Source organism: Vibrio mexicanus (genome assembly GCF_001012815.1).
In the GTDB taxonomy this organism is placed as follows: Bacteria; Pseudomonadota; Gammaproteobacteria; order Enterobacterales; family Vibrionaceae; genus Vibrio; species Vibrio mexicanus.
The window spans coordinates 1-57,671 of the sequence record NZ_JYJP01000119.1 but is presented as its reverse complement, the minus strand read 5'-3'; the positions used below and the strand labels follow the sequence as shown (position 1 = coordinate 57,671).

Below are 57,671 nucleotides of genomic sequence, written 5' to 3'. Positions count from 1 at the left end.
GCGAATTCGCTTGCCTAAACTGTCCAACAAAAAAAAATGTTTTTTCAGGATTCATGATGGCCAGTGGGATGCCAGGTAACCCAGGACCTGTGCCGACATCAATAAATCGGTCACCCTCTAAGCACGGGCTAACCACAATGCTATCTAGGATATGTTTCACCATCATGTCCATAGGATCACGCACCGAGGTTAGGTTGTAGGCTTTGTTCCATTTGTTGAGCATTTCAACATAGCCCACGAGCTGTTCACGTTGATTCTCAGTCAAGGTTAGGTCAGTTTGCTCAACAAGTTGATCCAGCTTTTCTCGTAGTAGCTCATTACGCTTCCTCGCCTTTTTTCAGCAGACCATGTTTTTTCAAGTAAACCAGTAAAATCGAAATCGCAGCAGGGGTAATACCCGAAATACGCGATGCGATACCAATGGTTTCAGGTTTAGCGTTTCCCAACTTGGCAACCACCTCGTTTGATAGGCCTTTCACGTCAGAGTAATCCAGATCCACAGGCAACTTGGTGTTTTCATGGCGCAGTGATTTTTCAATCTCATCTTGCTGACGCTGAATGTAACCTTCGTATTTCACTTGAATTTCAACTTGTTCAGCCGCTTGCTGATCCTCAAGGGCTGGGCCAAATGCTTCAAGTTGCGTTAACTGAGCGTATGAGATCTCAGGACGACGCAGAAGATCTTCACCGCTGGCTTCGCGAGACATTGGCGTTTTCAGCAACGCGTTCAGCTGAGCAATATTCTCAGATTTCGGGTTCATCCAAACTTGCTTTAGACGCTGACGCTCTTGCTCCATGTTCTCGACTTTTTGGTTAAAGCGAGCCCAACGAGCATCATCAATCAATCCGAGTTCACGGGCTTTCTCAGTCAAGCGAAGGTCTGCGTTGTCTTCACGCAATAGCAGACGATATTCAGCACGCGAGGTGAACATACGATAAGGTTCTTGAGTACCCATAGTTGATAGGTCATCAATCAATACGCCCATGTAAGCTTGATCGCGACGTGGGCTCCAGCCTTCTTTGTCTTGAGTGTAAAGACTCGCGTTCAAACCGGCCATTAAGCTTGAGCAGCTGCCTCTTCATAGCCAGTTGTGCCGTTAATCTGCCCAGCGAAGAACAAGCCTGAAATAAACTTGGTTTCATACGTTTGCTTCAAATCACGTGGATCGAAGAAATCATATTCAATCGCATACCCTGGACGAACGATGTGTGCATTTTCAAAACCTTTCATCGACTGAACAATTTTAACTTGCGCATCAAACGGTAAGCTGGTGGACACACCATTTGGGTACAACTCATGTGTTGTTAACCCTTCTGGTTCGATAAAGATCTGGTGACTATTTTTGTCAGCAAAACGCATGATCTTATCTTCGATCGACGGGCAGTATCGAGGGCCAATACCTTCAATAACGCCTGCATATAACGGACTACGATCTAAGTTTGCACGAATTATGTCATGGGTCTTTTCGTTGGTGTGCGTGATGTAACAAGGTACCTGTTTTGGCTGTTGGCTACGATCACCCATGAAGGAAAATACAGGTGTAGGGTTGTCACCATGCTGAACTTCTAATTGGCTAAAGTCTACACTTCGAGCATCCAAACGAGGCGGCGTGCCTGTTTTTAAGCGATCAACTCGGAAAGGTAGATCACGAAGTCGATCAGCTAATGCGATTGATGGAGGATCGCCTGCGCGGCCACCAGAGAAGTTTTCCATGCCAATATGAATCTTACCCCCAAGGAAAGTTCCAACGGTTAATACAACCGCTTTGGCTTGGAATTTGAGCCCCATTTGAGTGACGACACCGGTCGCTTGATCATTCTCGACGATCAAATCATCTACAGACTGCTGAAATAACGTTAAGTTAGGCGTATTTTCTAAAGCATGACGTACATAGGCTTTGTAAAGTGCACGATCCGCTTGTGCACGTGTTGCACGAACAGCAGGCCCTTTAGAAGCATTCAATGTACGAAATTGAATACCAGCATGATCAATGGCTTGCGCCATTAAACCGCCCATCGCATCCACTTCTTTTACCAAATGGCCTTTACCGATACCACCGATCGCAGGGTTACAAGACATTTGACCTAAAGTGTCAATGTTATGTGTAAGCAAAAGCGTTTTTTGCCCTGTACGTGCAGCGGCTAGTGCGGCTTCCGTTCCGGCATGTCCGCCACCAACAACGATGACGTCAAATTTTTCGTGATAAAACATGGACCGACCTCAGGTTTTAAAAATGAAGTTATGGACAGATAAAAAGGAGCCGTATTCTACCTTCTTTCACTAGGAGAGAAAAACGATTTTCAGAAAAATTCCGGATCAAGAAAGAACTTAATATATATAAGATCTATATAGAGATCTTTTATTAGATCTATTATTAAGATCACCAGTTTCTGTGGATAAGTTAAAAATGATCAACAAGATCATGGATCTTAGAGGGATCATTTATTGTGATCTAACTTTGATCTAACCGAGGATTAACTGGGATCAAAATAGGGGGTTATACACAGGGGTAGTTTATGTTCATAGTTGTTCTTTGGATAACTATAGGTTACTAACGGGAAAAAATGTGTTTTATCCACAGAAGGTTTGTTCGTTTTTTAGTCACTTAAACAAAGCTATTTGAAGAAAGTTATTCACATGGCCGAAATCAGGCACAAAAAAAGCAGCCATAAGCTGCTTTTTAAATAGATGGCCGATTAGAAATGCTGGATGTTTTCGTCTAACCACGCTTCTGCGGCATCTTCTGGTACTGGATGTTCCAAGATATCGATCGTCAGGCAGTCAGTGAGAGCAGTTCCACCAATATCAACAAGCAAATCATAAGCGTGTTTGCCTGCCGCACAGAACGTATCGTAACTGCTGTCACCGAGTGCAATGACGGCAAATTTCACATCCTGCATTTTCGGTGGTGTCGCTTGTAGCGCTTGAATGAAAGGTTGAATATTATCTGGGTACTCTCCAGCACCGTGGGTAGACGTGATTAATAACCACGTCCCTTCGTTTGGAATGTCATCCAAACTCGGTTGATTATGGATCGTTGTTTCAAAGCCTTTCTCGATTAGCGCATCACTAAGATGATCGCCAACATACTCTGCACCACCTAGGGTACTGCCGGTAATTACATGAATCATTGTGTCCTTACTAACCTTTGTTTCTTGTGATTAAAACTAATTTGTCGAACCCGTTTGCTTACCGATACCGCTTATTTTCCGATACAGAAAGAAGAGAAGATACGGCCAAGTAAGTCATCAGAACTAAACTCGCCTGTAATCTCATTTAGATGTTGCTGAGTGATGCGCAGCTCTTCAGCAAGAATTTCTCCAGCCATGTAACCTTCTAGCTGTTGTTGGCCTATGTCTAGGTGCTCTGCGGCGCGCTCAAGCGCATCTAAGTGACGACGACGTGCCATGAAACCACCTTCATGGCCACCAGCAAAGCCCATACACTCTTTTAGATGCGTTCTGAGTGAATCAACCCCTTGGCCTGTTTTGGCCGATAGGCGAATTAGCGTTGGATCGTTTACGTGGCAGATACCAAGATCTTCACCAGTTTGATCGGCTTTATTACGGACAACTGTCATGCCAATGTTGTCAGGAAGACGATCAACAAAGTCAGGCCAGATTTCTTTAGGATCGGTGGCATCTGTTGTGGTGCCATCTACCATGAAGAGCACGCGATCGGCTTGGACGATTTCATCCCATGCTCTTTCGATACCGATTTTTTCCACTTCATCTGACGCATCACGCAGCCCTGCGGTATCGATAATATGCAGCGGCATCCCATCGATATGAATGTGTTCACGCAGTACGTCTCGGGTTGTGCCTGCGATATCCGTTACGATAGCTGACTCTTTGCCCGATAGGGCATTGAGTAGGCTAGATTTCCCCGCATTTGGACGGCCTGCGATGACTACCTTCATGCCTTCACGCATAATCGCGCCTTGGTTTGCTTCTTTTCTTACCGCGTCGAGGTTGTCGATAATCGATTGCAGATCCGTGGCGACTTTACCATCGGCTAAGAAGTCGATCTCCTCTTCTGGGAAATCAATGGCCGCTTCTACATAGATGCGCAGGTGTATTAACGACTCAACCAGCGTATTAATACGTTTAGAGAACTCCCCTTGTAGCGACTGAAGGGCAGACTTAGCAGCTTCCTCTGAGCTAGCATCGATTAAGTCAGCAATTGCTTCCGCTTGAGTTAGGTCCATTTTGTCATTAAGGAAGGCGCGTTCAGAGAACTCACCAGGTCTTGCCGCTCGAACGCCTGAAATGCCCAGAATACGCTTAATGAGCATGTCCATCACAACCGGGCCGCCGTGGCCTTGCAGCTCTAACACATCTTCGCCAGTGAACGAGTGTGGGTTAGGGAAGTAAAGGGCGATGCCCTGATCGAGCTCTAAGCCATCTTTGGCTTTGAATGGTAGGTACTCTGCATAACGCGGTTTAAGCGTTTTGCCTGTGACTTCCAGTGCCACCTGAGAGGCCAATGGGCCGGATACTCGGATAATACCTACGCCACCCCGTCCTGGTGCGGTAGCTTGGGCGACAATTGTGTCTGTAGTCATAGTGGTGCCTATTAGTAACTATCCCCTTTTATTACTGGGGATTTAAGAAATACAGTGTTGTGTTGAATTGTAATCAGCGAACGACAAAAAGGCGACCTTTTGGTCGCCTTTGTCGTTGTTATTTCTCTAACTTAAGTAGTTAGTTGAAATTGACCTCTACTTAGAGTGCAGGCCTTTCTTCTCCAGTGCTTTATAGATAAGCGTTTGCTGGATCAGTGTTACTACGTTCGATACTAGCCAGTATAGAACCAGACCTGATGGGAACCATAGGAAGAAGAATGTGAACATGACAGGCATGAATGTCATGATCTTCTGCTGCATTGGATCCGTTACCGTCGTTGGGCTCATCTTCTGAATTAGGAACATAGATGCACCCATTAGCAGAGGAAGAATGAAGTATGGGTCCATTGCGGCTAAGTCTTTAAGCCATAGGAACTCTTCATGACGAAGCTCTACCGATTCCATTAGTGCCCAGTAAAGCGCGATGAAGATTGGCATTTGAAGAATAAGAGGTAGACAGCCACCCAGTGGGTTTACTTTCTCTTTCTTGTACAGCTCCATCATCTCTTGGCTCATGCGCTGACGGTCGTCGCCAATACGCTCACGCATAGCTTGCAGCTTAGGTTGCAGCATGCGCATCTTAGCCATAGATGTGTACTGAGCTTTCGTTAGTGGGTACATCGCACCACGAACGATGAAGGTTAAACCAATGATCGCTAGACCCCAGTTGCCAACAAAGCTTTGGATGAATGATAGAAGCATGTGCAGCGGTTTCGCGATGAACCATAGCCAACCGTAGTCCACTACAAGATCAAGGTTTGATGCCGTTGCCGCCATTTCAGATTGAAGCTTAGGACCAACCCAAAGTGTTGCTGCAAAGCTTGCTGCATCGCCATTTGCAATGGTCTTGTTTGGCATGCGAACACCGATGTCGCCTAGGTTACCAATAACGCGAGTGTACAGGTTTGTGCCTGGCTCATTGCGTGGTACCCATGCAGACGCAAAGTAGTGTTGAATCATCGCTGCCCAACCTTCACCGTTTGGCAGGTTTAGAGACAGGTTACGACTTTGCATGTCGTCGAAGCTGTACTTCTTGTAGCGAGTATCTTCTGTTGAGTATGCGCCGCCACGGTAAGTTGGCATGGTTAGGCTACCACCAGAGTCAAGAAGGTTCTGACGTAGGTGAGCGTACATACCGAATGTCGCGTTGTTGCCTGAGTTGTTAGCAACGTCGAAAGTCACATCGATAGCGTAGCTGCCGCGCTTCAGGATGAAGGTTTTCACGTAGTCGATGCCATTCGCTTGGAATGTCATTGGGATACGCAGTTCATCTTGACCGTCTGCTAGTGCAAAGCTATCTGCAGAAACAGAGTAGTTTGGACGATTCGTGCTGCTTAAATCGATGCCTTGAGGGCCGACTAGACCACTTTGTGCAATAAACTGATGACCAGGTTCATTGCGTAAAAGTACGAAAGAGTCTTCTGAGTCAAGTTCTGCGTCGTACTGGTTTAGTAGAGCAGAAACAACGTCACCACCAACAGTGTCAATAGACAGAGTTAATACGTCAGTCGTGACTGTAATCGTTTTGGCAGATGCTTGTTGAGCTGGCGCTGGGTCTAGCTCATCGGCAAATGATGGTGCAGGTAGAGTGCTGCTTGATTGAGCCTGCTCAACCGCTTGAGGTGCCGGGTTCTTTGCTACATTCCACTGTTGGTAAAGTAGGAAAGAAACCAGAGCTAAAGCGATTAACAGGATATTACGTTGAGAATCCATCGTTATTTATCTCTGTCTTGTTTTTGGACTGGTGGAACGGGGTCAAACCCCCTTCGTTCAAAGGGTGGCATTTTAATAGACGTTTGCCTGATAACCAACACCCTTTTACAAAACCGTGAGCTTTCAACGCTTCTATAGCGTAATTTGAGCAGGTTGGAGTAAAACGACAGCGTGGTCCAAGTATTGGACTAATTAATCCTTGATATAACCGGACGAATCCGATTGCTATCCACGCGAAGGGCGAGACAGGCGATGCCATAGCTTATCAAACAACTTAAATATTTCATCATTGCTTAAATCTTGCGCGCTCTTCTTTGCAATCACAACAAAATCTTTGTTAGGAAGTTTGTTTTGATTGAGTCGAAAGCTTTCACGAGCCAATCGCTTGAAACGATTACGAGCTGGTGCGGTTTTGATTTGCTTTTTAGGGACTGCTAATCCAAGTCTTGGATGAGAAAGAGAGTTATTGCGAGCAATGATGGTGAAATGTGGTGAGCCAGCTCGATGAGCTTGCTTGAAGACGTTTTGATAATGCTCGGGAGTTAACAAACGTAACTCCCGATTAAACGCGTACGTGTTCAAAATAATCAGAGATTATTTAGAAAGACGCTTACGGCCTTTAGCACGACGTGCGTTGATAGTAGCACGACCGTTCTTAGTTGCCATACGTGCACGGAAACCGTGAGTACGCTTGCGCTTTAGAACTGAAGGTTGAAAAGTGCGTTTAGACATGGTTATTACCTTTACTGATCAGTAGTTTTAGGTCAATGTTAACCCGGCGTGGGCATAAATTATTCTCTCTATTAGTAGAGGGAATTACCGACGCCTCTCAACAAAGAGGCGGAATTGTAATCACTGTCACAAAAAGTGTCAATGATGAAATTCCGGCCGGGCGATTATACGGAGTGTGAATGAAATCTCAAGGATCTTTCGATCCTTTATCTACGATCTTTATGACACGCCGACTTGGTTAAGAAACTTCTGTAGCCTTGGATCTTGCGGGCTATCGAAGATTTGCTCTGGCGATCCTTGTTCAACGATATGGCCTTCGGCCATAAAGATCACACGGTCCGCGACTTCTTTAGCAAACTGCATCTCGTGAGTCACCACCAGCATGGTTTGGTGCTGAGATGCGAGGGTTTTCATTAGGTTAAGTACTTCGCCTACCCATTCTGGATCGAGTGCCGAAGTGGGTTCATCAAACAGTAGTAGCTCTGGTTTGAGTGCCATTGCTCGGCCAATACCGACGCGCTGCTGCTGACCACCCGATAGGGCTGCAGGGTAGCTGTCGCCTTTATCGCCCAGGCCGATGTCATCTAAGATCTGCTGCGCACGTTTCAGCGCTTGGTCTTTTTTCCAGCCGTGAACCGTAATCAAGCCTTCAGCGATGTTTTGCCTCGCTGTCATGTGAGCAAATAGCGCGTAGTTTTGGAAAACAAAGCCGGTCTTGCGGCGAAGTTTGAGCACATCCGCTTTCGTATGGTTTTGCGTATCAACCGCATGGCCATCGATTTCGATATGACCTTGGTCGGCTTGCTCAAGAAAGTTAACGCAGCGAAGTAGGGTTGATTTGCCCGTACCGCTTGAGCCGATAATCACAATGATCTCGCCTTGTTTGATATCGAGATCAATGCCTTTCAATACTTCGGTTTCGCCAAAGTACTTGTGAATGTTGGTTAATTTGATCATCGTACGTACGCCTTATTCAGTTTGGCTTCCGCCCAGATTTGAATTCGAGTCAAAATCACGACCACGCCCCAGTAAATCAGCGCTACCGCCAAAAATGCTTCGAAGAAGCGGAAACTAGAAGACGCTTCCATTTGCGCTTTGGCCATGATTTCCGCAACGCCAAGAGTAAAAGCCAGTGAAGTCGACTTAATCATATCAATGAAGTAGTTCATTAATGACGGCAGAGCGACACGTGTGGCTTGCGGAAGAATAATGCGGCGCATCGCTTGTGGAGTCGTCATACCGACTGACAAGCTCGCTTCCATTTGGCTGCGGTCAATACCAATAATGGCAGCGCGAATGCTCTCAGCCATGTAAGCGGCAAAGTGCAGGGTTAAACCGATGACAGCCGCACTAAAGGCATCTAGCCCAACCATGATTGGGAAGATTTGTGGTAACCCGTAATATAGAAGGAACAGTTGTACCAGCAATGGAGTGCCACGGAAAAAGCTAATGTATAGCTGGCTAAGCTGATCCAATACCGGCACCTTGAATACTCGGATATTGGCCAGTATCACCGCCAGTATTAGTGAGAACACCAGTCCCCAAACTGCCATTTCCATGGTGGTGCCCAGATATTTTAGTAATATCGGCATCAGTTCCATCATGTAATTAAAATCAAATCCCATTGGGCTGCTCCAATCTAAAAAAAGCAAAACCCACTGCCAAGATCGATAAGCAGTGGGTTATCGTTTATGACCTAATTATTCGCTGAGCGTGATGAATTAGGTATAAAGAAGGTTACTCGGTGATATCAGCACCAAACCATTTCTTTGAAATCTCTGCAAGAGTACCGTCTTCACGCATTGCTGCAAGTGCTTGGTTTACTTCTGCTTGCAGTTTTTTACCATTTGCGTTGTCTACAAATGGCCAAGCGTTTTGAATGGTTTCGAACGGTTGGCCAGCAAGTTGTAGTGGTAAACCTGTTTTCTTGATCAGCTCTAGTGCTGATAGGCGGTCCATAACAAATGCATCTGCACGACCTAGGGCTACATCATGTTCAATACCGGTATCGTAGGTTTTGATGTTGATTTTGTTGCCTTTATCGTAGTTACGTAGCAGTTGCTCAAAGTTAGAACCTAGGTTTACCGCAACTGTTTTACCTTCAAGGTCTTCGATACCTTGAATCTCATCGTTACCTTTACGAACAGTAATTTGTGCGCCGTCGACAACATACGGGTCTGCAAATAGGTATTTCGCTTTACGCTCTTCCGTCATTGTAATTTGGTTTGAAATTGTATCGATACGCCCCGTCTCTAATAGACCAAATAGGCCAGAGAAGTTAGCGGTTACGTATTCAACTTGGTAGTCATTGCGGCGACCAATTTCGTCCCACAAATCGACTTCAAAGCCTTGCAGTTGGTCTTGCTTCACAAAAGTGAATGGGAAATAACGCCCAGACATGCCGACTTTTACTTCTGTTAAGTTCGCTTCTGCGGCCGCTTGTACAGTGGCTGCTGATAGTGCAATAGCGGCTACCGCTGCTTTGATCCAGTTTTTCATATTACAACTCCATATATCTGTAGGAGGAGATACTACTGAGTAATGACTAAATAGATAAATAACAAAGTGCCATATCCTAGAGCCTTATGTAATAAGTTGAACTGACTCGCAAAAAACTGTTCGAATAATCACCTATTATGACGATCCAAAACGTGTGGATAACGGCTGACTTAATTGTAGATGATCAACATTCGTGCACAAACTTATCACCAATAGGACGATCTCCCTGATTTTGTGAGTAAAGAGTCATTTTGTGGATCAAAATGGGGGTATGTTTGGGGTTGTCTGTGTGGATCCGAGTAAAACTTGGAAAAAAGTGTGAATAACTTAGATCTTATTCACTGGATCGTCGATCATTTGCTGGCGATCTTGGTTATCAACAGGTAAAATTGTCGGTCTTTCCTAATAATAATGAATCGAGTGGGGTCACTGTGTCATCTTCGCTTTGGTTGCAATGTTTGCAACAGCTCCAAGAAGAGTTACCAGCTACTGAATTTAGCATGTGGGTACGTCCATTACAGGCGGAACTCAATGACAATACACTGACTCTATTTGCACCCAATCGCTTCGTGCTTGATTGGGTTCGTGATAAGTACCTCAACAACATTAATCGTCTGCTGCAGGAGTACTGCGGCAACGATATCCCAAGTTTGCGTTTTGAAGTCGGTAGCCGTCCGGTCGCTGCGCCAAAGCCAGCACCAACGCGTACACCTGCTGATGTGGCCGCTGAATCATCAGCGCCTGCACAGCTGCAAGCTCGTAAGCCAGTTCACAAAACTTGGGATGATGATGCTCAGGCCATTGCTGACATCAACCACAGATCAAACGTAAACCCGAAGCACAAGTTCAATAACTTCGTTGAAGGTAAGTCAAACCAGTTGGGTTTGGCGGCGGCGCGTCAGGTGTCGGATAATCCTGGTTCAGCGTATAACCCACTATTCTTATACGGTGGTACTGGTTTAGGTAAGACTCACTTGCTGCATGCGGTGGGTAATGCGATTGTCGACAACAAGCCGAACGCGAAAGTGGTGTACATGCACTCGGAGCGTTTTGTACAAGATATGGTTAAAGCGCTGCAAAACAACGCGATTGAAGAGTTCAAACGTTACTATCGCAGTGTTGACGCACTTCTTATCGATGACATTCAATTCTTCGCCAACAAAGAGCGTTCTCAGGAAGAGTTCTTCCATACCTTTAATGCGCTACTTGAAGGCAATCAACAGATCATTCTAACGTCTGACCGTTATCCAAAAGAGATCAGCGGTGTAGAAGATCGTCTCAAATCTCGTTTTGGCTGGGGTCTAACTGTGGCGATAGAGCCACCAGAGCTTGAAACCCGCGTTGCGATCTTGATGAAAAAAGCCGAAGACCACCAGATTCACTTGGCCGATGAAGTCGCGTTCTTCATTGCTAAGCGTCTTCGCTCGAATGTTCGTGAGTTGGAGGGGGCGCTTAACCGTGTTATTGCCAATGCTAACTTTACTGGTCGCCCAATCACCATTGATTTTGTGCGTGAAGCACTGCGCGATCTGCTTGCGCTGCAAGAGAAGCTGGTCACCATCGACAATATTCAAAAGACGGTCGCGGAATACTACAAGATTAAAGTAGCAGACCTACTTTCAAAGCGTCGTTCTCGTTCGGTAGCGCGTCCAAGACAGCTTGCGATGGCGCTTGCTAAAGAGCTGACCAACCATAGCTTGCCAGAGATTGGTGATGCATTTGGTGGTCGCGACCACACCACGGTACTGCATGCTTGTCGTAAGATTGAGCAGCTCCGTGAAGAAAGTCACGACATCAAGGAAGATTACTCAAACTTGATCCGTACTCTGTCTTCTTAATTCAAATTCTTTGTAATACAAAGTATTCTTGTCGCTAATACAGTATTCTTATAGCCAATTAACAGTGTTCAACAACCTTGCTTGGACACTGACCTAACTAACACTTAGATCTAGATAAATAGAGCTGGATAAAGAGCTAGATATGAAATTTACGATTGAACGTAGCCATTTGTTAAAACCACTGCAGCAAGTGTCCGGCGCATTAGGTGGCCGACCAACGTTACCTATTCTTGGTAACCTGCTACTAAAAGTGGAAGACAATGTACTTTCAATGACGGCGACCGACTTGGAAGTTGAGCTGATCAGCCGTGTGACCTTAGAAGATGACTTTGAAGCGGGTAGCATCACGGTTCCTTCAAGAAAATTCCTAGATATTTGTCGTGGCCTGCCAGACAGTTCGGTTATCACTGTGGTACTGGAAGGCGATCGCGTTCAAGTTCGCTCTGGTCGCAGCCGCTTCTCATTGGCGACTTTGCCAGCTAACGACTTCCCAAATATCGAAGATTGGCAAAGCGAAGTAGAAGTGTCGCTCACCCAAGCTGAACTTCGTGGCCTAATCGAGAAGACTCAATTCTCGATGGCAAACCAAGACGTACGTTACTATCTCAATGGTATGTTGTTTGAGCTTGATGGCACGACGCTGCGCAGCGTTGCAACCGACGGCCACCGTATGGCGGTATCGCAAACGGCTCTCACTGCAGATTTTGCTCAGCAGCAGATCATCGTACCGCGTAAAGGCGTTCAAGAATTAGTAAAACTGCTGGATGCGCCAGAGCAGCCAGTGGTGCTGCAAATTGGTAGCTCAAACGTGCGCGCGGAAGTGAACAACTTCGTGTTTACGTCTAAGCTGGTGGATGGTCGTTTCCCAGACTACCGCCGTGTAATGCCGCAAACTACAACCAAAACGCTAGAAGCGGGTTGTGATGAACTGCGCCAAGCCTTTTCACGCGCGGCTATCCTATCGAATGAAAAATTCCGCGGTGTGCGTGTGAATCTTGCTGACAACGAGATGCGAATCACGGCGAACAACCCAGAGCAAGAAGAAGCGGAAGAGATGCTTGATGTGAGCTTTGAAGGCGACAGCATCGAAATCGGCTTCAATGTTAGCTATGTGCTGGATGTGCTAAATACTCTACGTTGTGAGAAAGTGCGAATCTCTATGTCGGATGCTAATGCCAGTGCGATGATTGAAAACGCAGACGACGACAGTGCAATGTACGTGGTAATGCCAATCCGCTTGTAGTAGTTGATTGACGCATTTCATGATCGAACATCCATGCCTTTAACCCGTTTAATCGTCCAACAGTTTAGAAACATCAAAGCCTGTGATATTGAACTATCCACAGGCTTTAACTTTCTTATTGGGCCGAATGGAAGCGGCAAAACCAGTGTGCTGGAAGCCATCTACCTACTTGGACATGGCCGCTCATTTAAAAGCTCTTTAACCGGAAGAATCATCCAAAACGAGTGTGATGAACTGTTTGTTCACGGTCGTTTTTTGAACTCGGATCAATTTGAGCTACCAATTGGCATTAATAAGCAGCGTGATGGGACAACAGAGGTTAAAATAGGCGGTCAATCTGGACAAAAGCTCGCGCAGCTTGCACAGGTACTGCCGTTGCAGTTAATCCACCCTGAAGGGTTTGATTTGCTCACTGACGGCCCTAAATTTCGTCGAGCATTTATTGATTGGGGTGTGTTTCATACCGAGTCTGCATTCTTTGATGCTTGGGGGCGATTTAAACGGCTTAACAAGCAGCGTAATGCGCTATTAAAAACTGCGCGAAGCTATCGAGAACTCAGTTATTGGGATCAAGAGATGGCTCGTCTGGCTGAAAGCATCAGTCAGTGGCGATCAGATTACATTGAGCAGATGAAAGTTGTCGCAGAGCAGATATGCCGCGAATTTTTGCCAGAATTTGATATCCAATTGAAGTATTATCGTGGGTGGGATAAAGACACGCCGTATCAGGAGATTCTCGAAAAGAACTTCGAGCGTGATCAGTCACTCGGGTATACCTTTAGCGGCCCTAACAAAGCCGATTTAAGAATTAAATTGAACGGAACACCGGTTGAGGATGTTCTGTCACGGGGCCAACTGAAATTAATGGTATGTGCGCTGCGCGTGGCGCAGGGTCAGCACTTAACTCAGGTGACCAAGAAGCAATGCATCTATTTGATTGATGACTTTGCATCAGAATTAGATAGTCAACGTCGTAGCCGCTTAGCGGAGTGTTTAAAAGCGACGGGGGCTCAAGTTTTTGTAAGCTCTATCACGGAAAGCCAAATCGCCGACATGCGCGATGACAATGGCCAAGTGTTCCATGTGGAACACGGCAAGATAGAGCAAGGATAAATAGTGAGAGAGTAACTCATGTCTGAAAATTACGATTCATCGAGTATTAAGGTACTGAAGGGTCTGGATGCGGTACGTAAGCGTCCAGGTATGTACATCGGCGACACAGATGATGGCACCGGTCTGCACCACATGGTTTTTGAGGTGGTGGATAACTCAATTGATGAAGCGTTGGCAGGTCACTGTAAAGACATCATCGTGACCATTCATGAGGACAACTCAGTATCGGTACGCGACGATGGCCGTGGTATCCCAACCGAAATGCACCCAGAAGAGAATGTATCGGCTGCAGAAGTTATCATGACGGTACTTCACGCCGGTGGTAAGTTCGACGATAACTCGTACAAAGTATCGGGCGGTCTGCACGGTGTAGGTGTATCGGTAGTAAACGCACTGTCTAAGCAAGTGACGCTAACTATCCACCGTGGTGGTCAAATCCATACGCAAACTTACCATCACGGTGAGCCTCAAGCGCCACTGTCTGTGATTGGTGAAACTGATAAAACGGGTACAGAGATTCGTTTCTGGCCAAGTGAAGAGACATTCTCTAATACAGAATTCCACTACGACATCCTAGCTAAGCGTCTACGTGAACTGTCTTTCCTAAACTCAGGTGTATCGATCAAACTGCGTGATGAGCGTGAAGAAGACAAGCAAGATCACTTCATGTACGAAGGTGGTATCCAAGCGTTCGTTGATCACTTGAACACCAACAAGACGCCAATCATTGAGAAAGTTTTCCACTTCAATTCTGAGCGTGAAGACGGCATCGCAGTTGAAGTGGCGATGCAATGGAACGATGGTTACCAAGAGAACATCTTCTGTTTCACCAACAATATTCCTCAGCGCGATGGTGGTACACACCTTGCGGGCTTCCGTGCCGCACTAACTCGTACCTTGAACTCGTTCATGGACAAAGAAGGCTTCTCGAAGAAAGCGAAAAACTGCCACATCTGGTGATGACGCTCGTGAAGGTCTAACTGCAGTTATCTCGGTTAAGGTTCCAGATCCTAAGTTCTCAAGCCAGACCAAAGACAAACTGGTTTCTTCTGAAGTGAAGTCTGCGGTTGAGTCAGCAATGGGCGAAAAACTATCTGAGTTCCTGATTGAAAACCCAGGTGAAGCCAAGCTTGTTTGTACTAAGATTATCGATGCAGCGCGCGCTCGTGATGCAGCGCGTAAAGCACGTGAAATGACTCGTCGTAAAGGCGCGTTAGACTTAGCAGGCCTACCAGGTAAACTGGCGGACTGTCAGGAAAAAGACCCAGCGCTTTCTGAACTTTACATAGTGGAGGGTGACTCGGCAGGCGGCTCCGCAAAACAAGGCCGTAACCGTAAGAACCAAGCGATTCTTCCTCTGAAAGGTAAAATCTTAAACGTTGAGAAAGCCCGCTTCGACAAGATGCTTTCTTCTCAAGAGGTGGCAACGTTAATTACCGCACTTGGTTGTGGTATTGGTCGCGACGAGTACAACCCAGATAAACTGCGTTACCACAACATCATCATCATGACCGATGCCGATGTCGATGGTTCTCACATCCGTACTCTGCTACTGACTTTCTTCTACCGTCAAATGCCAGAGCTGATTGAACGTGGTTACATCTACATTGCTCAGCCACCGCTATACAAAGTGAAGAAGGGCAAACAAGAGCAGTACATCAAAGATGAAGATGCAATGAACCAATACCAAGTTTCTTTGGCATTGGATAACGCAGCGCTGCACGTTAACCCAGAAGCGCCAGCATTAGCGGGTGAAGCGCTAGAGAAGCTTGTACAACAGTACAATGCTGGCATCAAGCTGGTGGATCGCATGAGCCGTCGTTACCCACATGCGCTTGTGCATGAGTTCATCTACACGCCACGCCTAACGGCTGAGCAGTGTCACGATGCAGCCGCTGTTGAGGCTTGGGGCAAACAGCTTGTTGAGCAGCTGAACGCGAAAGAAGTCGGCGCAAGCCAGTACAGTCTTGAAGTTGAGCAACACGCAGAGCTAGGTCTAAGCCTACCTAAAGTGATTGTTCGTACTCATGGTGTGACGCACGAGCATGTACTGAGCATCGACTTAATCAACTCGAAAGAGTACGGCAAGCTGGCTGACCTATCTGAAGCACTAGATGGCTTAATTGAAGAGGGTGCTTACATTAAACGTGGTGAGCGTACTCAACCTGTCGCGAACTTCGTAGAAGCGCTTGAGTGGCTAATCAAAGAATCACGTCGTGGTCTAAGCCTGCAGCGATACAAAGGTCTAGGTGAGATGAACCCAGATCAGCTTTGGGAAACCACGATGGACCCAGAGACTCGACGTATGATGCAAGTAACGATTGAAGATGCTGTTGGTGCAGACCAGCTGTTTACGACACTAATGGGTGACCAAGTAGAACCGCGTCGTAACTTCATTGAAGAGAATGCACTCAAAGTAGCAAACCTAGACGTTTAGTATCTTTGATACTTTGCTCTTTGGCTTAATTTCTGTGTCAGAGGTGCTCACATACATTCGTATGCTCCGCGCCTCTTCCTTGAACTAAAGCCAAATAGCTTCGTCTCAAAACACTAAAATTTTTATAGAGCACTGTCCTTTGGATGGTGCTTTTTTGTTTTTAAGTGACTGAAAAATAGGTGGTTTAAAAATATTTAAAAATAATCCCTTGAAAAGATTATGGCCTATCCCTATATCTATTTGTGAAGAGGGTGACTGACTTGCTCAAACGAGAAGTAACGGCTTTCTGCAATTGCTGACTGACCATCGCTCAAGAGAGGATGACTTAGCAGCACACAATATGACCTAGTGACTGACTAAATAGCAGGAACTAGGATTTTGATTCGATTCTTCACATGTCCCAGAGCAAATTTTACTTAGAGTAAATAATGCCCGAGGAATGATGATGGAATCACTCAGACTGATGTGGCCTGTTGCCCGCAGCTGAGGCTATTGCTTAATTAAGAGGATAGTATTATGCGCAATGTAGATTTCACTCCCCTATACCGTAACGCCATTGGTTTTGATCGTCTTTTCAATCTAATGGAAGCGAACAACGCGAAAAACTCTTCAGGTGGATACCCTCCATACAACATCGAGCAAAAAGATGAGAACAACTACCGTATTACGATGGCAGTTGCTGGTTTTGCTGAAGAGAATCTCGACATTACTCAGAAAGAGAACATGCTGATTGTTCGTGGTGAACGTAAACCTGAAGAAGGTAAGAACTACGTTTACCAAGGCATTGCTGAGCGCGACTTTGAGCGTAAGTTCCAGCTGGCTGATTACGTAAAAGTGATTGGCGCAACGATGGAAAATGGTTTACTTCACGTTGAACTAGAACGCGAAATTCCAGAAGCGATGCAACCACGTAAGATTGCGATTAACGGCAACAACTTGATTGATAGCGAATAAGCATCGAATTCAAGTAGATAAATAGATTATGAAAAACGCCACTAAGTTAGTGGCGTTTTTGCATTTCGGTAGGGTGAATTAAGCTGACTGGTAGGCTTTTTCTATCTCTTCAGCAATGATTTCAATGCCTTTGGACATCATTTCATCGTTTTGTACGTAGTTCATACGCACACATTGATGTGCATGCTCCCAATCTTCACTCTGACCGATGAAAAAGTATTCACCAGGTACAATAAGTACTCCGCGAGCTTTCAATCGGCGATAAAGCTCCATGGTGGTAATTGGCAGTTCATCAAACCAGAGCCATAAAAAAATAGCGCCTTCTGGCTTATGAATGCGAAAACGCGGATCTGGGATTGCCTGTTTCAGCAGCTCAACTGCGCGCTGGGATTTTTGGTGATAGAAAGGCTTGATGACATTGCTGCTCAGATCGAGCAAGTCATCTTTCTCAATCATATGATTAGCTAAAGTTGGGCCAAAGCTGCCCGGCGCTAAACTGATGATGCCGTTCATGTTCGCTAAAGCTTGAGTGATCTCCTCGCTGGCAATCACAATCCCACAGCGTAGTCCCGGTAAACCGAGTTTAGAAAGGCTCATGCATAGAATGGTATTTTCATTCCAAAACGGTTTCACATCTTCAAAGATGATATTTGGGAATGGTAGGCCATAGGCGTTATCGATGATCAGCGGGATATTATTCTCACGCGCCAGCTTATCTAACTTTTGAACTTCTTCATCGGTTAGGACGTTACCGGTTGGGTTGGTTGGGCGTGAGGCACAAATCGCGGCAACCGAGTCGTCGACTTTCAGCTGTTCAAAGTCGACGTGGTATTTGAACTGGCCGTTTTCGAGCAGCTCAATTTCAGGGCGATAAGAGACAAAGATATCTTCATCGATTCCTGCATCGCCGTAACCAATATATTCAGGGGCGAGTGGCAGAAGAATTTTCTTATGCGAGCCGTCAGTTTGGGTGCCCGCTAATAGGTTAAATAGATAGAAGAAGCCACTTTGGCTACCGTTGGTTAAGCTAATGTTCTTCTCAGTGATATCCCAACCATAGGTTTGCTTGAACAGCTTAACGAGGTTTTTAACAAACACATCTTTGCCTTGCGGGCCATCGTAATTGGCCATCGAGGCCACCAGTTCACCACTGGCGAGGAGCTCTTCACTGGCTTGGTGAAAGTACTCGAGCATGGCTGGGATGGCGGCAGGGTTACCACCTCCGAGCATGATGGCACCAGGAGTGCGAAGTCCATCATTTAAATCATCCATTAACTGGGTGATGCCTGAGTACTGATTAAATTTTTCACCAAACTTAGAAAATTGCATTACGAGTGTTACCTAATTCATTGCGATTGCTTTTTTATTTTAGCCCTTGCCAGCCCGAGGCTGGTGGATAAGTAATCCTTGAACATACCTCAAGCACAATACGAGTCAAAGCACATTTTTGGTTAAACATAAAAACAAAGCCCAACTCGGATGAGTTGGGCTTTGATAATCGCTATTACTTGTTAAGTAAGGTGGCTTAACAAGTCAATGGACAGACTATTTCTGCAGCACAGAGATATCCGCAACTTGCAGGAATAGATTACGTAGGTTGTTCAGTAGCGTTAGACGGTTCTTCTTCAGAGCTTCGTCATCAGCCATAACCATTACGTTATCGAAGAATGCATCAACAGGCTCACGTAGGTCAGCAAGCTTGCTTAGGGCCTCTTGGTAGTTACCTGTCGCAAATGCTGGCTCTAGTGCTTCAGTCATCACTTCAACGCTTTCTGCTAGTGCTTTCTCTGCGTCTTCTTGAAGAAGAGCAAGGTCGATGTCTGCTGCTAGCTCGCCATCAAATTTCGCTAGGATGTTACCTACACGTTTGTTCGCTGCGGCTAGTGCTTCTGCTGCTTCTAGCTCACGGAAGTGAGAAACCGCTTTAACACGTTGGTCAAAGTCTGCTGGTTTAGTCGGACGACGCGCTAGAACTGCTTGGATGATGTCTACGCTGAAGCCTGCATCTTGGTACCATGCACGGAAACGACCTAGCATGAACTCGATAACGTCATCAGCAACGTTAGCGTTAGTCAGTTTGTCGCCGAACAGAGATTGAGCCTTGGCGATTAGGTCTGTTAGATCTAGGTTGTAGCCGTTTTCAACGATGATGCGCAATACACCTAGTGACGCACGACGAAGTGCAAACGGATCTGACCCCTTAGGTGCTTGGCCAATACCGAAGATACCAACAATAGTATCTAGCTTGTCCGCCATTGCTACCGCAGATGAGATACCAGTGCTTGGTAGATCGTCACCCGCGAAACGAGGCATGTACTGCTCGTAAAGCGCCAGTGCTACTTGCTCATCTTCACCATCGTGAGTGGCGTAGTGCATGCCCATCACACCTTGAGTATCGGTAAACTCGAATACCATTGATGTCATTAGGTCACACTTGGCTAGAAGACCAGCACGCTTCGACTTTTCAACGTCAGCGTCGATTTGCTCAGCAATGTAGCCAGCAAGTTCAGTGATGCGATCTGTCTTGTCTTTGATAGTACCAAGTTGCTTTTGGAAGATAGCTTGCTCTAGTTCAGGTAGACGGTCGATTAGAGGACGCTTACGGTCGGTGTTAAAGAAGAACTCGGCATCGGCTAGACGTGGGCGTACAACCTTCTCGTTACCTTCGATTACGTGGCGAGGCTCTTTCGATTCGATGTTCGATACGAAGATAAAGTTAGGAAGTAGCTTCTTGTTTTCGTCATACACTGGGAAGTACTTTTGGTCACCCTTCATGGTGTAAACCAAGGCTTCAGAAGGAACCTTCAGGAACTCTTCTTCAAACTTCGCAGTCAGTACAACCGGCCATTCAACCAGGGACGTAACTTCTTCAACTAGGTCATCTTCTAGATCAGCCACACCGCCAACCGCTGCAGCTGCTTTTTGCGAATCTGCTAGGATGATCGCCTTACGCGCTTCGTAATCTGCCATCACTTTACCGCGCTCTTCTAGGATCGCTGGGTATTGCTCTGCAGAATCGATAGTGAACTCTTGCTCACCCATGAAGCGGTGACCACGGATAGTGCGGTCAGAGGCTACGCCTAGGATCTCACCTTCAATTAGGTCGGAACCCATTAGCATAGTTAGCGTCTTAACAGGACGGATAAACTGAGTTGTCTTGTTACCCCAACGCATTGGCTTAGCGATTGGTAGGTTACCTAGTGCTTTTGCTGCTAGGTCAACAACGATTTCAGACGTTGCTTGGCCTTTAACTTCTTGTTTGAAGAGAAGCCATTCGCCTTTATCTGTCACTAGACGGTCAGCTTGCTCAACGGTAATACCGTTACCACGAGCCCAGCCTTGAGCCGCTTTGGTTGCGTTGCCTTCAGCATCGAATGCCACAGAAACTGCTGGACCACGCTTTTCAACGATTTTGTCTTCTTGGCCTTCAGCCAGTGCTGCTACTTTAAGAGCAAGACGACGAGGAGCAGCGTACCATTTCACACCTTCGTGCGTTAGGCTCGCGCCTTTTAGTTCTGCTTCGAAGTTTGCCGCGAAAGCTTCTGCTAGAGTACGAAGCTGCGTTGGTGGTAGCTCTTCAGTACCCAGTTCAATTAGAAACTCTTTTGCCATGATTACTTCTCCTCGTCCTTTTTTAGCACTTCTTTTTTGAGCATAGGGAAGCCAAGAGCCTCACGTGATGCGTAGTATGCTTCTGCAACGGCTTTAGTCAGGTTGCGGATACGAAGGATGTAACGTTGGCGCTCTGTAACAGAGATAGCTTTACGTGCATCAAGGATGTTGAATGCATGTGCCGCTTTTAGAATGCGCTCGTAAGCTGGCAGAGGAAGAGGTTTGTCTAGCTCTAGTAGCTCTTTGGTTTCTTTCTCACACTGGTCAAAGTATGTGAATAGGAAATCGACGTCAGCGTGCTCGAAGTTGTAAGTTGATTGCTCAACCTCGTTTTGGTGGAAGATATCACCGTAAGTCACTTTGCTGCCGTCTGGTGCGATGTTCCATACAAGGTCGTAAACAGAGTCTACTTCTTGGATGTACATAGCTAGACGCTCGATACCGTAAGTGATCTCACCAGTAACAGGTTTACACTCAAGGCCACCAACTTGCTGGAAGTAAGTAAACTGAGTTACTTCCATGCCGTTTAGCCATACTTCCCAACCAAGACCCCATGCACCTAGAGTTGGGTTTTCCCAGTTGTCTTCTACGAAACGAATGTCGTGTACTAGCGGGTCGATACCAAGAACTTCAAGCGAGCCTAGGTACAACTCCTGAATGTTATCTGGAGATGGTTTTAAAGCTACTTGGAACTGATAGTAGTGCTGCAGACGGTTCGGGTTTTCACCGTAACGACCATCGGTCGGACGACGTGAAGGTTGAACGTATGCCGTAGACATTGGCTCTGGGCCAAGTGCACGTAGACATGTCATTGGGTGAGAGGTGCCAGCACCTACTTCCATATCTAGTGGTTGAACAATGGTACAACCGTTTTGTGCCCAGTAATCCTGCAGCGCGAGGATCATTCCCTGGAAGGTTTTGATATCGTATTTTTGCATAGTCAGGTTCGCGCGATTCTTCTAATGATTTAATAAAAAATAACGATCAAGTATACCCAGATATTGGTCATGCGAGTAGAGGTAATCTTGCCTATTTACTCACCAAAAATGTCGTTTAATGGAAAAATAGTGGCTTTGACTCGAAATTTTTCCGAAAAGGAATTTATTTACACGATTGTCACTTGAGTTGAAGGCGAGAGGTGGCTAGAATTCACGCGTCTTTGGGGAGTAGCTTACCTAATCATCAACACTGGGATGTTAGGTTCGTCTGTCAACATAATTGATGCAAAATCATCATGGCATTCGAGACGACAATCGACCACAACAACACATAAGTCGATATCGTTTAGCAAGACCTTAGACAAACATCGTGAACCGGGGTGGGGCGCGAGGTTTGTCTACGGTTAAATATAATAATCCCGCCCCAAACGAGCATGTCGTGAGCGTTTTAGCTATATCAATTTCAACTGTCGCCTTAGCCGAAATAGGCGATAAGACCCAACTTTTATCCCTGCTTTTAGCTAGTCGATACCGTAAACCGATTCCCATCATTGCGGCGATATTTCTAGCCACAATAGCCAATCATGCCTTAGCTGCCTGGCTTGGTGTGGTGGTCGCGGATCATTTATCTCAAGAAGTGCTGAAATGGGTGCTGGTGGTCAGCTTTATTGCCATGGCCGCTTGGGTTCTAATTCCCGATAAACTAGATGACGATGAAGGGATCTCCAATCGCGGCCCATTTATCGCCAGCTTCATCGCCTTTTTTGTTGCTGAGATTGGCGACAAAACTCAAATCGCCACCTCAATTCTTGGTGCGCAGTTTGCGGATGCGCTGTTTATGGTCATCTTAGGCACCACCATTGGCATGTTACTGGCCAACGTTCCTGTGGTGATTATTGGTAAGTTATCGGCGGATAAATTGCCGCTAGGTTTGATTCGTAAGATCACCGCATTGCTGTTTATAGGTTTAGCGGTGGCAGCGGCAATCGTATAAATCTTGTCGCGAAAATGAGTCGAAAAAACAAAACTGAGTGGATAAATGCGCCAGATCAAACTCTGAATCTAAAAGTCGATGATGTGTGATAACTGACATAGTAGTGTCACAATTGTCATGCTACTTTAATCTTGTATTCAGTGGCGAGAGGGCGCAATTATGCTTACACGTTACATGGGAATGACCCCACAAAGTCAAAGCTACTTATTCACCTTTGGTTTGGTACTGACCTTACTGGGTATGGTGCTTACTGACATGTGGTTACCAATGGTGGTTGGCGCAATCATTATGACTGGGCTTATGGTCGAATCTTGGATTCGAGTGGCTCATATTATTCCTATGCACCAAGAGATGCGTAACATGCAAAAGCAACTCGACAAGCTACAATCGCAGGTTTATCAGCAGTCGCAAGATTGATCTCGACGCAGTATAGAACTAACGCAGTATAGAACTAACGCAGTATAGAACTAACGCAGTATTGAATTAAAAAAGGCAGCACCCTGTTGGAGTGCTGCCTTTTTGTTTGGATTTTTAAATCGCTCTGAATCCCGCATTTGAAGTCACTAGGGTCTTCAAGTCACTATGGTATAGAGACTTTACGGGTATAGAGACTTTACGCCACGCCTTTTTTAATTAGGTATTGATAAGGCAGCTCATCACTTTGCGCCGCAACCAATTCGTGGTCCATAAAACGGCAAAAGCTTGGAATGTCGCGAGTGGTTGATGGGTCATCTGCCGTTACGAGCAGTATTTCACCATCTTGCATCTTTCTAATTGTCTTCCTGACCATCATTACAGGCTCTGGACAGCGAAGTCCTTGGGCATCCAGCGTGTGTTGAGCAAGTTCAGTATTAATCGTCATGGTCTATTCATATCTAGCTTTGGAGAGGCTGATGATACTGTTGAAGAAAAAATATTCAATAAGCACTTGGCAAACGGATCAATTTGTTTTAATTTAGTTAACAAGTTGGTAACAATTAAAAGCGAACACAAATGCAAGGAGCGAGATTTGAGCACAATCGATAGACTGACCATCTATTACGTTCTTTGTTTTATTTCGATTTGTGCATTGTTTTTGAGAGGACCAGCGGAACCATCACTATCGCCACTTATGGGCATAAGTGCGACGATTATTGGGATTTGGCTTGAGACGCATCGCGGGCACGATGCTTCTGAAGAGCAAAACAATTGATGTTTCCACTCTGAGTAACACCTATCAGACATGGGCTTAGTACCGCACATACTGAGCTAACAACCTATACATTCCGACACTATCCCCAGTTTTCTTGGGCTTCCCCGCTGAAAGGCGGGATTTTTTTTGCCTGTCGATTACACTATAGCGATAAGTGTATGAGGTTTGTATGGAATTAGAAGAAGTCTACCGTCGAGATTTAAACTTACTGGTGGCGCTGCGAGTCTTGATAGAAGAGAGCAGCGTGAGCAAAGCTGCGACGCGTCTTAACCTGAGTCAATCTGCTATGAGCCGCGTGTTAGGGCGTCTGCGAGATCTGCTCGGCGACCCTTTGTTTACTCGGCAAGGGCAGCATCTCATCCCGACAGAAAAAGCACTGGAAATCGATCGAAGCTTAGGGGAGCCGCTGGAATCGCTGCGTCAGTTACTGTCACCGGTTGAGTTTGAGCCTAAACAGTGCGACCAGACGTTCACCATTGCCACTACCGATTATGCAATGCAAACCATTCTGCCATTTGCTTTGCCGCGTATATACCAAGAAGCCCCCAAGTCTCGTTTGAATTCTTACCTCTGCAGCACGATAGATTGGCTGATCAGCTTACCTATGAGAGTGCTGACTTAGCCATTTGTCGCCCTACGGGACCAGTTGAGCCACTGCGTAGTGACGTACTGGGTAAGGTAGGTGTGTTGTGTCTGTTATCTAAACAGCATCCACTAGCCAATAAAGAGATGAGTTTGGAAGATTACTCTCGCTATCCGCATGCCATGATAGCGATCAGTGATGGTGTCAAAGCCTTGCTCGAACAGGCTTTAGTCGGTTCACCGAAGCGTAAAATGGTGCTGCGTGCTTATCATCTGGAAGCTGCTCTAGCGATTGTTGATACCATGCCGATTATCATCACCGTGCCTGCGGATTTAGCGTATCTAGTGGCTGAGCGTTACGATTTGGCGGTCAAACCATTGCCGTTTAAGTTCACTCCATTCGACTATTCAATGATTTGGCATCCAAGGTGCGAGCATTCACCGGCGCAAGAGTGGCTAAGAGCCATTGTGAAGGAAGAGTGTGGCCGCTTAATATCAAAGCGCATTGAAGATATGGGGTTAAGCGAATAATGCTTTCGTTAAATGGTCAGGACGGAAGTTTGAACACAAAAAAGCCAGCACAATATAGTGAACCGCTCCCGAAGGGCGAGTTTGCCTAGCCCGCATACTTTGTTAACGATTCTCAATTTAGAACCACTAGATTGTCGAATCGTTGCCGCGTTTGCAAACTAGGCAATGCTCGCTGAACCAGCATCTTGAGGTTACTTGGGTATAAGGGCTGGCTTTTATCATTCATTTTAGCTTTAAAGCTTAATCACTACACGGCCTGTCACTTGACCATTGGTGATGTCTTCTGCGTATTGAGGTGCTTGCTCTAGAGCAACTTCAGTACACGCTTGCTCAAAGTAGCTCTCTGGTAGTAGCTCAACCAGTTTTTCCCAAGCCGCGATACGTTTTTCAGTTGGGCACATTACCGAATCCACACCTTGTAGGCGTACATTGCGCAGAATGAATGGCATTACTGTAGTTGGCAGGTCAAATCCACCCGCAAGACCACAAGCTGCCACAACGCTGTTGTAATCCATTTGCGCTAGCACTTTAGCCAGAACTTTGCTGCCTACCGTATCGACAGCACCTGCCCATACTTGCTTCTCAAGTGGACGTGCAGGCTCTTCGAATTCAGTACGGTCGATAATGCGGCTTGCACCTAGCTTTTCAAGTAGTGGGCCGTTTTGCTCTACACGGCCAGTAACCGCTGCAACCTTGTAACCTAACTGAGCAAGAAGCGTCACGGCTACAGAGCCAACACCGCCACTCGCACCTGTCACAAGCACTTCACCGTCTTCAGGTTTTACGTCGCCATCAAGTAGGGCTTGTACACATAGCATTGCAGTGAAACCAGCGGTGCCAACCATCATGGCCTTTTTGCTGTCTAGGCCTTTTGGTAGTGGTACTAACCAATCTGCTTTAAGACGAGCGCGTTGCGCCATGCCACCCCAGTGGTTCTCACCTACGCCCCAACCTGTTAGGACAACGGCGTCACCAGCTTGGTAGCGTTTGTCTTCAGAGCTGATCACCTTACCCGCCATGTCGATGCCCGGCACCATTGGGAAGTTACGGATGATCTTGCCTTTACCGGTAATCGCCAGGCCATCTTTGTAGTTAAGAGATGAGTAATCGACTTCAACGAGAACGTCGCCTTCAGGCAGTGAGATTCATCGATCTGTTCGATGTTAGCAATGGTACGTTTTTCTTCTTGATTTAGAACTAATGCATTAAACATGTTTATCTCCAACAGGATAGCCAGATTGATTGGCTGTAAATGTGTCAGCAAGGAAAGTGATCATAGTGTAGTTCGTATATCACTATGATTAAAATGAAACTTTAGCATTATATTTATGCGTTTAGTGCATTTAATCTAAAACTGGAAAAGACAGCAGATAAAGAAAAGCCAATCGCAAGGATTGGCTTTTAAAAGTTTCACTAATCTTATGTCAGTTAAGAGCTCATTCAGCTAAGAACTAGGACAGGAAGAACTGATACGACGGGTTGTCGGTTTCGTCTTTGCACTGATAACCCAGCTCACGAAGGTGAGATGAGAACTGAGCCAAATCTGCTTCATCCAGTTCGAAACCACATAAAACTCGGCCGTAATCGGCACCATGGTTACGGTAGTTGAACAGACTGATGTTCCAATGTGTACCCAGTGTGCTTAAGAATTTCAGTAGCGCACCAGGATATTCAGGGAACTCAAAGCTGTACAAACGCTCTTTGAGTGGCTTGGATGGCTTACCACCAATCATGTAGCGCACGTGCAGTTTCGCCATTTCGTCGTCTGACAAATCAACCACTGGGTAGCCACCATCACGCAAATCCTGAATGATGTTCTCCAGCTCTTCTTGGCCGCCTTGCAGGCGAACACCAACAAAGATATTGGCCAAACTGTCATCGTTGTAACGATAGTTAAACTCAGTCACCGCTCGACCGCCAATGATATTACAGAACTCAAAGAAGGCACCCTGGCGCTCTGGAATGGTCACTGCAAGTAAGCCTTCACGCTTCTCACCGAGCTCACAACGTTCTGAAACATAGCGTAAGCCGTGGAAGTTGGTGTTAGCGCCAGACAGTATTGTCCCTAACTGTTTACCTTGTAGCTGGTTTTGCTCAGCAAACTTCTTAAGGCCTGCTAATGCCACCGCACCTGAAGGCTCGGCGATTGCTCGGGTATCTTCGAAGATGTCTTTAACTGCAGCGCAGATTTCATCGCTCGATACGGCAATGTGGCCATCAATGTACTTCTGACATAGGCGGAAAGTCTCTTCACCAATGCGCTTCACTGCGACGCCATCGGCAAACATGCTGACTTGGTCCAATACCACAGGCTCGCCTGCGTCTAAGGCTGCTTTCAAACAAGAAGAGTCTTCTGGTTCAACGGCAATTACCTTGATTTCTGGCATCAGTTGCTTAACTAATACCGCGATACCTGCAGCTATACCACCACCGCCGACAGGAACGAAGATATAGTCTAGATGGCCGTTTTGCTGCAGCATCTCCATACCGATCGTACCTTGACCTGCGATCACTAATGGATGATCGAAAGGGGGAACAAATGTATAGCTATGAGCATCAGACAGACGCACGGCTTCTGCTTTGGCTTCGTCAAAGTTGCTACCGTGCAGAACCACATCACCACCAAAGTCACGAACGGCCTCGACTTTAATGTCTGGCGTAGTTTTTGGCATTACGATAGTGGTTTTAATGCCTAACTTTGTGCCAGAAAGCGCCATACCTTGCGCATGGTTACCCGCTGAAGCCGTAATGACACCGGCGGCTTTTTGCTCTTCCGAGAGGTTTGCCACCATGTTGTAAGCACCGCGAAGTTTGAATGAGTGGACCGGTTGACGGTCCTCTCGTTTAATCTGAACTTCATTGCCTGTGCGCTGTGACAAACGTGGCATGGATTGCAACGGAGTGACGGTCGCCACTTCGTACACTGGCGCTCTTAAGATCTGGCGCAGGTAGTCTGCACCAGATTGTCCGCTATCCTTAGCAGTAACAGGCTCACTCATGGGTTAACCCTCAAGCTTAGATTTGTCGCGAACTGCGCCTTTGTCAGCACTGGTTGCCATGCTTGCGTATGCTTTTAGTGCAAATGACACTTCACGAACACGGTCAACTGGCTTCCAACCAATCTTATCTTGCTCAGCGCGGCGAGCGGCTAGCTCTTCGTCTGAAACTTCAAGCGAGATTGAACGGTTTGGAATGTCGATAGCGATGATATCGCCTTGTTTAACTAGGCCAATTGCACCGCCATTTGCCGCTTCTGGTGAAGCGTGACCGATAGATAGACCTGATGTACCACCAGAGAATCGACCATCAGTGAGAAGTGCACACTCTTTACCTAGGCCCATAGACTTAAGGTAAGTGGTTGGGTAAAGCATCTCTTGCATGCCCGGACCACCTTTTGGACCTTCGTAACGGATAACAACCACATCACCTGCTTTCACTTTGCCACCCAAGATGCCTTCAACCGCATCTTCTTGGCTTTCAAATACCACAGCAGGGCCGGTGAACTTGTGGATGCTCTCATCAACACCCGCAGTCTTAACGATACAACCGTCTAGCGCGATGTTACCTGAAAGAACGGCTAGGCCGCCTTCTTGGCTGAATGCGTTTTCTTTAGTTCGGATACAGCCATCAACACGGTCATCGTCAAGGCGATCCCAACGACAATCTTGCGAGAAGGCTTGTGTGGTACGAATACCCGCAGGGCCTGCGCGGAAGAACTTTAATACGTCAGCGTCTTCAGTTTGCATGATGTCGTACTGAGCCAGCTGTTCTTTCATGCTCAAACCCAACACAGTGCGGGCTTCGCTATGCAGAAGACCTGCGCGATCCAGTTCACCAAGGATAGCCATTACACCACCAGCGCGGTGAACGTCTTCCATGTGGTACTTCTGAGTCGAAGGCGCCACTTTACATAGGTGAGGTACTTGACGAGATAGGCGGTCGATATCTTCCATGTCGAAGTCTACTTCACCTTCTTGAGCTGCCGCCAATAGGTGAAGAATCGTGTTGGTTGAGCCACCCATGGCGATATCTAGCGCCATGGCGTTTTCAAACGCATCAAAGGTTGCAATGTTGCGTGGCAGTGCGGATTCGTCATCTTGCTCGTAGTAACGGCGTGTCAGTTCAACGATGCGTCGGCCAGCATTTAGGAATAGCTGCTCACGGTCTGCGTGCGTTGCTAGCATAGAGCCGTTACCTGGCTGAGATAGACCAAGTGCTTCGGTTAGGCAGTTCATTGAGTTTGCGGTGAACATTCCAGAACATGAACCACAAGTTGGACATGCAGAGCGCTCGATTTGCTCACTTTGCTCGTCAGAGACTTTCGGGTCAGCACCTTGGATCATTGCATCCACCAAGTCTAACTTGATGATTTGATCAGAAAGCTTGGTTTTACCTGCTTCCATTGGGCCACCAGAGACAAAGATCACTGGGATGTTTAGGCGCATTGACGCCATTAGCATTCCCGGAGTGATTTTGTCACAGTTCGAGATACATACCATGGCGTCAGCACAGTGCGCGTTTACCATGTACTCTACGGAATCTGCGATAAGCTCACGCGATGGAAGAGAGTACAGCATGCCGCCGTGACCCATTGCGATACCATCATCAACCGCGATGGTGTTGAATTCTTTAGCAATACCGCCGGCTTTTTCAATTTCACGAGCGACGAGTTGGCCCATGTCTTTCAGGTGAACGTGACCTGGAACGAACTGAGTAAATGAGTTAACTACGGCGATGATTGGCTTGCCGAAGTCTTCGTCTTTAACACCCGTTGCACGCCAAAGCGCGCGAGCACCGGCCATATTACGGCCATGAGTTGTGGTTGCTGATCTATATTTAGGCATTGTGTTACTTCCTTATTTTGCCGGTGCGATTATTTGTTTGCGTCTTGTGGGTATACGTAGTCTAGCCAGCCCCACTTATCTTCTGTGGTGCCATTGAATAGGCCAAAGTACGCTGCTTGCAGCTCTTTCGTGATTGGGCCGCGTTTGCCTGTACCCACTTCGATCTTATCGATAGTTGCAACAGGAACGACTTCTGCTGCTGTACCGGTCATGAATACTTCATCTGCTAGGTATAGGGCTTCGCGAGCAATGTTTGCTTCACGCACCTCAAAGCCACGGTCGCGAGCCAGAGTCATAATGGTATCGCGAGTGATGCCCGGAAGGATTGCACTGGTTGCTGGTGGTGTGGTGATCACGCCATCTTTCACGACAAAGATGTTCTCACCTGCACCTTCAGACAGGTAACCATCAACGCTTAGAGCGATACCTTCATCGTAACCGTGACGACGCGCTTCACCACCAACAAGTAGAGAAGACAGGTAGTTACCACCGGCTTTTGCTGCCGTTGGAATCGTATTTGGTGCTGCGCGGTTCCAGCTTGAAATCATTGCATCAACGCCATTTTCTAGCGCTTCTTCACCTAGGTATGAGCCCATGGGAATGCAGCAATGATAAGCTCCATCTCAGTACCTTCTGGTGGGCACACGCCCAAACCTACGTTGCCAACAAAGCCAAGTGGACGAATGTAAGCAGAATCAAGCTTGTTTTGACGCAGCGTTTCGCGTGTTGCTTCCATGATCTCTTCCTCAGTGTAAGGGATAGGGAAGCGGTAGATTTTTGCAGAATCCTTAAGGCGCTTAGCATGCTCAGGATGACGGAAGACAACGGGGCCATTTGGAGTGTTGTAACAACGAACGCCTTCAAATACCGACGTACCGTAGTGCATAGCGTGAGTTAGCACGTGTACGTTGCTTCTGCCCACGGTACCATCTCACCATTAAACCAAATGTAGTCTGCTGTTTTTGTAGCCATTATTGTCTTCCTTTATACGTTAGCGTTGTGCTGGAGGTTGTTATTAGGGAGTTCGTTTTTATCAATTTTTGTTACTTCAACACTAATGACATCCCACAACTTTTCAATTTGGTTAGTGAGAAATGAGATAGGGCGATCACTATCGACAATAATTTCCACACTGGCGATTTTGCTTTCGTGATTTTGCGTACCGGCAACCTGTTTAACCACAAAACCACGGTGACGAACCACACGAAGAACACGCTCCAACAGAACCGGTTTGTCGTCTGCTTTTATATCAAGAAAATATCTTTCCATTAGGTGTTCTCCAACATATCACTGTTTGATGCGCCTGGCGGTACGAGTGGCCAAACGTTCTCTTCTTCATCGATAGCCACTTCTAAGACATAAGCGGTTTTGCTCTCTAGCATCTCTTTTAATGCTGGCTCGACTTCTTCCTTCTTAGTAATGGTTTTACCCGGAATATCGAACGCTTTAGCGAGCATGATGAAATCTGGGTTATCGTCCAAAATCGTTTCACTGTGGCGACCATCAAAGAACAGCGATTGCCATTGGCGAACCATGCCTAAACGTTGGTTGTTCAGTAGAACCACTTTCACCGGGATCTGGCGACGTTTCAGCGTGCCCAGCTCTTGAATGTTCATCATGAACGAACCGTCACCCGTAATTAGGATAGATTGATCATCTGGACGTGCTACCGATGCGCCCATCGCAGCTGGCAAGCCGAAGCCCATGGTGCCGAGACCCGCTGAAGTGATGAAGTTTTGTGGATTGCGCGGTTGAATGTGCTGAGCTGCCACATCTGGTGCTGACCAACATCGGTTGAGATCATTGAGCTATCAGGCATCATTTCCGAGAGCTGCTTCAACAGGAGCGGAGCAAAGATAAGCTCACCTGGGTGGTCATAACGCCACTTGAATGCTTTGCGCAAGCTTTCTGAGTGGTGTGCCCACGGGCTGATGTCGTGTTCGCACTTAAGCTGAGGAAGAATTTCACGAATATCACCACGCAGTGCAGAGTGTGCGTGACGCAGCTTGTTGAACTCGGCTGCATCGATGTCGATATGGATAACTTTTGCGTTTGGTGCAAATGTATCGAGTTTTCCGGTTACTCGGTCATCAAAACGTGCGCCAACTACGATAAGTAGGTCAGACTCTTGAACCACTAGGTTGGCCGCTTTTGTGCCGTGCATTCCTAACATGCCAAGGTAGTGAGGATCGTGACGCTCAATCGTACCTAAACCTTTAAGGGTACTTACGGATGGCATCGGGTTATCAGCCAAGAACTGACGAACCGAGTCGGTTGCTTTAGCGAGCTGAACACCACCACCCACGTAAAGAACTGGGCGCTTTGATTCACGCAGTAGTGCATTGGCTAGGCGGAATGCTTCTGGTGTTGGAACTGGGAATGGAACGTGTTCGAAGTCTGGCAGGATTTCCGTTGGTGCTTGGGCTAGCTGAACGTCTTTAGCGATGTCGACAATCACAGGGCCAGGGCGACCGGCTTTGGCAACTTCAAACGCTTCGGCCAAAGTTGGCGCTAGATCATGGATGTCAGTCACCAAGTAGCTGTGCTTGGTACACGATAGAGACATACCGATAACATCCATCTCTTGGAAAGCATCGGTACCGATATGAGAGCTTGCTACCTGACCTGTGATGGCAACAAGAGGGATGGAGTCCATAAATGCATCAGCAAGGCCTGTGACAAGGTTGGTTGCACCCGGGCCAGAAGTGGCCATACAAACCGCAACATCTTGAGTTGCACGTGCCATACCAATGGCGGCCATCGCCGCGCCTTGTTCATGTCGGCACAGTATGTGTTCAACACCACCATCATATAGCGCATCATAAATCGGCATGATTGCGCCACCTGGGTAACCAAAGATGGTCTCAATTCCTTGCTGCTTCAATGCGGCTACGACTAGCTCTGCACCTGTCATCGTATGCCTCCTTGACTACGAGTACCCTCGTAGGTTTTTCCTTTAACATTGCACATCGTGTGCACTCCCATTTCTTCCTGTCATAACTAAAGCAGTGGCTTTGAACGGTTCGCTCTGCTTTAGGATGAGCTTCAATTTTCAAGTCTAATAATTGTAAAAAAACCCCCGGACTTTTCAGTGCGGGGGTTTTGTGAATCTTGTGGTTATTTTCCGCCCACTCTCCCCCGCGCGGTGTCAATAATGACCACGATAATCAGGGCTAGCAGTAGATTTAGGTGAGCGTTGAAGTTCATCGTTTTCTTCGTTATCTGTTTACGTAATATCTTACGAAATTGTTTGCGTCTCTAGTGGTAACACACCTTTCCGTTAAATGACAAGCAAAAACTCATTCTTTTTTCACATTCCCTCAGCATTTGAATAGGCAATATAACAATCTTCGTTAGCGTAATTGGGTGATAAAAATGAAGATATCCGATTTTTATACGCTAGCTTAATCAATCAGTAGGGAAAAAGATGGGATTAGCAATCGTTCATAGCCGAGCGTGTGTTGGCGTTGAAGCGCCAGCGGTAACCGTGGAAGTACACATTAGTAATGGAATGCCTGGGTTTACTTTAGTTGGTCTTCCAGAGACAACGGTGAAGGAGTCTCGCGATCGAGTGCGCAGTGCGATTATCAATTCTAAGTTCGAGTTTCCCGCGAAACGGATTACCGTTAACCTTGCTCCTGCTGATTTACCCAAAGAGGGAGGCCGATTTGATTTACCTATCGCTTTGGGCATTTTGGCCGCCTCTGATCAAATTCCAACAGATAAACTTCCGTTACGGGAATATGTGGGTGAGCTTGCGCTTTCGGGGGGTTAAGGCCTGTGAAAGGTATACTGCCCGCCGCGTTAGCCGCGAAGAAAGCCGGACACAGCCTCATTGTGCCCCAATACAACGGCAGCCAAGCGGCATTGGTGGACCAAGATGCTCATCGATCGGCGCAAACACTGTTAGAAGTATGCGCTGAGCTTTGTGGTCAGCAAAACCTGAGTCTGTTTCAATCACCACCCTCCGCTGATGGCGCTAGCCTGAAGCGGGATTTACAAGACATTATTGGCCAGCAGCAAGGCAAGCGTGCTTTAGAAATTGCGGCAGCTGGTGGTCATAACCTATTGTTTTTGGGCCCACCGGGAACGGGCAAAACCATGCTGGCTTCTCGGCTGTGTGATTTGTTGCCGGAAATGACCGACGATGAAGCAATGGAAACAGCCTCTGTCGCATCACTAACTCAGCAAGAGATCAATCAACATAACTGGAAGCTGCGTCCTTTTCGGTCTCCTCATCACTCTAGTTCTATGGCCGCTTTGGTAGGAGGCGGCAGTATTCCAAGGCCTGGGGAGATCTCGTTAGCTCATAATGGTTTGCTGTTCCTCGATGAAATGCCCGAGTTTGAGCGTAAGGTGCTCGACTCCTTGCGTGAGCCACTCGAATCAGGGGAAATCATTATCTCACGTGCTCAAGGTAAAACCCGTTTTCCGGCTCAGTTTCAATTAGTAGGGGCGTTAAACCCAAGCCCAACCGGATTTTATGAAGGTGAGCAAGCAAGAGCCAACCCTCAAACTATATTGCGTTATTTGGGGCGATTGTCTGGGCCGCTTTTGGACCGATTCGATATGTCACTCGAGATACCTTTGCTACCGAAAGGGACGTTGGCAGAAGGAGGGGACAGAGGAGAGCTACTCAAGTGGTAAAAGATAGAGTGATTGTTGCTAGGCAGACGATGTTAGATCGCGGTGGGTTAATTAATGCCCGTTTGGGAAGTCGAGAGGTGGAAACCTACTGCCCACTAAAGAAGGCTGACGCTCAGTTTCTCGAAAACGCGCTTCATCAGCTTGGGTTGTCGATTCGTGCGTATCATCGCATTATCAAGGTGGCTCGGACTATTGCTGACTTGGCAGGAAGTCCGGATATAGAAAAGCCTCATCTTGCAGAGGCTTTAGGGTATCGAGCGATGGACCGTTTAATGAAACAGCTCACCGCTCAATCGGTCAGTAGTTTTTAAAATCGCACTTGGGTTAAAGCGATCAGAATCGGTAGCTCAAGCCAATCGACGTAATCATGCTTTTAGTATCGTAGAAATCGATATTGGCGTCACTATTGTCGTAACCGGCAAAGGCGATGAACGAGGTGTTCTGCCAGCCAAGGAACTGCTGGTACTCATAGGCAAGGAAGAAGCTGAACATATCTTCATTGCGAGTTTCACCGCTAAACAGTGCATTGGCTCCATCGTAGTCGGCTGAGCCATAGCTACCAGTCAGTGCAAACTGATGTGGGCCAAATGATTGAAATAAGCTCAGTTCACCCGTGATAGTTTTCTTAGCGTTCGCTTCACCATCAGCGTTGTGGCGCTGATAAGTGATCGAGGGCATTAACATGGTTGAACGGCTAATTGGCACGCGTACTTTGGCTTTAGCTTGGTAGGTGCTGCCATTGCGATCAAGATAGGTACCCTGCCAGAAATCATTCTTTACTTCTTTATCCGCGTAGGCTAAATCAAACGACAGCAGGCTACCCGCTACGTTGTTGATTTCCATTCGGTAAGCGTTGCCTTTTACGTCGGTCTCTGTGCGCGTGTTCACCGTATCGTAAGGGTTTTGCCATTCTTCTCCTTCCACGACCGTCGGCAAGTAAGAAAGATTGATCTGCATGCGCGAGGGGAATAGGTATTTGTAGCCCAATTGCAGCGCAACCGTACCTACGGCAATATCTTCACGTGTGGTACCCGCATAAATTTGTTGTTCACTGCGGCTACCAAACGTATAAGCCACGTTACCAAGTGGCGCGGCAAGGAAGTTATCATCAGACTCGGGCTTTGCATCTAAACTGGTTAAGTTGGCCGAAGAGTTGGTATCAAGATTTGATTCACTAGAGGAGTATCCAGCGATCACTGATATTTCGCCACTAAAGCCATTGGCCTCGCCTAGTGTTGCCATCGCTGGCGCTGAAATAGCAATGGCTGCTGCCAATGTTGTGAGCTTTAGATTCATAAAGTTCTCCGTCACTTTATTGATTTAATTTTAAGAATGCGATGCGTCAACTAATCTGACCATACCGTAAAATATTCCAATGTGTCCAAGGGCTTGTATAATTACGCGCTGTTTTATTGTATATCGATCTAGTTTCGAAATCGTTTCAGAGAGTAATCATCGTTATGTTGGCACATTTACTTTTGGTCTTGAATGTTTTGCTAGTCATTCTCAATTCTGCACTTTGCTCGATAGTTATTTGTGTGATTGCAGTGCTGAAAGTTATGCTTCCAACCGCTAAGTTAAAAGCCCGTGCAACGCAATTGGCCAACCAAGTTATGTGGGTTTGGGCGACGTTGAATGCCGGAATCCTCTCGTTATCTAACCGAGTTGAGTGGGATATCGAGGGCGGTGAACAGCTCAAAAAAGATGGCTGGTATTTAATGATCAGCAATCATTTAAGCTGGACCGACATTGTTGTTTTGTGTTGCGTGTTTAAAGACCGCATTCCGATGCCAAAATTCTTTCTTAAACAAGCTCTTTTGTATGTGCCTTTCATTGGCATGGCGTGTTGGGCGTTGGATATGCCATTCATGCGCCGTTATTCTCGAGAATATCTTCTGCGTAATCCGCACAAGCGCGGTCAAGACTTAGAAACTACGCGCCGATCGTGCAAAAAGTTCAAACATACACCTACAACGGTTGTGAATTATGTGGAAGGCACGCGCTTTACCCCTGAAAAACAAAATAAAAGCCGTGCAGGCTATGATTACCTTTTGCAGCCGAAGACAGGTGGTATTGCGTATACATTGGCGGCTATGGGGGAGCTGTTCGAGAACATTATCGATGTGACGCTCGCTTACCCAGAGAATACACACAAACCTTTTAAAGACATGTTGATGGGCCGCATGACTAAGATCGTGGTGCGTATTCGTATATTGCCAGTGGATGAGAAAGTGTCGGGTGACTACTTCAATGACAAACCTTACAAGCGTCAGTTCCAGCAATGGCTAGGGGATGTTTGGCAAGATAAAGATGAAGTTTTAAAGCAGATACATAAAGATACATAAGCCATAGAATCTTTATAATCATTTCATAAAGAAAGGAGCCAATTGGCTCCTTTCTTTATGTTTGAATTACTTATTTTCCAAGTAACTTATTTCTCTAGCAAGTAGTTAACTAGCGCGAAGTACTCGTCCAGTGTTTTGATGTCTTGCGCTTGAACTAGGTAGCGGTTGTTAACGACTACCGCTGGAACGCCGGTTAAGCCGCTGTCTTTAAACTGCTTGTCAAAGCGACGTACCATTGAATCAACAGCAAAACCGTTGAATGCAGAGTCGTATTTGCTTGCAGAGATACCTTCATCTAGGAAGATCTGACGAAGTTCGTCGTCTGAACGCGGTGCACTACGCATGTTGTGGATGCGGTTAAACATCACAGGCACCATTTGGTCTTCTACTTTCAAAGCAATCATGGTGGCGTAAGCTTTGCTCATTGATTTACCCATAGAGCCGCCCATGAACGAAACGTGGTTCTTTTGCAGTTTCACCCCGTCAGGTAGGTTCTCTTTTAGCTGCTGGATAATCGGCTCGAATGTATTACAGTGCGGGCAGTAGAACGAAAAGAATTCAGTTACAACTGGCTTCTTAGAGGGTTCGGTATCAAGAACTTTGTAGTGTTGTCCTTCTGTGTATTGAGCTGCGTGAGCTGACAAGCTCAGCATGACTGTAGTGATGAGTGCGAACAGCTTTTTCATTATTATCTCCATTAAATCGTTGGCAGTTGCCAATTACCACTGAGGCATGAGTGTAAGAGGTGCCTCATTCAGAGCGGCAATTTGTTCTTTAAAGCCTAATACCTGACTTTCCCAGTATTTTGGATCATCAAACCATGGAAAGGCGATAGGAAAAGCAGGATCCTGCCATCTTTTTGCTAACCATGCCATATAGTGCACCATTCGTAGACCGCGTAAAGGCTCAATAAGTTTCAGCTCAGCGTTATCAAAGTCACAAAATTCGTTGTATGCCTCAAGAACGATGTCGAGCTGCATCAGCTTTTCTTGGCGCTCGCCGTTGAGGAGCATCCAGAGGTCTTGTACTGCTGGACCATTACGAGCGTCGTCCAAATCAACAAACATCGGTCCATCTCGCCATAAAATGTTGCCTGGGTGGCAGTCACCATGCAGACGAATCATTTTAGCACTCGGTTGCCAATGCTGCTCAAGCTGCGAAATAAGCAAATCTAAGTCGTTGAAAAAGGCATTCTCAAGATGCATTGGAATGAACGTCGAGTTTTGTAGCAGTTTTCTTGGTTGATATAGGTACTCATCAAGAGAGATGGTTGGTCGATGTTGAAATAACTGTTTTTGGCCGACTTTGTGAATACGTCCCATGAAACGGCCAACCCCTTCAAGCTGTTCTAAGTTATCCACTTCAAACTGCCTGCCACCGACACTGGCAAATAGAGTAAATAAGTAACCTTGATAGCTATGCAGAGTTTGACCATTGAGATTAATCGGAGGTGCAACGGGGATGTCGGCTTCCATCATTTCTAATGTGAAGTCATGCTCTTCCTGAAGCTGTTCTTTGCTCCAACGTTCGGGACGATAAAATTTCACCACATAGCGTTGACGCTCTTCATCAGTAAATTGATACACGCGGTTTTCATAACTGTTGAGCGGGAGAAATCCGGATTCCGCACGAATGCCGACGCTTTCTAAGGCATACCACATGAAATCGGGCGTTAAGGCATCAAAATTAAAGGCTTGATTGGTCATAAATAAAAAAGGCTCATTACTGAGCCTTTTTCCATCGTCACTGTTTGTACAAATTGAAGTTCGTACTAACTAGAGCTTTTTGATAAAGCGACTTTCGACCGAAATGGTGAAGTCTTGGCTGTCAGACAGTATAAACTGAATTGTCGAAACAGGTGAATCAAGAGTCTCAGGGTTAACACCTAAACTCATCGGCAAGTTGAGCACTTCGCCCGGGTCAACTTGAATGGTTTGACGGCCATACCAAGACACATCACTCAAGCCTTCCACATCAAGCGTGTACTGCTGCACTTGTTGAGTTTTGTTGATCACTTTCAGTGTGTAGGTGTTTTCGATTTCACCGGAATTATTGGTTCTAAATAGCTGGTTTCTGTCGCGAAGTACACTTAACCCTGCAGGATCGACGCTAGCCACTTGTACAAAGAATAGACCTATCATCACCAGCAGTACGGCACCATAACCGAGCAGCTTAGGGCGCATGATATGGGTATGATGGCCTTCGAGACGATGCTCGGTGGTGTAGTTGATTAAACCTCTCTCATAGCCCATACGATCCATGGTTTGGTTACAAGCATCGATACAAGCGCCACAGTTAATGCACTCATATTGCAGTCCGTCGCGGATATCGATACCGGTTGGGCAAACCTGAACACATAAGTCACAGTCGATACAATCACCAAGGCCAAGCTGTTTCGGATCGGCTTTACGTGAACGAGGACCACGCGCTTCACCACGCTTAGTATCGTAGCCGACGATAAAGGTATCTTTATCAAACATGGCGGATTGGAATCGCGCATAAGGACACATGTGGACACAAACAATAGAGCGCATCCAGCCCGCATTAGCATAGGTACAGCCAGCAAAGAACAGCACCCAGAATACAGGCCAGAAGGTAGCATTCCAGGTAAAGAAATCCACCACCAGAGATTTAACCGGCACGAAATATCCGACAAAGGTAAAACCGGTAGCTAGCGCAATACCAAGCCAAGCCAAATGCTTTAAGCCTTTGCGCCATATGAGGTGTTTGGTTAGCTTGCCGGAATCTTGCTTGCGCCTTTTATTTGCACTGCCTTCTAGCTTCTCTTCAAACCAGATGTACATAAAGGTCCATACAGTTTGTGGGCAGAGATAGCCACACCAAACCCGCCCGAGGAAGGTGGTAATAAAGAACAAGCCAAACGCAGCAATCATAAACAGAAGTGCCAGAAGGGTAAGGTCTTGTGGATAGAGAGTGGTGCCAAAAAAGTTGAATTGTTGGCTGCCAATATCCAATAAGATAGCCTGGCGTTCACCGAAAGGAATCCATGGAATACCCGCGAAAAGGACTAATAAAAACCAACCACCGTAGCGGCGCAGCTTTTGAAATAGGCCTTTTACTTTCACGGACGTAAATTCGATTGCTTGGGTTAAATCGATCACTGTTGCCTTTATGGGTTTTTGGATTAAAGGTCTTGGGAGTCACATCCTTAATGTCGATCTTATCCTGACTCATTGCACTTCCTTCTGAGACTCGATGGTGAGATTTCTTTTGATCTCACTCTGAATACATTGCTACTCATACCCAACGCTTACAGAACATCGCATTTTGGGTTACTTGGGTATATTGTTTTTATTTTAGTAAATTCTTATAGGCGGCGATTATATACGCAATAACATTCTGATTTCTTTACGGCTATCAACCTTTAACAACAAACATCAGTACAGTTCTATAAATAAATGACCTAACAGTTTTATCTTTCTTACTCAATGGATATAAAAAAAGCGGCCAGTAGCCGCTTTCTAAAGTATTTGGTGATTTAATCGATGATGCCACGCGCTCTTAACAGCGCAGTTTTGAAGTCATCTTCTTGATCTTTTTTAAGACCAGGAATCATTTCATCTTTTTCACTATTGCGCATTTTTAGGTGGTAGATCAGTACGTCGTCTGTGAGATCTTCAAGTTTACCTTCGTAGCCTGCTTCTTGGCCGAGCTTGACGATGAACTCCAGTAGGTTCAGATCTTGGTCTTTCTGCCACTCTGGCTCTAGGAGCTCGAGTAACTCCTCAATACGATGACATTTCATGGGCTTTCTCCGTAGTTTTTATTTTGCAGGTAAGGTATCAAATTGGAGAGTGAATACCAAATCCTCAATTAAACTAAGGGAATGAGGTGGTGAAGAGAGATGAAATAAAAAAGCGCAGTACACTGCGCTTTTTATTAGGCTGCTTTTACAACTTTTGCTGCGTCCGACGCCATAAGAGCGTTTTTCTCAACAAGGGTCATTGCTGGAGCATTTTTTTTTGCTGTCGGTGCAGTAGCAAAAACCACTACGACGACGCGCTGCACTACGGTTCGTGTGCGAAAACCTGACTGCTGTTGGTCGCATTAAGTTACCTAACTGTCAGGCACATCCTTTGCCAATCTAATGGCCTGTACCGTTATGAGTTGAGCTTCAAAATAGCTTGAAGTTTGGCTCTTCTGGCTCCCGCCAATCCAAATAGCGATACAGGAGTGTTGATATGTTGCCATACCAAGATCTAGAGTAGCACCAACCATTTAGTTGGTCGATAGTTGAGCAGTTAAATCTATAATTAAAGTGCGGAATTTTTTGAATAAGCCACTAGAAAAATGATTTTGTGGAGATCAACACTTCAACTTTGAACCGTAAAGGAAGTGAATTGTGTGAGCTAATTAATTGAGTTGGCATAAACGACAGGTTTACTATGACCTTGTACCAAGGAGGTGATGATGTCGTTTTTTAAGAAAACCCTAGCCAGTTTCGGCATTGGTTCGGCCAGTGTCGATACGGTGCTTAAACAGGAAGTGGTTTATCCGGGGCAGAAAGTCAGTGTCACCATCCATGTCTATGGTGGTTCGACGGCCCAAGAAGTAGATAACATTAATTTAGAGCTTTGCTGCCAGTACGTTAAAGAGGTTCCTGCTAGCGGCAAAGAGAACGATCACAGCGGCCGTACGCGCCGTGTGAAGAAAAAACATGTTTTGTCTAAGTGGAGCTTACCTTACGCATTTACCATTGAACCGGGTGACACGCGCGATTTCGATGTTGAACTGGAGGTTCCTATTAACACGCCAGTAACCTTAGGTGATGCCAAAGTGTGGCTTGATACTGGCTTAGATATTTCGATGGCGGTGGATCCAACCGATAAAGACATATTGACGGTTCGCCCTGATGCTTTAATGGATGGGATTTTTACTGCGTTTGAAGAACAAGGCCTGCGAATTCGCCAAGTGGAATGTGAGGCTGTCAGCGGCTTTGAGTTACCGTTTGTTCAAGAGTTTGAATTTGTCCCGACTACCGGGCCGTTTCATGGTCGCTGGCGTGAGCTTGAAATTGTCGCCCATCGAGATGGCAATGATCTCAAGCTTTGGTTTGAGGTTGACCGCAATCGAACGGGAATGAAAGGCATGTTAGCCAGCATGTTGGGACTTGGTGAACTTAAGCGAGAACTGACACTACCATTATCGATGGATCCCAAAGAGGCTGGGGAAAAGGTACTGACTTTCCTCGATGAAACGTCGTGATCTGATGGTTCCTAACCATGATATAATTTAAGCTTACACATGTAAGCTGAATGTGCCATACTAGAGCAAATATTCAATGCTCTAGTGTGGTTTTCATGTCTTCTACTCAAGCGAGTTACAGCCCTAAAGAAGAAATAGCCAATACCATCTCCCATGGTTTGGGTATTTTGTTAGGTGTAATAGCTTTAGTCCTACTGGTGGTCAAAAGCTTAAATGCTGGTAGCGATACGCTAACACTCGTGAGTATGAGCCTATATGGCGCGAGTATTATCGTGCTCTTCACTGCTTCCACCCTATATCACTCGATTGCTTATCCTGCGGCTAAGCGCTGGCTTAAAACTCTCGATCATTGCGCCATTTATTTGCTGATTGCTGGCAGCTATACGCCCTTTATGCTGGTTACTCTGCGCACTCCGCTTGCCATTGGCTTGATGGCGGTGATCTGGGCCATTGCGCTGTTCGGCATCATCATGAAGCTGTTTTTTGTGTATCGCTTTAAGAAGTTATCGCTGGTGACGTATCTCACGATGGGCTGGTTGTCGCTTATTGTGATCTATCAGCTAGCCGTCAATTTGGAGTTAGGTGGTCTGATATTGCTGGCGGCTGGTGGCGTGATTTACTCGCTAGGTGTGATTTTTTATGTGTGGCATAAGTTGCCATTCAATCATGCGATTTGGCATCTGTTTGTATTGGCGGGTTGTGCTTGTCACTTCTTAGCGATTTATCTGTATGTCGAGCCTGTTTAACCTTGGTTAGGGATAGTATGGCTCGACATACCATGACGGTTAACGACGCCAGAACGCTGGGAAGAACAGCACCAGCAAGGTGAGGATTTCCAAGCGCCCCATCAACATTCCCAAGCTAAGTAGCCACTTGGCCGCATCAGGCAGCGGTGCAAAGTTCCCAGTTGGGCCAATCACGCTGCCCATCCCCGGCCCGACATTGGCCACGGCAGTGACTGCGCCTGAAATGCTAGTGATGGGATCTAGCCCCATGGCACTCAAGCCACCTGCAATCGCGATGATGGTGATGAAAAACATCAAGCCAAATGCAACCACAGAGCGAACAATGTCATCATTTACGGGTCTTTGGTTATAACGTTGAACAAACACGCCCGATGGGTGGATGAGCTTCATCATCTGCTTGTTTAACAGAGTGATCGCGATTTGGAATCGGAATATTTTGATACCACCGGAAGTGGAGCCTGAGCACGCCCCTGCCATCATCAAGAAAGCAAATAGTGTGGTAGGCAGTGCGCCCCACGCGGTGAAGTCTTCCAAGCCAAACCCCGTAGTGGTGACGACAGACACAATGTTAAACATCGAAACACGCAAGGCATCCATAACGCGATAGTCGTTGTGAATGACCAACCACGCTGCTACCACCAAGCTTGAAGCGATAAACAGATAGCTGAAGCCTCTGACTTGAGCATCTTGCAATAGTGTCGCTGGGTTGCGTTTTCTCAATGCTCCGACGAACAGCAAAAATGGCAGGCCGCCAAGGAACATGAAAAGAGTGCCCACCAGTGAGCACCATTGGAGAAGTGATTCATCGAACCGTCAGATGTTGAATAACCGCCTGTCGAAAGAGTCGTGAAGGCGTGGTTGATGGCTTCAAACAGAGTCATACCTGTGATGAGGTAGCCAAGTAGGCAAAGCCTGTCAGTACCACGTAGACAATCACAATGTTCTTGGCGACAGTTTTGGCTCGTGGGCTACTTTTATCTGACCAATCTGAAGATTCGGTTTGGAACAGCTTCATACCACCAACATTGAGCATTGGCAGTACTGCCACCGCCATCACAATAAACCCAACCCCACCAAGCCATTGGAGGATTGAGCGCCAAAGCAAAATACTCGGTGCCATGCTATCTAGGCCACTGAGTACGGTAGAACCCGTGGTGGTTATGCCAGACATGGTTTCAAAGTAAGCATCGGTGAAACTGATGTGGTTAATAAATACAAATGGCAGCGCCGCAAAGGCGCTAGCAATGGTCCAAACCAAACTGGTGATCAGAAACATGTCGCGCACACTGAGTTTAAAGTGCGCAGTTCGGCCAATGGTGAGGCAAAGGAAGGCGGCGAGGTGAGTAATGAACACCGCCTTACTAAATTCAAGAAAACCGCTGGTGCCAGAGAAAAACGACACCAGCGTCGGTACATACATAAAGAGTGCCAGCTTGGAGAGCACTAACCCTATGACAAACAATACCGGACGGAAGTTAACCATGTTGGTCTGCCGTTATAAGAAGAATGGGCTTGGTTGGAACAGTGCTTCAACGTCTGGCACGTATTTTTTATCAACCAAGAACATCACAACGTGATCATCTTGCTCAATTACCGTTCGGTCATGAGCGATCAGTACTTCTTCACCACGCACAATCGCGCCAATGGTGGTACCAGGAGGTAAGCGAATGTCACCAATAGCTTTGCCCACCACTTTTGAAGTGGTTTCGTCACCGTGGGCAATGGCTTCGATCGCTTCTGCAGCGCCGCGGCGCAGAGATGATACGTTAACAATGTCGGCACGACGAACGTGTGTCAGTAGCGCTGAAATGGTGGCTTGCTGTGGCGAGATTGCCACGTCGATTACGCCACCTTGGACCAAGTCGACATACGCGCCGCGTTGGATCAGTACCATCGCCTTTTTCGCACCCATGCGTTTAGCTAGCATTGCCGACATGATGTTGGTTTCATCTTCGTTAGTCAGGGCGATAAACACGTCGACTTGGTCGATGTTCTCTTCAGTGAGTAGCTCTTGGTCGGCGGCATCACCACAGAATACGATGGTGTTTTCTAGCTGCTCCGACAGTCTTTCTGCACGTTTATAGCTGCGCTCGATAAGCTTCACACTGTAAGAATGCTCAAGACGTTTAGCGAGGCTGGCACCAATGTTACCCCCACCAACGATCATGATGCGGCGATACGGTTTCTCAAGCCTTTGCAGCTCACTCATGACTGAGCGAATGTGATTACTGGCTGCCACGAAGAATACTTCGTCGTCCGCTTCAATAATGGTGGTGCCTTGCGGGCGAATTGGTCGGCCTTGGCGGAAAATCGCCGCTACACGGGTATCGATGTGCGGCATGTGTTCACGCAGTGCTGAAAGTGCATTACCCACCAGTGGGCCACCATAGTAGGCTTTTACCGCTACTAGGCTGACTTTTTGCTCGGCAAAGCTAACAACCTGCAGTGCTCCCGGGTATTGAATCAGACGTTCAATATAGCTGGTGACCAACTCTTCTGGGGCGATGAGATGATCAACTGGAATGGCGCCTGATTTGAATAGTGCTTCTTTTTCGGCAAGGTATTCTGGCGAGCGGATACGAGCAATACGGTTAGGCGTGTTGAACAGGGTGAAAGCCACTTGGCAGGCCGCCATATTGGTCTCATCCATGTTGGTAACGGCGACCAGCATGTCGCATCTTGCGCCCCTGCTTCGCGGAGCACGTCGGGGTGACTGGCGTAACCATTCACAACACGTAAGTCATACTTATCTTGTAGCTCACGCAGACGGTCACTGTTTTTGTCGACGATGGTGATGTCGTTGTTTTCACCAACAAGGTTCTCTGCGAGTGTGCCGCCAACCTGACCTGCGCCAAGAATGATGATTTTCATACCGTAATCTCTTTATCTACAGTCTTGTTTACTGCCTTGTGATCAATAAAAGGCGACCATTAATGACCGCCTATCTTTGATGAGTTATGCCTGTTACGCTTTGCCCGCTTTTTCGAGTACCGCGTAGTAGAAGCCGTCCATGTCTTCATCACCAGGTAGGATTTGACGACCTGGTTGCTCTGGGTCGGACCCTAGCAAGGTTGCATCTGCAGTTCGCTCAAGGAACGCTTTAACTTGTAGCGCATTTTCTTGCGGTGTAATTGAGCAAGTTGCATAAACCATTGTGCCACCTGGCTTTAGTTGCTGCCACATAGCGTCGATGATTTCGCGTTGCAGATCAGCCAATGCTTCAATATCAGTCGCACGGCGCAGCCACTTGATGTCTGGGTGACGACGAATTACACCTGTTGCTGAACAAGGGGCATCAAGTAAGATGCGATCAAATTGCTCGCCTTGCCACCACTCTTGTGGGTAACGTGCGTCACCACAGATCACGTCAGCTTTGAGGTGCAGGCGATCCAAATTATCGTAAACACGGTCAAGGCGTTTAGCATCGCTATCGAGCGCCACCACTTCCGTGTCTTCAGTGTGCTCGAGAATGTGGGCGGTTTTACCACCCGGCGCTGCGCAGCAATCTAAGATTAGCTCGCCCTCTTTCGGCGTTAAGTAGTTAATGGCCAGTTGTGCTGCGGCATCTTGTACCGACACCCAACCTTTCTCGAAACCCGGCAGTTTGGACACATCACAAGGTGCTGCCAACTTTATCGCATCTGCCGCTTCACTGTGCACCGTGAATTCTATGTCTTCATTTTTGAGCAGTTCTACGTATTCGTCACGAGTGTGATGCTGACGGTTTACACGCAGCCACATTGGCGCTTTGCTGTTGTTTGCTTCAATGATGCTTTCCCACTGCTGTGGGTAGCTCTCTTGGAGCATTTTTAGAATCCAGCTTGGGTGACCGTATTTGCCTGCGTTGTGACTGACTGCGATCTCATCAAGTTCTTCCTGATTGCGCAGGTAGTTACGCAATACCGCATTAATCAGGCCGCGTAGACTTGGCCCGCGCAACGTTTTGGTTGCTTCTACTGTTTCACCCACTGCCGCATGTGAAGGAATACGCATGAAGCTTAACTGGTAGATACCGACCAAAATCAGATGGTGGAACACTCGCTTTTTGCCTTTGAGTGGGTTATCCATTAGCTCATTGGCAATGGATTCCAAACGCGGTAAGTAGCGCAGTGCGCCATAGCAGATCTCTTGTAAGAGCGCGTGGTCTCGAGGGCGAATGGTTCTTTGAGCTGCGGGTAGAGCGTGGGAGAGTGATTGGCCTTTGTCGACAACTTGGAATAGGACATTGGCTGCAGCAGCGCGGACGTTCATGGTAACTACCTTAATGTTGGTGGAGGCATCTCTGCCTCCTAAAATGTACGGACGTATTGTTTTGGGTCTGTTGACCTAGGAAAGCAAGCTAAACCAGCACGCTGCCCACTTCGAACCAATCGGATCGAGAATTTAAGATATCTTGCACAGACATGGCTTTTTTGCTGGAACTTGCAACTGTTCTAGGACTAAAACACCGTTGCCTGTCGCGATGTAGATACCTGTTTTGTCAGCTTGAATAATAGTGCCAGCTGGCTTTTCAGAGCTTTGCTCTGCCACACGGCTTTGCCACACTTTAATGCTGTTTTCGGCAGCAACAAAGTGGCTCATTGGCCAAGGGTTGAAAGCGCGAACGCAGCGTTCAATATGCTCGGCATCGTCAGCCCAGTTAATGCGTGCTTCGTCTTTACTGAGTTTTTTCGCGTAGTTGGCGAGTGCGTCATTTTGTTTGGTCGCGACCGCGGTACCATTGGCGATGTCGATTAGGCAATCAAGCAGCGCTTGTGGACCAAGTTCAGCGAGCTTTTCGTACATAGAAGTGCTGGTATCGCTTGGTTCAATCGGTAAGGTTGCCACACTGAGCATATCGCCCGTATCCAAACCAATGTCCATCTGCATGATGGTTACGCCTGTCTCTGCATCGCCCGCCCAAATCGAGCGTTGGATCGGCGCAGCACCACGCCAGCGCGGCAGGATCGAACCGTGCACATTGATACAACCAAGCTTTGGTGTGTCGAGCACAACTTGTGGCAGTAGCATGCCGTAAGCAACAACAATCATCAGATCGGCATTGAGTGCCGCTAGCTCTTGTTGCGCCTCTGCTGATTTGAATGTCTCTGGTTGGTAGACCGGAATGTCATGCTCTAGTGCTAACTGCTTTACTGGTGGCGCAGCCAGTTTCTTACCACGACCCGCAGGGCGGTCTGGGTTGGTGTAAACGGCAATAATCTCGTGCTCCGAAGACAACAACGCCGCCAAGTGACGGGCGGCGAAGTCCGGAGTACCTGCAAAAACAATTCTTAATGATTTGCTCAAGGTAGGCTTCCTTCTTAATTTGTTGGGCAACTAGCTTCGGCTGGCTTGTTTCTCGTTAAAGCGTTTAATCTTTGCAAGCTTGTCTTGGATACGCTTACGTTTTAGCGGAGACAAGTAATCAACAAACAGTTTGCCTTCTAAATGGTCTAGTTCGTGCTGAACACAGATAGCCAGTAGGTCATCGGCTTCGAATGTGAATTCTTCACCATCACGGTTTAGTGCTTTAACCGTGACTTCTGCTGCACGTGACACCAGTGCGCGAGCACCTGGAACTGATAGACAGCCTTCTTCGATGCCATCTTCGCCGCGCTTTTCGATAATTTCAGGGTTGATTAGCACCATTGGCTCATCACGCGTCTCTGAAATATCGATAACAACAATGCGCTGGTGGAAATCAACTTGCGTTGCCGCAAGGCCGATTCCTTCTTCGTCGTACATGGTTTCAATCATGTCATCAACGAACTTTTGGATCTCTGGAGTCACTTCTTCCACCGGCTTCGCCACGGTGCGTAAACGATCATCAGGGAATGTTAATACTTGTAATACAGACATATACACTCGAAAAATTGAACTGTGCCGAAGCGGCTTAAACCTTGTTGGCTCAATTCTAGACATTTTACAGCCTAAATGACAGCATCCAAGTGTTATTAATGGGACTTATTATTGGTTTGCAGCATTTGTTGAACACAAAGGAATATGGGCGATGCGTCGACTTATCAGGTGCGTACTTTTAGGCTTAACTTCACTTCCATTGGCCTTCTCGGCCAACGTTTTATCCGATAGCAATCTGCCCGTTGTGCTCAAATCCGATGCGCCCCAAACCTATACGGTTGTTAAGGGCGATACCTTGTGGGATATCTCTGCCCTGTATCTTGATAGCCCATGGCTGTGGCCTAAACTTTGGCAAATCAATCCAGAAATCAACAATCCCCATCTTATTTACCCTGGCGATAAAATTACCTTAGTGTGGAAAAATGGCCAACCGACGCTGAGCCTGAAGACAATGGTTAAGTTGAGCCCAAAGGTAAGAGTCCGAGACAAAAAGGCCATCTCTGCAGTAGAAGAGAGCTTGGTGTTGCCTTATCTAAAATCCGATCGCCTAGTGGATGAACAAACTCTCACGCAGAGTGCTGTGGTTTTAGGTGCGAGCAGTGGCACTCAGTATTTAAACCTTGAGGACACTTTTTATATCTCGGGTGAGCACAGTGCGCGCGATTGGGGAATCTATCGTCAAGTTAAGCGTTATCAGCGTGGTGAGCACATTGCCGTCTCCTTGAAGCGAGTGGCGACAGCGACTTTGCAATCAGGTTATCCAGAGAAACAACAGAACCATCAAGAGTACACGGCGCTTGTCGTTACCGAACAAAACAGCGAAATCATGGCCAATGATCTTGCTCTGCCTGATGATGGGCGAGATGGACATTCATTTGATTTGACGTTTTATCCTCAACCATCACCTGCCGACAGTTTTGCCCAAATTCTTGGTTCTCTAAGTGGCAGCCAATATGTGGCGCAAAATCAACTGGTGGTGATTGACCGCGGCCTCAGCGATGACCTTCGTCAAGGCAGTATGTTCTCTTTATTTGAGCAGGGCGCAACGGCGCAAAGCCATTTCGCTAAGGTTCCGAGCTCTCGTAACGGTGAAATCACATTGCCCGATACTCATGTAGGTGACTTAATGGTGGTTAAGCCCTATGACCATTTCAGCTTGGCACTTGTGACTGATAGTCGTGCCCCTATTGGCCAGCAGACCAAAGCGTTCTCCCCTCTGTCCGAATCGAATGAATCCGTAATAGAACCTTTGGAATGACATCTCACTCATTAGACGCTTGGTTGACGCTGAGTTTCACTCCTCGTTTAGGGGCCAAGTCTCTTAGTAAGCTCGTATCCATTGACTCTGCGGATAACATCGTTAATTACGATGCTAAGCAGCTACAAGCGTTAGGGCTTAAGCCGGAACAGGTTCGCTATATTCAAACCCAAGCCAAACGCGATGTAGCCCTATGCATGGAATGGCAGCAGAGCGATCCGCTTAATCACATTATCTGCTTGTTTGATTCTGAGTACCCTCCTTTGCTTAAGCAAGCGCCTTCACCGCCTTCCGTACTGTTCGTCCGTGGCGATAAATCGTCATTGCTAGAGCCACAAGTCGCATTAGTTGGCAGCCGCAATGCCAGTTTAGAAGGGTTAGAGCATGCTCATCACTTTGCCAAAGCTTTTGCGCAACATGGATTGGTGGTGACCAGTGGCTTAGCATTGGGTGTTGATGGTCATGCCCACAATGGAGCGCTGGAAGGGCAAGGAAAAACGGTGGCTGTGTTGGGTTCAGGACTAAAGCAGGTGTATCCCGCTCGTCATCGCTCTCTTGCCGAGCGAGTTGTCGAGCAAGGAGCGTTGGTGAGTGAGTTTCGCCCCGATGCCAAACCTCGGCCAGAACATTTTCCGCGTCGCAATCGCATTATCAGTGGCTTGTCGGCAGGGGTTCTTGTGGTAGAAGCGGCAGAAAAAAGCGGCTCCTTAATTACCGCGCGTTACGCCCTTGAGCAAGGTAGGGAAGTATTTGCGATTCCCGGTAGCATTAATCAGGTCTCTAGCCGCGGTTGTAATCAGCTCATTAAACAGGGTGCAAGCCTAGTTCAAACGGCAAAAGATGTGTTGGATGAAATAGAGCATCTTGTTGACTGGTCTATAAATAATAAGCCTTTTGTGCAGTCGTCGTTGTTTGAATCAGAACAGCCAACAGAAGAATTGCCATTTTCTAATCTGTTAGCTAACGTAGGAGTAGAGGTTACGCCAGTTGATATTTTGGCAAGCAGAACCCATATACCTGTTCATGAAGTCATGATGCAGCTTTTAGAGCTTGAGCTTTCAGGGCATGTTGTTGCAGTTTCCGGTGGCTATATTCGTAAGGGGAGGGGCTAGCTATGATGATGGACATACTGATGTATTTGTTCGAAACCTACATCCATAGCGATGCAGAGTTACAGGTGGACCAAGATGAGCTTGAAGAAGAACTTCTTCGTGCTGGTTTCCATCAAAAAGATATCTATAAGGCGCTGAACTGGCTAGAAGAACTCGCAGCACTTCAGCAAAGCGACGCCCATTCTGCAATTTCAACAGGTGCAGCGACATCGACTCGTATCTACACTCGTCGTGAGATGGATCGAATTGATTTAGAATGTCGCGGTTTCCTCTTGTTTTTAGAGCAGATCAAAGTTCTGACCACAGAGACCCGTGAAATGGTTGTCGACCGTGTTATGGGGTTAGAAACCAACGAGTTTGAGTTGGATGACTTAAAGTGGATTGTGTTGATGGTACTGTTTAATGTGCCAGGCAACGAGAACGCTTACACGCTAATGGAAGAGCTGTTATACAGTAAAGAGCAAGGGATCTTGCACTAATTTCAGTTTGTTAGAGCGATGCTTATCTAGGCGTCGCTCTCCATTATTTGTGAGAGTCCTTTTCTGACATTATGAGCAGTAAAATCGATCAGGAGCTGTTTTCAGCTCACGAACACGCCCTTGAACATCAACCTTGCCCTAAATGTGGTGATGCGCCAACTGGTGGCGAGCTTCAGTTAAGGCATGGTAAACACGGCCCTTTCCTTGGTTGCACACAATACCCTGAGTGCGACTATATAAAACCCTTACATCAAAATGATGGTCATGTGATCAAAGAGCTGGGTGTCCCTTGCCCAGTGTGTCAGCATGAATTAGTGCTTCGCCAAGGCCGATACGGGATGTTCATTGGCTGTAGCAATTACCCAGAATGTCATCATATTGAATCGTTGGATCATAAAGAGCCAGAGGAGGAATCCTCAACCCCAGCTTGCCCTGAATGTGGTAAAGGGCACTTAGTGGAACGTAAGACCCGCTTCGGCAAGCTTTTCTATGCTTGCGATAACTACCCAAGTTGTAAGTTTGCCGTTAACCAACCACCGATTGCAGACAAATGTGAGAAGTGCGGGTATCCACTGCTGGTTGAGAAGAAAGGCGCGGCTGGCGTGCAGCGTCAGTGTGCCGACCGTAAGTGTCACCATATTCAGTCTTAAGATTCAGCATACGAACTCACGAGATATAAAAAAACGGCGCTAAATGCGCCGTTTTTCTTTAATTTGTCCAGTATTGAACGCTTTAGCTTAATTCCTGCAAAGCAGGGTATGCGTCTTTGTCCAAGATTGTTGCTAGCTTGGCTAGACGGCGCTGTAGCTCACCGCTGTAATCTGCGGTCACATTGATGTGACCCATCTTGCGACCAGCGCGTTTCTCTTTGCCATACCAGTGTACGTGACAACCTTCCATCGCTAACACTTCATTCGGAAGAGAGTCTTCACCAAGAATGTTGATCATGCTGGTGGCACGAATAAGCTTAGTGCTGCCTAGTGGTAATCCGCATACCGCGCGAAGGTGGTTTTCGAACTGACAAGTCTCTGCACCTTGCTGCGTCCAGTGGCCAGAGTTATGAACACGTGGTGCGATTTCGTTAACCAATAGCTGACCATCGACATCGAAGAACTCAAGCGCCAGTACACCAACGTAGTCAAGGCTATTCGCAACCGCGGTGAACATGCTTTTGGCTTGTTCTTGAAGCTCAGCATCATCAATGGCTGTAGAAAGGCTGAGTACACCATTGGTGTGAATGTTTTCAGCAAGTGGGTATACCACAACATCGCCATCTTTACCGCGTGCACCAACTAATGACACTTCGCGATTAAATGGCACAAACTCTTCTGCCACAATCGCTTGAGTCTCAGTGGCGGCAATGCATTCAGCCATCTCAGCCCAAATAGTATCCGCGTCGTTTGCATTTTTTAGTCGCCACTGGCCTTTACCATCGTAACCGCCAAGCGCGCTCTTGAGTACCATTGGAATGCCAACGTACTCAATTGCTTTGTCGAAGTCTTCGCGTGTATTGATGACTGCATATTTCGCATTCTTAACTTTCGCTGCGTCGAGTAGCGCTTTCTCAATGCGGCGATCGCCACCGGCTTTAATTGCTTCAGTACTTGGAAGAAACTTACCGCTCTTCTCACATACATCTAATACATCATGAGGAATGTGCTCAAACTCGGCAGTAATCACATCAGCTTGTTCAATCGCATTTTCCAAACCATGACCAATAACTGCTTGAGTCAGTGGGTGGACAATGTTTTTGCTGCCGACATCGAATGCTGAGATTTCTAGATTCAGCGGAGCGCCCGCTAATGACATCATACGAGCCAGTTGACCCGCACCAAGTACTAAAACATGCATCAGATTAGTCCTCTGCAGGGTTTGGGTTAGCTAATACTGTTTCTGTTTGCTCGCTGCGGAAAGCTTCAACCTTCGCCATCACTTCTTCATCATGAGTACCAAGGATTTGAGCCGCTAGGATGCCCGCATTCGCTGCGCCAGCTTCACCGATAGCAACGTGCCAACTGCGATGCCTTTTGGCATTTGAACGATAGAAAGAAGCGAGTCCATACCTTTTAGTGCACGAGACTGAACTGGCACACCAAGAACTGGCAAACTAGTGAAGGCTGCACACATACCTGGTAGGTGCGCTGCACCGCCGGCACCAGCGATGATCACTTTAATGCCACGCTCTTTTGCGCTGTTTGCATAGTCTGCAAGAAGTTGAGGGGTACGGTGTGCAGAAACCACTTTTGTTTCATAAGCAACACCAAACTGATCTAGCATGTCTGCTGCTAGCTTCATGGTTGGCCAATCAGATTTAGAACCCATGATAATACCGACTTTCATCTCAAACTCCTTCAAGCTTTTTAAATTGGGTAGGCTGGCAATTTGTGCGCATTATACGAGGATTTTTGCCTCAAGCAAACGTTTGCGTGGTAATGAGAAGAAAGTTGATACATTTTATAAACAAATAGCTTTAGGTACTCGGTGTGATTATTTGTACACTTGTTATTGATTCAATGGATATATGTAAATTTAAGGTGAAACCGTGAGTAATTTTGAGCAGGTAGTGAGCGCACTAAAACAGGGGGAAGTGATCGCTTATCCAACCGAGGGCGTGTTTGGTGTGGGGTGCGATCCGGATGACACATCCGCTATTGAGAAACTACTGGAAATCAAACAGCGACCTGTAGAAAAAGGGCTGATTTTGATTGCTGCCAGCTACGAGCAACTAATGCCTTATATTGATGAAAGCCAGCTCACCAAAGAGCAGTTAGATAAAGTGCATGCAACTTGGCCAGGCCCTGTTACGTGGATCATGCCAGCCAGCAAGCAGGTATCTGATTGGGTGTCGGGTCAGTTTGATTCCATTGCAGTTCGCGTTACAGATCACCCTCTGGTTCAAAAACTGTGTGTTGAGTTTGGTAAACCGCTAACATCCACCAGTGCAAACTTAACGGGTGAGCCACCGTGTATGACCACGCTAGAAGTGGAGCAGCAATTAGGTGATCGCTTAGTGGCTATTTTGGATGGTGAAACGGGCGGACGTAATAAGCCAAGCGAAATCCGAGATGCCAAAACGTCCAAGATCCTAAGACAATGATCCTAAGACAAGGTTAACTGGGGTATACAGACCCTTGGGCCACTCGTTCTAGAAAAAAATAAAAAGAGTGAAGGAAGTAGAGATGTCAGCCATTGATAGTCAGGGCATGGATAATCAGAGCGTGGATAAACAAAGCGTAAAAGCCTTTCTAATGGCTTTGCAAGATTCCATTTGTCAGCAACTAGAACAAGTAGATGGCAAAGCTGTATTTGAAGAAGAGGCTTGGCAACGCGAACCGGGCGAACGTTTGGGTGGCGGTGGCCGCACTCGCGTAATGAGAGAAGGTGCGGTATTTGAGCAAGGTGGTGTTAACTTCTCTCATGTAGAAGGTAAACAGATGCCAGCTTCTGCAACAGCGCACCGACCGGAATTGGCGGGAAGACGTTTTGAAGCATGGGTGTCTCTTTAGTCATGCATCCAAACAATCCATATGTGCCAACCTCGCATGCTAACGTGCGTTTTTTCATTGCTGAAAAGGATGGTGAAGATCCAATTTGGTGGTTTGGTGGCGGTTTCGACTTAACGCCATTTTATCCATTCGAAGAAGATTGCCAGTTCTGGCACAACACAGCTAAAGAAATATGCGCACCTTTTGGAGCCGACGTTTACGCTGAGCATAAAGCTTGGTGCGATGAATACTTCTTCCTCCCTCATCGCGATGAAACCCGAGGCGTGGGTGGCTCTTCTTTGATGATCTAAACCAATGGCCTTTTGATAAGTGCTTTGATTACATCAAGGCGGTGGGTGAAGGTTATACCCAAGCTTACTTGCCGATTGTAGAAAGACGCAAAGATGAAGCCTTTGGCGAACGTGAACGAGAGTTTCAGCTTTATCGTCGTGGCCGATATGTCGAATTCAACTTGGTATACGATAGAGGTACCCTGTTTGGATTGCAAAGCGGTGGTCGCACCGAATCAATTTTGATGTCCATGCCGCCGCTTGCGCGATGGGAGTATGGCTTTGAGCCAGAGGTGGGCTCACCAGAGGCTCAGCTTTACGAGCGTTACCTCAAACCGAGAGAGTGGTAGCTCTTTCTTCACCAAAGATATGATGTTAGGGTCGTTACATTCGTAATGACCCTTTATTGTTTCTGGTAGGTAAGGACATGACCCAGCAAATAGACCGTTATGCCGTTTTTGGTAATCCAATCGGTCAGAGCAAATCCCCATTTATTCATACACTGTTTGCGCGTCAGACAAATCAATCGATGACCTATACTGCTCTTCAACCAGAAAGTGATGCTTTCTTGCAAGCTGCTAAAGAGTTCTTTGGTGAAGGGAGTAAGGGCTGTAATGTCACCGCACCATTTAAAGAAGATGCGTATCAGTTTGCTGATCGGTTAACCGAGCGTGCCCAGCTCGCGGGTGCGGTTAATACCTTAAAGAAACTTGATGATGGGCAGATCATTGGTGATAACACCGATGGTGAAGGCTTAGTTCAAGATTTGCTTCAATATCAAGTGCTGCTGAAAGATTCGCGTATTTTGTTATTGGGAGCGGGTGGTGCTGCAAGAGGCGTGATTAAGCCGCTTCTGGATCAAGGCGTCAAAGAGATCGTCGTGGCGAACCGCACCAAGCAAAAGGCCGAAACGCTGGCAGAAATGTTCTCACCCTATGGCCTGGTCATTGCGAAATCATTGGACGAAGTCGATGAGAGTTTCGATATCGTTATCAACTCTACGTCATCAGGGTTAACGGGTGAGCTGCCAAAAGTGAGTGATGTCATTTTCTCAAACGGATCTACCGTCTATGACATGATCTACCGTGCAGAGGTGACGCCTTTTAATCAATGGGCGTTGGATAGCGGTGCGCATGTCGCGTATGACGGGCTCGGAATGTTGGTTGGTCAAGCGGCAGAGAGCTTTATGTTGTGGCGTGGCATTAGGCCGGGTACCAAGCAAATACTCCGTGAGCTAAGAAAGAATCTACAAGGTTAGAAAAGAGTGAATCAATCTATTTTGTTCCCAGACATGCAGTCTTGGGATGAAGGTAAACAAGCTGTGATGTTTCCAGCTCAACAATCGGGTGCATTGATAGAGTGTGTGGTAGGTGTTGATAAACTCGCCGAGCTAGTTGGTCATTCTGTTGAAGGTAAAGAAGCGGCTTTGAACGCTTTTGAACAATGTCGCTTTGATTTAGAAGAGCTGGCCGAAGAGTTAATAGAAGATGAGATGTTTAACTCGAACGGCAGGTAGAGGTTGGTTAATTACTTTTCCTCTATATCTACCACTTCATTCAGATAGTCATTTTTGTTCTGAACATAGTTGTTGGCAGATTTCTGTAAGAAAGCGCGTTCCTTATCCGTTAATGGGCGTGCTTGTTTAACTGGGCTGCCAACATACAAATAGCCACTTTCTAATCTCTTTCCTGGTGGGACTAAACTGCCGGCGCCAATCATTACTTCTTCTTCTATTACTGCGGCATCAAGAACAATTGCGCCCATTCCGACTAAAACCCGATCATGGATAATGCAGCCATGTAGCATTACCTTATGACCGATGGTCACATCGTTGCCGATAATCAGCGGGTAGCCTTCAGGATTTTCTGCGTTTTTGTGGGTGACGTGCAGGACTGAACCGTCTTGAACATTAGTACGCTCACCAATATGGATGTGGTTAACATCGCCTCGAGCAGCAACCAGTGGCCAAATACTCGAATCGTCACCAATCTTGATATCGCCGACCAATACGGTGCTACTATCTATATAGACACGTTTGCCGATTTGAGGCGCGATACCTTTATAACTACGAATTGAAATCATACTTTCTCCTTCTTCATGAGGATTAAAGGGCAATACTGCCCAAAAGAGTAGCAAAAATAGCGCTTATTGTTTGAAAATCACTCAGACGGTAAAAAAAAGCAAAAAAAGTAAAAAAAGCGCTTGCCAATGTGAAGCTGATCTCTATAATGCCCCCTCGCTGACACGGGAACGCTTCGAAAGAAACGAGAAGGTAGTTAGCAAGGTCAATTAGCCAAGCGAAATGCTTGAAAAAAGTTTGAAAAAAGTGGTTGACACTAAACTTTATCTCGCTAAAATGACCGCCTCTTGTGAGTGATGTGAGTCACAAACAAGAAAG

40 protein-coding genes and 15 pseudogenes (1 of these 55 running past the window's edge) are annotated in these 57,671 nt (G+C 46.8%); 21 read left to right on the top strand and 34 right to left on the bottom strand.

Going from position 1 to position 57,671, the window contains the following annotated elements; all coding sequences use genetic code 11:
* The 11 genes and pseudogenes from rsmG to UA76_RS18950 all read right to left on the bottom strand — a co-directional run.
* Window positions 1-298: pseudogene (gene rsmG / locus UA76_RS18995) on the bottom strand (16S rRNA (guanine(527)-N(7))-methyltransferase RsmG) (it extends 315 nt beyond the left edge of the window).
* A gap of 19 nt (window positions 299-317) precedes the next feature.
* Window positions 318-2,212: pseudogene (mnmG, locus tag UA76_RS18990) on the bottom strand (tRNA uridine-5-carboxymethylaminomethyl(34) synthesis enzyme MnmG).
* A 485-nt stretch (window positions 2,213-2,697) separates the two neighbouring features.
* On the bottom strand, window positions 2,698-3,132 hold the full coding sequence (mioC, locus tag UA76_RS18985) for an FMN-binding protein MioC (protein ID WP_047049443.1): 435 nt from the start codon (window positions 3,130-3,132) through the stop codon (window positions 2,698-2,700).
* Window positions 3,133-3,203: 71 nt separating this feature from the next.
* Entirely contained in the window at window positions 3,204-4,565 is a 1,362-nt protein-coding gene (gene mnmE / locus UA76_RS18980) for a tRNA uridine-5-carboxymethylaminomethyl(34) synthesis GTPase MnmE (RefSeq protein WP_047049441.1), read from the bottom strand.
* 156 nt (window positions 4,566-4,721) lie between these two features.
* A complete protein-coding gene (yidC, locus tag UA76_RS18975; protein WP_047049439.1) occupies window positions 4,722-6,338 on the bottom strand; it encodes a membrane protein insertase YidC in 1,617 nt (538 codons plus the stop codon).
* A gap of 2 nt (window positions 6,339-6,340) precedes the next feature.
* A pseudogene (gene yidD / locus UA76_RS23205) lies at window positions 6,341-6,597 on the bottom strand (membrane protein insertion efficiency factor YidD).
* Entirely contained in the window at window positions 6,564-6,887 is a 324-nt protein-coding gene (gene rnpA / locus UA76_RS18970; protein ID WP_238322357.1) for a ribonuclease P protein component, read from the bottom strand. The pseudogene yidD and the gene rnpA overlap by 34 nt, the downstream one beginning before the upstream one ends.
* A gap of 45 nt (window positions 6,888-6,932) precedes the next feature.
* Window positions 6,933-7,070 (bottom strand): 50S ribosomal protein L34, encoded by a 138-nt coding sequence (gene rpmH, locus UA76_RS18965; RefSeq protein WP_038141364.1) that lies wholly within the window; start codon window positions 7,068-7,070, stop codon window positions 6,933-6,935.
* A gap of 219 nt (window positions 7,071-7,289) precedes the next feature.
* Window positions 7,290-8,027 (bottom strand): amino acid ABC transporter ATP-binding protein, encoded by a 738-nt coding sequence (locus UA76_RS18960; protein ID WP_047049431.1) that lies wholly within the window; start codon window positions 8,025-8,027, stop codon window positions 7,290-7,292.
* Window positions 8,024-8,695 carry an amino acid ABC transporter permease gene (locus UA76_RS18955; protein ID WP_047049429.1) on the bottom strand — a complete coding sequence of 224 codons (672 nt, stop codon included), beginning with the start codon at window positions 8,693-8,695 and terminating at the stop codon, window positions 8,024-8,026. The genes UA76_RS18960 and UA76_RS18955 overlap by 4 nt, the downstream gene beginning before the upstream one ends.
* 112 nt (window positions 8,696-8,807) lie before the next feature.
* Window positions 8,808-9,569, bottom strand: a complete 762-nt coding sequence (locus UA76_RS18950) for an amino acid ABC transporter substrate-binding protein (RefSeq protein WP_047049428.1) — start codon at window positions 9,567-9,569, stop codon at window positions 8,808-8,810.
* Between the two features lie 431 nt (window positions 9,570-10,000).
* On the opposite strand from UA76_RS18950, the gene dnaA reads away from it, so the two are divergent.
* The 5 genes and pseudogenes from dnaA to UA76_RS18925 all read left to right on the top strand — a co-directional run bounded on the left by dnaA (window position 10,001) and on the right by UA76_RS18925 (window position 17,154).
* Window positions 10,001-11,407, top strand: a complete 1,407-nt coding sequence (dnaA, locus tag UA76_RS18945) for a chromosomal replication initiator protein DnaA (protein ID WP_047049426.1) — start codon at window positions 10,001-10,003, stop codon at window positions 11,405-11,407.
* Window positions 11,408-11,549: 142 nt separating this feature from the next.
* Window positions 11,550-12,650: a DNA polymerase III subunit beta gene (dnaN, locus tag UA76_RS18940; RefSeq protein WP_047049424.1), complete on the top strand. Its 1,101-nt coding sequence runs from the start codon at window positions 11,550-11,552 to the stop codon at window positions 12,648-12,650.
* A gap of 33 nt (window positions 12,651-12,683) precedes the next feature.
* On the top strand, window positions 12,684-13,763 hold the full coding sequence (gene recF / locus UA76_RS18935; RefSeq protein WP_047049422.1) for a DNA replication/repair protein RecF: 1,080 nt from the start codon (window positions 12,684-12,686) through the stop codon (window positions 13,761-13,763).
* 18 nt (window positions 13,764-13,781) lie between these two features.
* Window positions 13,782-16,200, top strand: a pseudogene (gyrB, locus tag UA76_RS18930) (DNA topoisomerase (ATP-hydrolyzing) subunit B).
* Window positions 16,201-16,716: 516 nt separating this feature from the next.
* Window positions 16,717-17,154, top strand: a complete 438-nt coding sequence (locus UA76_RS18925; protein WP_047049421.1) for an Hsp20 family protein — start codon at window positions 16,717-16,719, stop codon at window positions 17,152-17,154.
* 78 nt (window positions 17,155-17,232) lie between these two features.
* Here UA76_RS18925 and UA76_RS18920 read toward each other — a convergent pair whose 3' ends face one another.
* The 3 genes from UA76_RS18920 to glyQ all read right to left on the bottom strand — a co-directional run bounded on the left by UA76_RS18920 (window position 17,233) and on the right by glyQ (window position 21,704).
* A complete protein-coding gene (locus tag UA76_RS18920) occupies window positions 17,233-18,483 on the bottom strand; it encodes a valine--pyruvate transaminase (RefSeq protein WP_047049419.1) in 1,251 nt (416 codons plus the stop codon).
* Between the two features lie 216 nt (window positions 18,484-18,699).
* Window positions 18,700-20,766 (bottom strand): glycine--tRNA ligase subunit beta, encoded by a 2,067-nt coding sequence (gene glyS / locus UA76_RS18915; RefSeq protein ID WP_047049417.1) that lies wholly within the window; start codon window positions 20,764-20,766, stop codon window positions 18,700-18,702.
* Window positions 20,767-20,768: 2 nt separating this feature from the next.
* Window positions 20,769-21,704: a glycine--tRNA ligase subunit alpha gene (glyQ, locus tag UA76_RS18910; protein WP_047049415.1), complete on the bottom strand. Its 936-nt coding sequence runs from the start codon at window positions 21,702-21,704 to the stop codon at window positions 20,769-20,771.
* Between the two features lie 439 nt (window positions 21,705-22,143).
* On the opposite strand from glyQ, the gene UA76_RS18905 reads away from it, so the two are divergent.
* Both UA76_RS18905 and UA76_RS18900 read left to right on the top strand, forming a co-directional pair.
* Window positions 22,144-22,698 carry a TMEM165/GDT1 family protein gene (locus UA76_RS18905; protein ID WP_047049413.1) on the top strand — a complete coding sequence of 185 codons (555 nt, stop codon included), beginning with the start codon at window positions 22,144-22,146 and terminating at the stop codon, window positions 22,696-22,698.
* A gap of 159 nt (window positions 22,699-22,857) precedes the next feature.
* On the top strand, window positions 22,858-23,115 hold the full coding sequence (locus tag UA76_RS18900) for a hypothetical protein (RefSeq protein WP_047049411.1): 258 nt from the start codon (window positions 22,858-22,860) through the stop codon (window positions 23,113-23,115).
* 196 nt (window positions 23,116-23,311) lie between these two features.
* On the opposite strand, the gene tusA is transcribed toward UA76_RS18900, so the two are convergent.
* A complete protein-coding gene (gene tusA / locus UA76_RS18895) occupies window positions 23,312-23,560 on the bottom strand; it encodes a sulfurtransferase TusA (protein ID WP_047049410.1) in 249 nt (82 codons plus the stop codon).
* A gap of 147 nt (window positions 23,561-23,707) precedes the next feature.
* Between tusA and UA76_RS24945 the strand changes: the two genes are divergently transcribed.
* Window positions 23,708-23,890: a hypothetical protein gene (locus UA76_RS24945; RefSeq protein WP_047049408.1), complete on the top strand. Its 183-nt coding sequence runs from the start codon at window positions 23,708-23,710 to the stop codon at window positions 23,888-23,890.
* 169 nt (window positions 23,891-24,059) lie between these two features.
* A pseudogene (locus UA76_RS18885) lies at window positions 24,060-25,003 on the top strand (LysR family transcriptional regulator).
* 233 nt (window positions 25,004-25,236) lie between these two features.
* Here the strand turns inward: UA76_RS18885 and acuI are convergent.
* The 6 genes and pseudogenes from acuI to ilvG form a co-directional block, all read right to left on the bottom strand.
* A pseudogene (gene acuI, locus UA76_RS18880) lies at window positions 25,237-26,216 on the bottom strand (acrylyl-CoA reductase (NADPH)).
* A 238-nt stretch (window positions 26,217-26,454) separates the two neighbouring features.
* On the bottom strand, window positions 26,455-28,002 hold the full coding sequence (gene ilvA, locus UA76_RS18875; protein WP_047049406.1) for a threonine ammonia-lyase, biosynthetic: 1,548 nt from the start codon (window positions 28,000-28,002) through the stop codon (window positions 26,455-26,457).
* Between the two features lie 3 nt (window positions 28,003-28,005).
* Complete coding sequence (gene ilvD / locus UA76_RS18870) at window positions 28,006-29,847, bottom strand: dihydroxy-acid dehydratase (RefSeq protein ID WP_047049405.1); 1,842 nt, start codon at window positions 29,845-29,847, stop codon at window positions 28,006-28,008.
* Window positions 29,848-29,876: 29 nt separating this feature from the next.
* Window positions 29,877-30,819 (bottom strand): annotated as a pseudogene (gene ilvE, locus UA76_RS18865) (branched-chain-amino-acid transaminase).
* Window positions 30,820-30,831: 12 nt separating this feature from the next.
* Complete coding sequence (ilvM, locus tag UA76_RS18860) at window positions 30,832-31,116, bottom strand: acetolactate synthase 2 small subunit (protein WP_047049402.1); 285 nt, start codon at window positions 31,114-31,116, stop codon at window positions 30,832-30,834.
* A pseudogene (gene ilvG, locus UA76_RS18855) lies at window positions 31,116-32,761 on the bottom strand (acetolactate synthase 2 catalytic subunit). Before ilvG ends, ilvM begins: the two are co-directional and overlap by 1 nt.
* Before the next feature lie 513 nt (window positions 32,762-33,274).
* Here ilvG and UA76_RS18850 point away from each other — a divergent pair.
* Window positions 33,275-34,805: pseudogene (locus tag UA76_RS18850) on the top strand (YifB family Mg chelatase-like AAA ATPase).
* Between the two features lie 22 nt (window positions 34,806-34,827).
* Here the strand turns inward: UA76_RS18850 and UA76_RS18845 are convergent.
* The gene (locus tag UA76_RS18845; RefSeq protein WP_047049400.1) at window positions 34,828-35,790 is read right to left on the bottom strand and encodes a DUF2860 domain-containing protein; all 963 of its coding nucleotides are present in this window, start codon (window positions 35,788-35,790) and stop codon (window positions 34,828-34,830) included.
* A 164-nt stretch (window positions 35,791-35,954) separates the two neighbouring features.
* Here UA76_RS18845 and UA76_RS18840 point away from each other — a divergent pair, with 164 nt between their 5' ends.
* Window positions 35,955-36,839, top strand: a complete 885-nt coding sequence (locus UA76_RS18840) for an acyltransferase (protein WP_047049398.1) — start codon at window positions 35,955-35,957, stop codon at window positions 36,837-36,839.
* Window positions 36,840-36,925: 86 nt separating this feature from the next.
* On the opposite strand, the gene UA76_RS18835 is transcribed toward UA76_RS18840, so the two are convergent.
* The 4 genes and pseudogenes from UA76_RS18835 to UA76_RS18820 all read right to left on the bottom strand — a co-directional run bounded on the left by UA76_RS18835 (window position 36,926) and on the right by UA76_RS18820 (window position 40,605).
* On the bottom strand, window positions 36,926-37,525 hold the full coding sequence (locus UA76_RS18835; protein WP_047049396.1) for a thiol:disulfide interchange protein DsbA/DsbL: 600 nt from the start codon (window positions 37,523-37,525) through the stop codon (window positions 36,926-36,928).
* A 33-nt stretch (window positions 37,526-37,558) separates the two neighbouring features.
* Window positions 37,559-38,545, bottom strand: a complete 987-nt coding sequence (locus tag UA76_RS18830) for a serine/threonine protein kinase (protein WP_047049394.1) — start codon at window positions 38,543-38,545, stop codon at window positions 37,559-37,561.
* Between the two features lie 69 nt (window positions 38,546-38,614).
* Window positions 38,615-40,034 (bottom strand): annotated as a pseudogene (ccoG, locus tag UA76_RS18825) (cytochrome c oxidase accessory protein CcoG).
* A gap of 304 nt (window positions 40,035-40,338) precedes the next feature.
* Window positions 40,339-40,605, bottom strand: coding sequence for a YihD family protein (locus UA76_RS18820; RefSeq protein ID WP_047049393.1), 267 nt, complete (start codon window positions 40,603-40,605; stop codon window positions 40,339-40,341).
* 665 nt (window positions 40,606-41,270) lie between these two features.
* Between UA76_RS18820 and UA76_RS18815 the strand changes: the two genes are divergently transcribed.
* Together UA76_RS18815 and trhA are read left to right on the top strand one after the other, a co-directional pair.
* The gene (locus UA76_RS18815) at window positions 41,271-42,065 is read left to right on the top strand and encodes a sporulation protein (protein WP_047049392.1); all 795 of its coding nucleotides are present in this window, start codon (window positions 41,271-41,273) and stop codon (window positions 42,063-42,065) included.
* Window positions 42,066-42,160: 95 nt separating this feature from the next.
* On the top strand, window positions 42,161-42,811 hold the full coding sequence (gene trhA / locus UA76_RS18810; RefSeq protein WP_047049389.1) for a PAQR family membrane homeostasis protein TrhA: 651 nt from the start codon (window positions 42,161-42,163) through the stop codon (window positions 42,809-42,811).
* Between the two features lie 39 nt (window positions 42,812-42,850).
* Here trhA and UA76_RS18805 read toward each other — a convergent pair.
* From UA76_RS18805 to def, 5 genes and pseudogenes are all read right to left on the bottom strand, one after another.
* A pseudogene (locus tag UA76_RS18805) lies at window positions 42,851-44,294 on the bottom strand (TrkH family potassium uptake protein).
* Window positions 44,295-44,306: 12 nt separating this feature from the next.
* Window positions 44,307-45,682, bottom strand: a pseudogene (gene trkA / locus UA76_RS18800) (Trk system potassium transporter TrkA).
* Between the two features lie 93 nt (window positions 45,683-45,775).
* Complete coding sequence (gene rsmB, locus UA76_RS18795) at window positions 45,776-47,062, bottom strand: 16S rRNA (cytosine(967)-C(5))-methyltransferase RsmB (RefSeq protein ID WP_047049388.1); 1,287 nt, start codon at window positions 47,060-47,062, stop codon at window positions 45,776-45,778.
* Between the two features lie 88 nt (window positions 47,063-47,150).
* A pseudogene (fmt, locus tag UA76_RS18790) lies at window positions 47,151-48,097 on the bottom strand (methionyl-tRNA formyltransferase).
* Window positions 48,098-48,127: 30 nt separating this feature from the next.
* A complete protein-coding gene (gene def / locus UA76_RS18785) occupies window positions 48,128-48,649 on the bottom strand; it encodes a peptide deformylase (RefSeq protein ID WP_047049386.1) in 522 nt (173 codons plus the stop codon).
* Window positions 48,650-48,800: 151 nt separating this feature from the next.
* Between def and UA76_RS18780 the strand changes: the two genes are divergently transcribed.
* The 4 genes from UA76_RS18780 to UA76_RS18765 all read left to right on the top strand — a co-directional run bounded on the left by UA76_RS18780 (window position 48,801) and on the right by UA76_RS18765 (window position 52,148).
* The gene (locus UA76_RS18780; protein ID WP_047049383.1) at window positions 48,801-49,907 is read left to right on the top strand and encodes a LysM peptidoglycan-binding domain-containing protein; all 1,107 of its coding nucleotides are present in this window, start codon (window positions 48,801-48,803) and stop codon (window positions 49,905-49,907) included.
* Window positions 49,904-51,019: a DNA-processing protein DprA gene (gene dprA / locus UA76_RS18775; RefSeq protein WP_047049381.1), complete on the top strand. Its 1,116-nt coding sequence runs from the start codon at window positions 49,904-49,906 to the stop codon at window positions 51,017-51,019. Before UA76_RS18780 ends, dprA begins: the two co-directional genes overlap by 4 nt.
* A 2-nt stretch (window positions 51,020-51,021) precedes the next feature.
* Window positions 51,022-51,498 carry a DUF494 family protein gene (locus tag UA76_RS18770; RefSeq protein WP_047049379.1) on the top strand — a complete coding sequence of 159 codons (477 nt, stop codon included), beginning with the start codon at window positions 51,022-51,024 and terminating at the stop codon, window positions 51,496-51,498.
* A gap of 71 nt (window positions 51,499-51,569) precedes the next feature.
* A complete protein-coding gene (locus UA76_RS18765) occupies window positions 51,570-52,148 on the top strand; it encodes a DNA topoisomerase family protein (RefSeq protein WP_047049377.1) in 579 nt (192 codons plus the stop codon).
* Window positions 52,149-52,230: 82 nt separating this feature from the next.
* Here UA76_RS18765 and UA76_RS18760 read toward each other — a convergent pair whose 3' ends face one another.
* Both UA76_RS18760 and purE read right to left on the bottom strand, forming a co-directional pair.
* Window positions 52,231-53,349 carry a 5-(carboxyamino)imidazole ribonucleotide synthase gene (locus tag UA76_RS18760; RefSeq protein ID WP_047049375.1) on the bottom strand — a complete coding sequence of 373 codons (1,119 nt, stop codon included), beginning with the start codon at window positions 53,347-53,349 and terminating at the stop codon, window positions 52,231-52,233.
* A 4-nt stretch (window positions 53,350-53,353) separates the two neighbouring features.
* Window positions 53,354-53,838 (bottom strand): annotated as a pseudogene (gene purE / locus UA76_RS18755) (5-(carboxyamino)imidazole ribonucleotide mutase).
* A gap of 202 nt (window positions 53,839-54,040) precedes the next feature.
* Here purE and tsaC point away from each other — a divergent pair.
* The 4 genes and pseudogenes from tsaC to UA76_RS18735 all read left to right on the top strand — a co-directional run bounded on the left by tsaC (window position 54,041) and on the right by UA76_RS18735 (window position 56,789).
* Window positions 54,041-54,595, top strand: a complete 555-nt coding sequence (tsaC, locus tag UA76_RS18750) for an L-threonylcarbamoyladenylate synthase type 1 TsaC (protein ID WP_047049373.1) — start codon at window positions 54,041-54,043, stop codon at window positions 54,593-54,595.
* 106 nt (window positions 54,596-54,701) lie between these two features.
* A pseudogene (hemF, locus tag UA76_RS18745) lies at window positions 54,702-55,623 on the top strand (oxygen-dependent coproporphyrinogen oxidase).
* Between the two features lie 77 nt (window positions 55,624-55,700).
* Window positions 55,701-56,531: a shikimate dehydrogenase gene (gene aroE / locus UA76_RS18740; RefSeq protein WP_047049370.1), complete on the top strand. Its 831-nt coding sequence runs from the start codon at window positions 55,701-55,703 to the stop codon at window positions 56,529-56,531.
* Between the two features lie 6 nt (window positions 56,532-56,537).
* Complete coding sequence (locus tag UA76_RS18735) at window positions 56,538-56,789, top strand: DUF1488 family protein (RefSeq protein WP_047049368.1); 252 nt, start codon at window positions 56,538-56,540, stop codon at window positions 56,787-56,789.
* A gap of 11 nt (window positions 56,790-56,800) precedes the next feature.
* Here the strand turns inward: UA76_RS18735 and UA76_RS18730 are convergent, their stop codons facing one another.
* On the bottom strand, window positions 56,801-57,355 hold the full coding sequence (locus tag UA76_RS18730; RefSeq protein WP_047049367.1) for a gamma carbonic anhydrase family protein: 555 nt from the start codon (window positions 57,353-57,355) through the stop codon (window positions 56,801-56,803).
* Window positions 57,356-57,671 lie beyond the last annotated feature (316 nt).

Coding starts and splice junctions, on each gene's coding strand:
- mioC (WP_047049443.1), bottom strand. CDS start 3,132: ATGATTCATGTAATTACCGGCAGTACCCTAGGTGGTGCAGAGTATGTT.
- mnmE (WP_047049441.1), bottom strand. CDS start 4,565: ATGACTACAGACACAATTGTCGCCCAAGCTACCGCACCAGGACGGGGT.
- yidC (WP_047049439.1), bottom strand. CDS start 6,338: ATGGATTCTCAACGTAATATCCTGTTAATCGCTTTAGCTCTGGTTTCT.
- rpmH (WP_038141364.1), bottom strand. CDS start 7,070: ATGTCTAAACGCACTTTTCAACCTTCAGTTCTAAAGCGCAAGCGTACT.
- UA76_RS18960 (WP_047049431.1), bottom strand. CDS start 8,027: ATGATCAAATTAACCAACATTCACAAGTACTTTGGCGAAACCGAAGTA.
- UA76_RS18955 (WP_047049429.1), bottom strand. CDS start 8,695: ATGGGATTTGATTTTAATTACATGATGGAACTGATGCCGATATTACTA.
- UA76_RS18950 (WP_047049428.1), bottom strand. CDS start 9,569: ATGAAAAACTGGATCAAAGCAGCGGTAGCCGCTATTGCACTATCAGCA.
- dnaN (WP_047049424.1), top strand. CDS start 11,550: ATGAAATTTACGATTGAACGTAGCCATTTGTTAAAACCACTGCAGCAA.
- recF (WP_047049422.1), top strand. CDS start 12,684: ATGCCTTTAACCCGTTTAATCGTCCAACAGTTTAGAAACATCAAAGCC.
- UA76_RS18925 (WP_047049421.1), top strand. CDS start 16,717: ATGCGCAATGTAGATTTCACTCCCCTATACCGTAACGCCATTGGTTTT.
- UA76_RS18920 (WP_047049419.1), bottom strand. CDS start 18,483: ATGCAATTTTCTAAGTTTGGTGAAAAATTTAATCAGTACTCAGGCATC.
- glyS (WP_047049417.1), bottom strand. CDS start 20,766: ATGGCAAAAGAGTTTCTAATTGAACTGGGTACTGAAGAGCTACCACCA.
- glyQ (WP_047049415.1), bottom strand. CDS start 21,704: ATGCAAAAATACGATATCAAAACCTTCCAGGGAATGATCCTCGCGCTG.
- UA76_RS18900 (WP_047049411.1), top strand. CDS start 22,858: ATGCTTACACGTTACATGGGAATGACCCCACAAAGTCAAAGCTACTTA.
- tusA (WP_047049410.1), bottom strand. CDS start 23,560: ATGACGATTAATACTGAACTTGCTCAACACACGCTGGATGCCCAAGGA.
- ilvA (WP_047049406.1), bottom strand. CDS start 28,002: ATGAGTGAGCCTGTTACTGCTAAGGATAGCGGACAATCTGGTGCAGAC.
- ilvD (WP_047049405.1), bottom strand. CDS start 29,847: ATGCCTAAATATAGATCAGCAACCACAACTCATGGCCGTAATATGGCC.
- ilvM (WP_047049402.1), bottom strand. CDS start 31,116: ATGGAAAGATATTTTCTTGATATAAAAGCAGACGACAAACCGGTTCTG.
- UA76_RS18845 (WP_047049400.1), bottom strand. CDS start 35,790: ATGAATCTAAAGCTCACAACATTGGCAGCAGCCATTGCTATTTCAGCG.
- UA76_RS18840 (WP_047049398.1), top strand. CDS start 35,955: ATGTTGGCACATTTACTTTTGGTCTTGAATGTTTTGCTAGTCATTCTC.
- UA76_RS18835 (WP_047049396.1), bottom strand. CDS start 37,525: ATGAAAAAGCTGTTCGCACTCATCACTACAGTCATGCTGAGCTTGTCA.
- UA76_RS18830 (WP_047049394.1), bottom strand. CDS start 38,545: ATGACCAATCAAGCCTTTAATTTTGATGCCTTAACGCCCGATTTCATG.
- UA76_RS18820 (WP_047049393.1), bottom strand. CDS start 40,605: ATGAAATGTCATCGTATTGAGGAGTTACTCGAGCTCCTAGAGCCAGAG.
- UA76_RS18815 (WP_047049392.1), top strand. CDS start 41,271: ATGTCGTTTTTTAAGAAAACCCTAGCCAGTTTCGGCATTGGTTCGGCC.
- trhA (WP_047049389.1), top strand. CDS start 42,161: ATGTCTTCTACTCAAGCGAGTTACAGCCCTAAAGAAGAAATAGCCAAT.
- rsmB (WP_047049388.1), bottom strand. CDS start 47,062: ATGAACGTCCGCGCTGCTGCAGCCAATGTCCTATTCCAAGTTGTCGAC.
- def (WP_047049386.1), bottom strand. CDS start 48,649: ATGTCTGTATTACAAGTATTAACATTCCCTGATGATCGTTTACGCACC.
- UA76_RS18780 (WP_047049383.1), top strand. CDS start 48,801: ATGCGTCGACTTATCAGGTGCGTACTTTTAGGCTTAACTTCACTTCCA.
- dprA (WP_047049381.1), top strand. CDS start 49,904: ATGACATCTCACTCATTAGACGCTTGGTTGACGCTGAGTTTCACTCCT.
- UA76_RS18770 (WP_047049379.1), top strand. CDS start 51,022: ATGATGATGGACATACTGATGTATTTGTTCGAAACCTACATCCATAGC.
- UA76_RS18765 (WP_047049377.1), top strand. CDS start 51,570: ATGAGCAGTAAAATCGATCAGGAGCTGTTTTCAGCTCACGAACACGCC.
- UA76_RS18760 (WP_047049375.1), bottom strand. CDS start 53,349: ATGCATGTTTTAGTACTTGGTGCGGGTCAACTGGCTCGTATGATGTCA.
- aroE (WP_047049370.1), top strand. CDS start 55,701: ATGACCCAGCAAATAGACCGTTATGCCGTTTTTGGTAATCCAATCGGT.
- UA76_RS18730 (WP_047049367.1), bottom strand. CDS start 57,355: ATGATTTCAATTCGTAGTTATAAAGGTATCGCGCCTCAAATCGGCAAA.